Here is a 57671-nt window from a genome sequence, read left to right as displayed (position 1 = left end):
GCCCAACCCGGATACCGCACGGCCTGGGCGCCGCCAGCCTATACCGATGGCCAGCGTGCCGTGATGGGTCAGCGCGCCCTGCACGTCGTCCGGCCAGGCCGGCGCCCGGTCTTCCCCCGCCAGCAAATCGAAATGGCGATAGCCCGCATCCTCTAATACGCGTCCGGCGACGATGCGCCCCGCCAGATACTCCCCGCGCCGTTTAACGGCGGCGCCGGCGATTGACGGCGGCAGCCTGATACCCCGGGCGGCAAAATCCTCATCGTGATATAAGGCGATGTCAAAGCGACAGGACCAGGCCCGCGCCGGCGCAACCAGGGTAAGCAGATCGGCGGGGCCGAACGGCAGTCCCTGGTCCACGGATAAAATACAGGAAACAGGGTGGCTCATATCGTGAAGGTATCCTTATCGGGTCAAACGCTCAGGAAAACCGGCGCTATCCGCATAAGTATAATCACATTTTGCCCGGCAGGCGTTCGGCCTGTTTAAACAAGGGCTTAATCAGGCCGTATAAGGCCGGATTGTCGCTTTCATCCTTCAGCGCGATGCCCGATAAACGCCGCTGCCCGGCCTGTTCAAGCAGCCATGCCAGTTTAAAGGCCGCCTGGGGATAATCCAGCCCCTCGGGACGGATATTGGAGATACAGTTGCGTTCCGACTCCAGGCGCCGGATATGGGGCTCCCAGGTAAAATAGATGCCCAGGCTGTCAGGCGAGGATAAGCCGGGCCTCTCTCCAATCAGGATTGCCACCGCCCGCGCCTGCAGGCAGGCGCCGATATCATCCCCCAGGGCCACCCGCGACTGGTGTGCCAGCACCACCGGCGCCATTTTCAGCCCCAACAGCGCCAGGTAAGGCGTCAACGCGCGGATAAACGGCACCGCCTGGCGATGTACCGCCTTCGAGGACAGGCCGTCGCCGACTACCAGCAGGATATCGGCCTGTTTATCCGGATACGCGGTTAACATCTTGCGGCTGTCGTCGCCAAGACGGCGGCCCAGGTCCGGCCGGCAAAGATAGGTCTCCCGGTTTTGCGCCGCGCTGTGCACCGTAAGCGTGGTTAAGCCATCCGCTTCCAGCTGTCGCGCCAGCGATTCGCTGTCAAAGGGTTGATGCACCGCGTCGCGCGCCTGGGCGTGGGCCAGCCCGAAGTTGAGCAGTTCACGGGTAGGCAGGCTGGAGCCGGAACGGCCGAGCGCGATGCGCGCCGCGGTAAACTCCCGCAGGCCCTCCCAGGGGTTGGCATGGACGCTATTGCCCACCGGATATTTGCCGGCCGGCGGCGGGACAGTTTTACTCATGGCTCACTCCAGGACATGATGTTGCAGCAGGGGATGCTGGCCGCTGGTGTCGCGCAGCATCCCGTCGGCGTTGATAATCTGCATACGCTGCAGCCAGGCGGAAAACTCCGGGGCATGTTTGAGCCCGAACAGCTCGCGTACATACAGGGCGTCATGGAACGACGTGCTTTGATAATTCAGCATGATATCGTCCGCGCCCGGCACCCCGATCAAGAACGTCAGCCCGGCGGCGGCCAGCAGGGTCAGCAGCGTGTCCATATCATCCTGATCGGCCTCGGCATGATTGGTATAGCAGACATCGCACCCCAGCGGCACGCCCAGCAGCTTGCCGCAAAAATGATCTTCCAGCCCGGCGCGGATAATCTGTTTGCCGTCATAGAGATATTCCGGTCCGATAAATCCCACCACGGTATTGATAAGCAAGGGTTTAAAGCGGCGCGCGATGGCATAGGCGCGGGCTTCGCAGGTCTGCTGATCGACGCCGTGATGGGCATTGGCCGACAGGCAACTGCCCTGCCCGGTCTCGAAGTACATCACGTTGTCGCCCAGCGTGCCCCGGTTCAGGCTCAGCGCCGCCTGCCGGGCTTCATCCAGCAGCGCGAGGTTGATGCCGAAACCGGCGTTGGCCGCCTCGGTGCCGGCTATCGACTGGAAGACCAAATCTACCGGCGCGCCGCGCTCAATCAGCTTGATGGTATTGGTGACATGGGTCAGCACGCAGGATTGGGTGGGAATGGCAAAACTGCTGATCACGTCATCGAGCATATAGTTGAGTTTTTCCAACAGCGGCAGGCTGTCGCTGGCGGGATTGATGCCGATCACCGCATCGCCGCTGCCATACAGCAAACCGTCGAGCATGCTGGCGGCGATGCCTTTGAGATCGTCGGTGGGATGATTGGGCTGCAGCCGGACGCTCATATGGCCCGGCAGGCCGATGGTATTGCGAAAGCGGGTGATCACGCGGCATTTTTTCGCCACCAGGATCAGATCCTGGTTACGCATGATTTTGCTTACCGCCGCGGCCATTTCCGGCATGATGCCCGCGGCGACCTGGGTCAGGCGGGCGCTGTCGGTGCGCTCGGACAGCAGCCAGTCGCGGAAATCGCCCACCGTCAGGTGGGCGATGGGAGCAAAGGCCGCCGCGTCGTGACCGTCGATAATCAGGCGCGTGACCTCATCCGTTTCATAAGGAATAAGTGGCTGCTGCAAAAATACCGTCAGCGGCACATCCGCCAGCGCAATGCGCGCCGCCATACGCTCCTCGGCGCTGCCGGCGGCCACTCCGGCCAGGTAATCGCCGGAACGCGCCGGCGATGCCTTGGCCATCAGTTCGCGCAAATCGGCAAAACGGTAGCTGCGATGACTTAGCGTGGCGTGAAACATCAACCCTCCGGGATCAGTCCGATAACGTCAGCTGCGGATCCGGCGCCGCCGCGTCGCGGGCATAACGCGTCAGGCGGAAATAGGCATAACCCAATAACATCATTATGGCGAAAATCATAAACAGCATTTGATTGTAATAGATCATCGCCACCAGGCAGATGACCGCCATCACCAGCGCCAGCGCCGGGGCAAACGGATACAGCGGCGCGCGGAACGGGCGGATAAGCCGGGGTTCAAGGCGGCGCAGTTTAAACAGCGACGCCATGGAGATGATATACATTACAATAGCACCGAATACCGACATGGTAACGATGTTGGCGGTTAATGGCTGGCCGCCGATGATAATCAGGGAATCGGAAAAAATCGCCGCGATGCCCACCACGCCGCCGGCAACGATCGCCAGATGCGGCGTGCGAAAACGACGGTTGATCCTGGAAAGCGGTTTCGGCAGGTAGCCGGCGCGCGCCAAGGCGAAAATCTGGCGCGAGTATCCCATGATAATACCGTGGAACGACGCAATCAGCCCGAACAGTCCCAGCCAGACCAGCATATGCAGCCAGCCGCTGCTGCCGCCGACGATAATCTTCATCGCCTGCGGCAGCGGGTCGTTGATATTGGCCAGTTTGGTCCAGTCGCCCACCCCGCCGGCAAACACCATCACGCCGAGCGCCAGCGCCGTTAAGGTCAGGATGCCGCCGATAAAGGCGCGGGGAATGGTGCGCTGGGGATCCTTGGCCTCTTCGGCCGCCATGGAGGCGCCTTCAATGGCGAGGAAAAACCAGATGGCAAACGGAATGGCGGCAAAAATACCGGAAAACGCGCCGACGCTGAAGTGTTCCGCGCCGGCCCAGCCGCCGCGGGTAAAGTTGGCCAGGTCGAAGCCCGGGGCCACCACGCCCATAAACACCAACAGCTCAAATATCGCCAGCAGGGTGACCAGTAGCTCGAACGTGGCGGCGATACTGACGCCGAGAATATTCAGCGTCATAAACACCAGATAGGCGGCCAGGGCCACCCAGCGCGGTTCCAGCGCCGGAAACTGCACGTTAAGATAGGCGCCGATGGCCATGGCGATGGCCGGCGGGGCAAAGACAAATTCCACCAGGGTGGCGAAACCGGCAATAAAACCGCCGGTGGGACCGAACGCGCGATGGGCGTAGGCGAAGGGACCGCCCGCATGGGGTATGGAGGTGGTCAGTTCGGTGAAGCTGAAGATAAAGGCGCAATACATGGCCGCCACCGCCACCGCGGTGACCAGGAAGCCCAGCGTGCCCGCCTGGGCCCAGCCGTAGCTCCAGCCGAAATACTCGCCGGAAATCACCAGGCCCACGGCGATGCCCCACAAATGGAAACTCCCCAGCGTACGCTTCAAAACCGGTGCCACTTTTGTGCTTTGCATAATGGTGTCCTAGGCTATGTAAGTATTTGTAAAGGTGCAAAGGTCATACCACATCAGCGGAGCACGGTGAATTGAGGCCAATATGCTGATAAAACAGCCGAATCGTTGATTAAAGCGCCGGCCGGGAGGCATAAACACGGGCGCCATGATGCTTTTTGGTGCAGATAACGGGGGAATTCACCGCCGTATGACGCGTGCCGGTGCAGGGAGCATGCGCATGCCCGCCCCCTGCCCGCGGGCTAGAGCTTATCGGTATCCTCAAGCGCGAAGCGTCCCAGCGGATTCTGGTAAAAATCCTTAATATTCTTGCGGCTGACGTTGCGATAGGGGCTGTAATATAAATCGATCCAGTTCACGTCCGCCTTGGCCATTTTTTGCAGGTCGATATACATCTGCTGCCGCTTGCCGGCATTCATTTCCACCCGCGCCGCGGCCACCAGATCCTTGACCTTATCGTTATGATAGCGGGTCATGTAATTCATATTGGCGTCATGGCCCAGCACAAAGGTGGTTTTCTGATCGGGATCGAGGATATCGTTGGTCCAGTACATCACCGAAATATCATATTCGCCCGCCACCAGCATATCCCAGCTCTGGCTTGGGTCGACCTTTTGCAGGTTCACCGTTACCCCGGCCTTGGCCAGTTGCTGTTGCAGCAGAATGGCGATCTGCTCGTCCACCTCATCCCCGGCGTTGACGACATAATTCAGCTTCAGATCCGACGCGCCGGCGGCCTTAAGCATCTGCCTGGCTTTCTCGGGATCGTAGGGACGCTGCAGGTTGTCCGCATAATGAAACAGCGCGCCCTCGGGAATATAAGAGTTGGCGACATGGCCGAAACCGAAGGTCACGGTATCGACAATGGCTTTTTTATCAATGGCGAAATCCAGCGCCTGGCGCACCTCGACCTTGGCCAACGCGCCATGCTCGTGGTTAATCAGCAAATGATCCTCGCGGGTGGATCGATCCAGATGCACGTCCAGGTTGGGGTCTTTTTGCAATGACGCGATGCGGGAAAACGGCACCGATAGCGCCGCGTCCAGCTCACCCGCCTGCACTTTCAGCATGCGTGTGTTGTCGTCCGGCAGCGTCAGCCATTCCACGCCGTCCAGCTTGACGCGATCCGCCTGCCAGAAATAGGGGTTCTTCACCAGCACCACCTTTTCGCCACGGGTCCAGGACTTGACGCTAAAGGCGCCCGAGCCCACCGGTTTTTCGGCAAACGCCTCCTCGCCCATGGCTTTCACCACTTTTTCCGGCAGCACCGACACATTCGGCAGCGCCAGCTGCGAGAGGAACGGCGCGGACGGCGTTTTCAGCGTTACCACCAGGGTGTGGGGGTCGGTGGCTTCGGCTTTATCGATGACGCTGTAGGAGTCGCGCCATAAGGACCCTTCATTATCGCGTATGCGCAGCAGGCTGAACACCGCATCCTGTGCGGTCACCGGCGACCCGTCGGAGAATTTGGCGTCGCGCATCTTAAAGGTATAGACCTTGCCGTCGGGTGAGATTTCCCAGCTTTCCGCCAGCCCCGGCTCCAGGCGCGTGCCGTTTTTATCCACCCGCACCAGCACGTCGAATACATTGGAAAACACCCAGTTATCGGCGTTTTGCGCCGACTTAATCGGATCGAAGGTCGTGGAATCCTCGCGCCGGCCAATGCTCAATACCCCGGCGGCTTCGGCGATTTGGCCGACCGCGCTGAGCGCCAGAAAGACCGCGGCGGCGGCAACGTTAAAATGCTTACGCTTCATGGTTAACATACCTCATTGAAAAGGAAAGTCGGCTTCGCCGGTATTTCTGTCGAGCACACAGGCAAAAGCATGGTCGGCAACATGCCGGGTATCAGGGGTGGAACCGGTACGGCAAGCGGGTCGGGCATAACGGCAGCGGGGATGAAAGGCGCACCCCGGCGGAATGGCAATCGGGCTGGGCGGTTCGCCGGCCAGCGGCTCGGCGGGCAACGGCAGATCGGGGTTGATTTCCGGGATGGCCGCCACCAGCGCCGCGGTATACGGATGGCGCGGCAAATGGAATACCGATTCCACCGGGCCTTCCTCGACAATACGTCCCAGGTACATTACGGCCACCCGATCGCACAGGCGGCGGACAATGGCCAGGTCGTGGGCGATAAACAGTATCGCCAGCCCCATGCGCTCACGCAGATCCATCAGCAGATTGATAATCTGCCCCTGGATGGAGACATCCAGCGCGGCAACGCATTCATCCGCCACCATCAGCCGCGGTTCCAGCGCCAGGGCGCGGGCGATGCCGGCCCGCTGGCACTGCCCGCCGCTCAGGGCGCCCGGCCGCTTATCCGCCTGCGCCGGCCGCAGCCCCACCAGCGTCAGCAGTTCGGCCACCCGGGCGGTTATCGCCCCCGGCGGTACTTTGCGATGCACGCGCAGCACTTCGGCGATGGCGGCGCCGATGGTCTGGCGGGGATTGAGCGATGAAAACGGGTCCTGGAAAATCATCGCCGTCTGCCGGCGCAGGCGGGCGATATCGCTCGTCAGGCCGTGGGTTACGTCGCGGCCGTCGAAACGTACGCTGCCGCCGGTGCTTTTCTCCAATTGCAGGATGGCGCGGCCGAGCGTGCTTTTACCGCTGCCGGACTCGCCCACCAGTCCCAGGGTTTCACCGGGGTGGATACGCAGCGATACGCCGTTCACCGCCTGAACCCGCGGCCGGTTCCAGCGCAGCGGATTGCCGCCGGACAGGGGAAACGACACCCGCAGCTCATCGACTTCCAATAATGGATAGGCGTTGGTGATCATGATCCCTCCCGGTGGGTTAACGCATGCAGAGGATAAAAACAGGCCGCGCCGTGGGCCGGATCGCCGCGCGCGGCCAGCAGCGGCGGTTGCACGGACGGGCATGCCTCGCCGGCGCGCGGACAGCGGGTATGGAACCGGCAGCCCGGCGCAAAGCCATCCGCCGACGGCGGCTGGCCGGCGATGGTCTTTAAACGGCCGCCGCCGCCTTCGCTCACGGGCTGGCAATCGATCAATCCCTGGGTATAGGGGTGCAGCGGCTGCGCCAATACCCGGCGTTTGGCGCCGACCTCGCACAATCGGCCGGCATACATCACCGCGATCCGATCGCAGGTTTGCGCCACCACGCCCAGATCGTGGGTGATCATAATGATGGCCAGGCCCAGCCGGTCGCGCAGATCCATTAATAAACGCAGGATTTGCACCTGTACCGTCACATCCAGCGCGGTGGTCGGCTCATCGGCAATCAGGATTTTGGGCTCGCAGGCCAGCGCCACGGCGATCATCGCCCGCTGGCGCATGCCGCCGGAGAACTCATGCGGGTAATGATCCACCCGCCGTTCGGGATCGGGGATGCCCACCCGGCGCAGCAGGCCGACGGCCGCCGCACGCGCCTCCCGCCGCCCGGCGCCGAAATGGGCGCGGCGGCTTTCGGCGATCTGCCCGCCGACGGTCATCACCGGGTTAAGATGGCTGGCGGGATTCTGGAAAATCATGCCCAATTGATGGCCGCGCACCCGGGTCATCTGGCGGGGATCGAGGGTCATGATATCGGTCTCGCCCAGCCACGCCTCGCCGCCGCCCATGGTTAATCCTTCCCCGGGCAGCAGCCGCATCAGCGCCCGGCAGGTGACGGTTTTGCCTGAACCGCTTTCGCCCACCAGGCCGAGCATTTCGCCCGCCGCCAGGGTAAAGGAAACATCATCCACCAGGGCGATGCCCTGGCGGTTGTTGACGGTCAGGTGATTGACCCGCAGTACCGGCGCGCTCATGGCCGTGCCCCCAGTTTATCGCCCAGGCCATCGGCCAGCAGGCTGAAGCCCATCGCCAGCAGCACGATGGCCAGTCCTGGAAAAGTCGTGATCCACCAGGCGGTGGTGATAAAGCTCTGCCCTTCGGCAATCATCACCCCCCACTCCGCCGTCGGCGGCTGTACGCCGAGGCCGAGATAGCTCACCGCCGCGCCGTTCAGCAACACCAGCACGCAGTCCGACATGGAAAACACGATGGAGCCGGTCAGGGCATTGGGCAATAAATGGGCGAACAGAATGCGTCCGTGGCTAAACCCCAGGCTGCGCGCCGCCAGCATAAAGTCGCTATGCTTGAGGATCAGGACCTGCGAACGCACCAGCCGGGCGTAGGAAACCCAGCCCACCAGCGCCATGGCGATATAAAAGCTGCCCAGCCCCGGTCCGATAATGGCGATAATCGACAGCATCAGCACCAGGAAGGGAAATGCCAGCACAATGTCGATGCAGCGCATGATGAAAGCGTCGACGGGACCGCCGAGATAACCGGACAACGCCCCGACGATGGTGCCGATGGTAAACGGAAACACCACGCCCAGCAGGCAGATCTGCAAATCGACGCGCGCTCCCCAGAGGATCCTGGAGAAAATATCGCGGCCGAAGTTATCGGTGCCGAACAGATGCGGCAGGCCAGGGGCCAGCAGGCGCGCATCCGCATTCTGGTAAAGGGGATCGAAGGGCGCGAGCCAGGGGGCGAGCGCCGCCAGCACACACCACATCAGCAGGATACCCATGCCCGCGCGCAGCGCGGCGCGCCGGGGTAGCCAGCGCACGGAAAAATGGCGGACGGCCTGGACGGACATCATAATGTGACCCTCGGGTCCAGGGCCACGGTCAGCAGATCGGCCAGCAGGTTGACCAGCACCGTCGCCAGGGCAAACACCATTACCACGCCCTGCACCACCATATAGTCGCGGCTGAATATCGCCTTGACCAACAGCTGGCCCATGCCGGGGATGGCAAAGACGCTTTCAATCACCACCGTGCTGCCGATAAGCCAGCCGATATTCACCGCCAGCAGGTTGACCGTAGGCACCAGCGAGTTAGGCATAACATGACGCCAGAAGATACGTCCCTCTTCCTGCCCGCGCGCCCTGGCGGCGGTGACGTAATCCGCCTTCAGCTCCGCCAGCAGGCTGGCGCGCAGGTTACGTGTCAGCACCGCCGACAGCGCCAGCGCCACCGTCAGGCAGGGCAGCACCAGGTGATGCAGCCTTGCGCTCCACGCGTCGCCATAACCGGAGACAGGAAACCAGCCCAGGGTGACGCTGAACAGCAGGATCAGCATAATGCCCAGCCAGAACGCCGGAAAACCCAGTCCGGCGGTGGAAAGCAGCCGGATAACCTGGTCGGCGGCGCTCCCCCGCCGGCGGGCGGCGACGGCGGCCAGCGGCACGGTGAGCAGCAGCGCCAGCAGCACGCTGCCCGCGACCAGGCACAGCGTGGGCTCAATGCGGGTCATAATCAGTTTCAGGGTATCGACGCGATAGACAATGGAGCGTCCCAGCTCGCCGTGCAGCAGGTTAGTGAGAAAATAGCCGTACTGTACCCATAACGGCTGATCCAACGCATACTGGGCGCGAATACGCGCGATCGCCGCCGGGGTGCTGCGTACCCCCAGCAGAATGCGCGCCGGATCGCCCGGGATGGCGCGCACCAGCATAAAGGTGATGATGCTGATGCCCAGCAATACCGGCACCAGTTGCAGCGGACGGAACAGGACAAAGCGATAACGGTGCATTCTCCCTACCCCCTGCCGCGTTGATGGGGTATATCCGCCGCGGTATTTTCCAGCATCAGGCGTTTGATTGCACCCGGATGGTGCAATACCACCTCGATGCCCAGCCAGCCGCCCCAGGAATGACCAAGCAGATGCACCCGCTCCAGGCCCATAGCCCGACGTACGGTGTCCACTTCACGCACATAGCGCGCCATGGTCCATAATCCGGGCAGATCCGGCCGATCGGACCGGCCGGTGCCCAATTGATCAAACGCCACCACCCGGTAGCCGTGGTGGCTGAGGCAGGGTTGCGCTTCGCGCGGGTAGTCGCAGGGCAGCCCCGGGCCGCCGTTCAGGCACAGCACTGTCTCGTCGCCCGCGCCGAACTCGTAGGCCGTCACCCGATAACCGTCGACCTCAATATCCACTTGCCGGTCAGGCCTGATCTCACGCCACATATCTCCCCCGGTGCTTGCCGGCGGCCCGCGCCGCGCCGCCATGATGATGTCTTTACGCTACGCATAAGCCGCGGCGCTGAACAGTTAGTAAAAATGCTAGGTTTCGCCTCCGGTCCCCGGGCGGCGTGGCATCCAAATTGCATGCCATCCGGTGGCCGACAACAAGCGTCGCGAGCGCCGGAAGCGATACGGGAATGGCTTTGCAGGATCCATGCCCTGGCGCCATGGAGACTGGATGAGATAAGGGGGGCCGATGAGCATTGTGGTAACCGATGTATTGCCGACGCCGCAGGCCGGCTGCAGTCTTGACGACGCCTTTTTATCCCTGTACCGGCAAAGCGCCCGGCTGGGCATGGAGGCGCTGATTTATGATTACACGCCGGTGCCGCGCTCGCTGGAAGGCGAACTCATTACGCCGTCGGTGCTGCGCATGAGCAATGTGCCGGAGGATATGCGGCAGCTATGGACCGAAAGCGGCTACTACCAGGTGGATCCGGTGCAGTTGTACGCCCTGAAAAGCTGCGCGCCTTTCGTTTGGTCTTATCAGCGCCCGGATACGACCTTGCTGCGCGATATCATCGGTGAGCGACATCAGCCTGTAACGCACTATATGCGCGACAACAATATGCCCTGCGGCGCCACGGTGCCCCTGCACCTGCCGCAGGGGGGATTCGCCACCCTGACCGGCATCGTCAGCGGCGGCGGCCGGGAGCGCGATCTGACCCAGACTCTGGCGGAGCTGGGCCTGCTGGCCCATACCTTTCAGGAGCGTGTTTATCCGCTATTCGACCGCCAGATGCTGACCTGCCAGTATGTGCGCCTGAGCAAACGCGAACGGGAGTGCCTGAGCTGGTCGGCCGAGGGGCTGACCGCCAAGGAGATCGCCCGCAAGCTGTCGCGCTCAATTGCCACCGTGACGCTGCATTTGAACTCCGCGGCACGCAAGCTGGGGGCCAGCAACCGGGTCCAGGCCGTGGTGCGGGCGATGCATTACCGCCTGCTCGACAGCTGAGCCGGCGCAATACCTAGCATTTTCTCTAGCTATCCGCCGCCGGGCGCGCTGTTTTACCCTAGGTTATCCTTAACCGACAGGTAAACCGTCATGTACAGCATTACCGAAGGCTACGCGCCGTTTCAGCAATACCAAACCTGGTACCGCATCTGCGGCGATCTCCATAATGGCAAGACACCCCTGGTGGTGGTCCACGGCGGCCCGGGCTGCACCCATGATTATGTCGACGCGTTCCGCGATATCGCCGCCAGCGGCCGGGCGGTCATCCATTACGATCAGCTCGGCAATGGCCGTTCCACCCATTTACCGGACCAGGGAGCCGACTTCTGGCGGGTATCGCTGTTCCTGGCGGAGCTGGATAACCTGCTGGCGCATCTGGGCATCGGCAACAACTATGCCTTGCTCGGCCAGTCGTGGGGCGGGATGCTGACGGCGGAGCACGCCGTATTGCGCCCGGAAGGTCTCAAGGCAATCGTCATCGCCAATTCGCCGGCGTCGATGGCGCTATGGCTACAGGCGGCGGCCAGGCTGCGCGCCCAGTTACCGGCCCCGGTACAGCGCTGCCTGACGGAGCACGAAACCGCGGGCACCCTGGACAGCGACGCGTATCGCCAGGCCACCCGGGTATTTTACCAGCGGCACGTCTGCCGGCTTACGCCCTGGCCGGAAGAAGTCACGCGCACCTTCGCCGCCATGGACGCCGACCCGACGGTGTACCATGCCATGAACGGTCCGACGGAATTCCACGTTATCGGCACCATGAAAAACTGGGACATTATTGACCGGTTGGCGCGGATACAGGTACCGGCGCTGCTGATATCGGGCCGCTACGACGAGGCGGCGCCGGAGGTGGTGCAGCCCTTCAAGGATCATATCGCCGGCGCCGAATGGGTGATATTCGAGCAATCAAGCCATATGCCGCACGTAGAGGAGCGCGCGGCCTGCATGCGGGTAGTGGGGAACTTCCTGGACCGGCAGTTGGATGCCCGGGAGAGCGTCGCCGGCCGTTAACCGCCGCGGCGACGTTGCCGGCGGCGATGTGTTGGCGCGGCCCGGCAACCGCGGCCGTGCGGTCATCAGGCCAGCCCGGCCAGTTTTTTTACCTGGCCGACGAACGCATCGCGCTTCACTTCCTCGAATAGCCGGGCACGCAGCCGCGGCGCCGGGCTGGCATTCACGTTCTCGAACAGCGCCACCCGGCCGGCCAGCGCCCCGGTGGTCATATCCCAGATAAAATTCATCAACCGTTCTTTTTCCATGGCGCTGGCGCCGTGGCCGGCCAATAACTCCCGCAGCGCGTGGCCGATATCGGGATTGTCGAAGGCCGCCTTGCCAAAACGCATCACCAGCCCCTGCCCGCACATCTCCTGCAGGATATGGACAATGTGCGGATAGTGCCGGATGGAATACAGGCGGCCGGCGGTCAGCATGCCGGCATCGGGCGCCATTACGCCGCCCTCGGTAAGACGCGCCTGCGCTTCGGCGGCATAGATAAAGGCGCGCAGGGTTTGGGCATATTCAATCAGCTCCCCCAGCATGGCCTGCACGGCGGGAATGCGGCCGGTGCCCAGCACATCCAGCACCAGCTGCCCGGCGCCGACAAACAGCTCGGCCTTTACCGCCAGCCTTGTCAGCACATGCCAGTGGGCGAAAACGCATACCGGGCCGTAATACCGCATCGCGTCGGGATCGCCAAGATTAAAGATACGTTCGGCGGGCACAAAAACGTTATCGAAAATAATAAACTGGTCGGCTTCTTCCCCCAGCCCGGCGATGGGGTGGTCAAACGGATCGGCGCCGGGATGGGAGACCATTTCCCGCGAAATCAATTTGATGCCCTCGGCGTTAACCGGGATCGCCCCCCAGATGCAGGCTTCCGGCGGCGTTTCCTGGCGACTCCCCAGGTTGGTGAAAAAAATCTCGTTGGCCTGGGCGGCGACGGAGCCGACGGTTTTGGCCCCTGAGACGCGAATCCCGCCCCGCTCGATACTTTTTACCCGCAGCAGCGACCCCCAGCCCGCCTTGGGCGACGATCGGTCGGCCTGCGGACCCGCCAGGCTTTCCGCGGCGGTCAGGTTATTATCGCGGCCATAGGCCAGGTAGCGTTCGATATTTTCGGCAAAATCGGGACGGCAGCCGTCCAGGGCGGACCGCTTGGCTTTAAAGACAGGCAGCAGGGCATAGAGTCCCACGACGATGGCGGGCGCCAGATCGGGCGGGCGGCCGAAGGTGCCGCCGGTCTTGAGCGAGGTGTATTCAATCATTTTGCGCCGCTCGCGCAGATCATCGCAGGTCCGGGGAATTTGCCAGGCGCGGCTGACCACCGTCCCGCTGGCGGGATCGACGCAGGTGGTGGCGTCGGCATGCTCCGCGCTGAACTGGTCGTCGAACATCGACGCCAGCACATTGACCCCCGCCGCCAGCGCGGGGTCGTCCATCACGCCGCCAAGCCTGTTGCCGTTAACCCACAGCCGCCGTCCATCCTCCAGGGATGCCTTGAACTCGGCGCCGGTCCTAAGCCGGTGCGGCTTACCCTTTGCCAACACGGATGTCATAGTGATTCCCCTTCCCTTGGGTCAAAAACGCAACGCCCCGGCTTTACGCGCACCGGGCGCTATTTTTACCTATCCCGGCCCGGTCTTTATGGCCTGCCGCTATCCACCGTACCCGGCCGGTTAAGCTAAGCACGGGCTAAAGCAAGATTCAAACGTTATGTCTTGCCGGGATAAGAAGGGTTTAAGAAACCCTCTGGGCTACAGACCGCTCGGCGCGACGCGGCACTGGATGGGGTCCGCGCCGCCGGCGCAGTCGAGCGTAAGGGAGCGCGGGCTTTCGCCCCGGTGCGTCGACAAGGCCACCTCGTAGCGGGTTTGCCAGGATCGCCCCTGCTCGCCGCACCACAAGCGTTGAACGGGCAACCGATCCTGTTGGTCATTGAGGATAATCACCTCGCCGCTGGCGATATTCTTCCACAGTCCGGTGGAGAGCGTCGCGCCGGGGGCGACGGCGCCCAACGGGACCGAATACCAGTGGGCGGTGGTCGCTTCGCAATCCAGGGGACGATGGCCGGTGTTATTCACCACCACCAGAAAAGGGGTTAATCCCCGCGTACCGCGTTGATAATTTGTTGATTCCCCGGCGTAGATTGCGGTGGTGAAAAAAAACAAACAGGGCAATACTAGCCCCTTTAGTGTCATAAAATGCTCCAGTAAACAGGTCCTATCCGTTAGGAATGCATCAGAAAAGATTTTATTAGCCGTATTGTCAACAATAAAATGTATCGAGGACAGAAGATGATGGGTAAAGGTTGGTTAAAATACGCGGCTGCGATGTCGGTGCTGTCGGTGCTCTGTTCAGCGGCCTATGCCGCTGATATTAAAACTATCGCCATAGTCACCCCCGAACCCGGCACTGATTTCGGCTGGAACCAACAGGGCATCAGCGCCGCCAGGGCGGCCGGTGCCAAAGAAGGCGTCAAGGTCATGGTGGCGGAGAACCTCGGCTACGGCGATATCCGCCCCACGCTGCGCGACCTGACGGAAGATGGGGCGCAGCTTATCATCGCCCACGCCAGCGGTTATAACCAGTCAGGGCCGGAAATCGGCGCGCAGGCCAATGTGCCGGTGGCCATCACCGACAGCCCGTCGTCGTTAAAAGCCGGCAAAGTGGCCGATTATACGGTAAGCGGCCAGGAGGGGGCCTACCTGGCCGGCGCGCTGGCGGCGAAAATGACGCGCAGCGGCACCATCGGCATCGTGGTTTCCGGCGAGCCGCCGGCCTGGAACGCGCAGTCCTCGGCTTTTATCCTCGGCGCCAGGGCGGCCAGGAGCGATATTAAAATCCGTTACGCGGTGATCGGCCCGGCGGCGTACAGCGATGCCGCGGGCGGTAAACGCGTGGCGGCCTCCGTTATCGCCGCCGGCGCGGATATTATCTTCGGCCAGGGCAACGGCTCGAGCTTCGGCATGCTGCAGGCGGTGGAAACCACCCCGGCGCCGGACGGCGGCAAAGTCTATTTTATCGACGTCATCGGCGACAAATCCCCCATTGATAAAGGCAACCTGCTCAGTTCCGTCCTGTGGAACCTGACGCCGGTCTACACCGCCATGATCGAGGATCTCAAGCAGGATAAATTCGGCTCCCACAACTACAAGACTTCGCTGGCGGACGGCTCGATCAGTCTGCTGAAAACCGCCCATATCCCGGACGATATCTGGCAGAGCGTCAACGCGGTGCGCGACGACATCATCAGCGGTAAAATCACCGTGCCGGCGGATTACGACGCTAAATCGCTGCACGACCTGCTGGCCGCCGGCGGTAAATAGTCCGGCGGCAAACGCCCCGGCCGGGGCGCGCCCGTCGCGCTCCGCTTAACGTTATCGAGATCATGATGAGCCAGAATCTGCCTTCATCGGCCTGCCCGGTCGTGACCGTCTGCCAGGTCACCAAGCGGTATCCCGGCATTATCGCCAATGACCAGGTTGACCTGGCGCTGTGGCCCGGCGAGGTTCATGTGCTGCTGGGGGAAAACGGCGCAGGGAAATCCACCCTGGTCGCCATGCTTTCCGGGCTGCAGCAACCTGACGAGGGGCATATCGCGGTGGGGGGCCGGGTCGAATCGCTGTCCTCCCCCCGTCGCGCCCGCGCGCTGGGCATCGGCACCGTGTTCCAGCATGCCATGATGGTGCCGGCATTAAGCGTGGTGGATAATATCGCCCTCGGCGATCCCTGGTGGCGGCGTCCCGCGCGCCGCCATTATGCGGATCGGGTTAATGCCATCGCCCGGGATATCGGCGTCAGGGTCAACCCGTTCGCCCTGGCGGGATCGCTCTCACTCGGTGAGCTGCAGCAGGCGGAAATCGTTCGTACCCTGTTGCGCGGCAGCCGTGTGCTGATCCTTGACGAAGCCACCGCCATGCTGACGCCCGACAACGCGCACGAACTGGGGCGGTTGATGCGCCGGCTGGTGGCGCAGGGCCTGGCGGTGGTCTTCATCACCCATAAGCTTAACGAGGCGCTGGCCTGGGGCGATCGCATCTCGGTGCTGCGCCGCGGCCGTAAAGCAGGCGAGATAGGGCCTGAACGGCTCAAATCCCTTACCGCCCCGCAGACGACCCAGGAAGTGGTCGAAATGATGTTCGGCATTCCCGGCCAGGCCGCCGCGACGCCCGCGGCAGCCGCGGCGCCGGCGCCGAAAACAGCCGGTAAGCCGGTGCTCGAGGCGCAGGGGTTGGCGGTAGAGGATCCGCTGGTGCCGGTCGCCGGCATCGATTTGATGGTTCGCGCCGGCGAAATCGTCGGCATCGCCGGCATCGACGGCAACGGGCAAAAACAGCTGGCCGAGGCGCTGGCTGGCCAGCGCCCGCTGGCCGGCGGGCACATCTGCCTGGACGGCGAGCGGATAGACCATGAAAACATCGGCCAGCGACGCCGGCGCGGTCTGCGCTACGTCACCGACGACAGGCTGGGCGAAGGTACCGTCGCCACCTTTCCGGTCTCGATTAACCTGCTGCTCAAGCAGATAGGCGACACGCCCTTCTGGCGGCGGGGCATCGTGCAGCCGGCGGCTATTGCACGGCACGCGCTCAGGCAAATCCTGGAATACGATATCCGTACCCCGGCGGTCGACACGCCGGTTGGCAAGCTGTCCGGCGGCAATATCCAAAAGACGCTGCTGGCGCGCGAACTTAGCGGCCAGGCCCGGGTGGTCATCTTCGCCAAGCCGACCCATGGGCTCGACCTGCAAAACACGCAATCGATCCGCGGGAGGATACGCCGCGCGGCCGGTGCGGGCATGGCGGTATTGCTGATATCAACGGATTTGGAGGAACTGCTGGAACTGGCGGACCGGATCGCAGTGATGGCGCAGGGCGGAATAATCGGCATGGTGGAGAATAATCCGGCGGCCCGGGGCCGCATCGGCGAGCTGATGAGCGGAGCCATGACATGAGCGGTCGCTCCGGTCCTGCCTGGGGGCGACGGCTGTCGCCGGCCCGGCTTAAATCCGCCCTGGCACGCGCCGGGCTGTCCGTGGCGCCGGTGGTTATCGCCCTGGTGATCACCGGCGCCCTGTTGCGGATCATGGGGGTCAATCCCCTGGATTATTACGGTTTTATTCTGCAAAAGGGGCTGATGACGCCCTCGGGCCTGCAGGCGACGCTGACCCGCATGGGGCCGCTGTTGCTTATTGCCGCCAGTTTGATGGTGGCGTTTCGCGCCGGTCTGTGGAACCTGGGCGGCGACGGCCAGTTTTTACTGGGCGCGGTTATCGCCTCGGCGGTGGCGGCCCCGCTGAATCAGCTCGGGGCGCCGTCGTGGCTGACGCTACTGGCGGCAATGGCGGCCGGTACGTTGATGGGCGGCGCATGGGCGATTCTGCCGGCCATCTTAAAGGCCTGGCAGCATATTAACGAAATCATTACCACGATGATGATGTCCTTTTTAGGCATTTCGCTTGCCAATGTGCTGGTCAAGCTGGTGTTCGCCGATCCCGCCACCACCGTGCCGGAAACCCGTACCCTTCCTTATGCGCAGCGGCTGCCGCCGCTGTTCGGCACCCATACCTCAAGCGGGTTGCTGATTGGCCTGTTTGCCGTGATCGCGGTGCATTGGCTCATGAACCGCACCGCCTTCGGGCTGCGGTTGCGCACCGTCGGCGCCAATCCGCGCGCGGCGCTCCATGCCGGCCTGCCGGTCGGGACGCTGACCATCGCGGTACTCGCCCTGTCCGCCGCGCTGGCGGGCCTGGCCGGCGCGGTGGAGGTTATCGGCATCGAAGGCAACGTGCGCGCCGACTGGAACCCGGCCTATAGCCTGCTGGTGGTGCCGCTGGTGTTTCTGGCCCGCTTCAACGGGTTCGCCACCATCGCCTTTGTCTTTATTTTTTCGGTGCTGTCCATCGGCAGCGAAAGCGCGGCCCGGCGGATGGGCGTTCCCAACCATTTTACCCTGGTCACGGTAGCCGTGCTGCTTATCGTGCTCGGCCTGACGGAAATGGTCGCGCAGCGGCGGCGCGGCCGTGCCGGCGGGCAATAAGGCAAATTATATGGATTTACTGACGCAAGGTTTTCTCTCGTCCCTGCTGCTGGGGGCGATTATCGCCGGCGTACCGTTGTTGTTGACCGGCCTGGGCGAACAGTTATCGGAAAAGGCCGGCGTTTTGAATATCGGACTGGAGGGCATGATGCTCACCGGCGCCTACCTGGGTTTTTATACCGCCTGGCAGACCCAGTCCATGGGCCTGGGGCTAGTGGGCGGCGCTGCCGGCGGCATACTCATCGGCCTGCTGATGGCCGTGCTGTGCGTCTGGCTGCGCCTTAACCAGATCGTCATCGGCATCGCGCTGACGCTCGGCGCGCAGGGCGCCACCGCGCTGTTGCACTACCTGCAATTCAGCCGCACCTACCCCCGCCTGGGCGGAATCGACAGCGTGGCGCTGCCGCTGCTGTCCGGCATACCCTTTATCGGGCGCATCTTGTTCAACCAGCCGCTGGTTGTCTATCTGGCGGTGGGGTGCGTGGCGCTGTTTGCCGCGGTCTATCGCCATACCAACCTTGGCCTGTATCTGCAGGCCGCCGGCGACAAGCCCGCCGCCCTCGACGCCGCCGGGGTAAGCGTTTTGTGGACACGCACGCTGGCGGTACTGGTGACGGGCGCGCTGGCGGGGCTTGGCGGCGCCTTTATGTCGCAGGTCGGCGCCGGTATTTTTGTGCCCTTCATGACCCAGGGCAACGGCTTTATCGGCATTGTGCTGGCGATGCTGGCGCGCGGCAGGCCGCTGTGGGTACTGGGGGGAGCATTGCTGTTCGGCGCCTGCCTGTCGTTGACCACCGCCCTGCAAGTGCTGGGGGTGGATATGCCCACCGATGTGATCCAGATGCTGCCGTTTATGGCGGTGATGGTGGTGCTGGTCGCATTCGGCCGGCGCGCCAGCTTGCCCGACGCCCTGGGAACGGCCTATATCCGGGGTGAACGCTAAGGGCGTTAAATCTACTTATAAAGATATGAAAGCCGTACAACTAAATGGGACTATCGATAAATTGTTAGAGCACTAAATAGATGATCCTAATACCGCTACATTTTTGCTTGGCCGTGCTTCCCTGCGGGAAATGGGCTTACTGTTTTCATTTATTGCTCCCGCCGACGTAACTGACTTTGCCCGTCCCGCTGTGCAATGCACCGGCCAGATAATATTTTTCGTTCTGTCCGGGCGTGACAATGCGTTTTTGCTGACCGCGTAGCTGCCAGTCGGCACCGATTTTTGGGTTAAGATGGATCCCCACCTCGTCCTCGTAAAACACTGGATTTTCATGACTGCACGGGGCAAGCTCTTCAGCAACAGCGGCCACTTTATCTTCTTTATGTGGGTCACGAATGCTCAGCGTTGGCGCTGCCCTTCGCCACACCAGCCCGGCAGCGGGAAGCCAATGTCTCACCGTTGAAGCATGTAAACGACAACCTGTTATCTCATTGATTTTGATTGCCAATAACTTTGTGCTCCAGCGTGAGCGCTGATAGCCAAAATCTACCGGCGAGTGTTTAACAAGCTAACTCAATAGTGCGCAGATATACTCAAACGGCCAGCGTCGCCCATGTCCCGGGGCTATGGTTTTAGACCTTCCGGGCCATAAAGCGTGAACCAATTAATCCAACGCGTCAGCGACGACAGGATAAATATTATGGCTATGTATATTTTGAATTAAATATTTTCTAATATCACCTCCATCATTCTCGGACAAGTCATCGGTGGATATGTTCATTGGTGAAAATTAATGTGACAAACACTCAATATCACATAAGCTTGCTATTAATTTCTGGAGAACACGCCTAATTGAATGATTGCACTAATCGTACCTTAAAGAAATTTGAAACATGCATCATTAATATGAACCTGTTTATAGGGTGAAAGAGAAAGGTGAGGTAGTAGGCAGAAGGGCATTAAAGGATCATTAAAATGTATTTCGTCATAATCCAACACATAATGTTCAACAGATGTGATAAGGAGAAGATGTGTGCAATTATTATTCAATCAACGCGGGAAAATAATTTATTACTAGTTAATGCTTGTTGCATTGGCTAATATTAACTTATGGTGCTGAAAAATTGGAGCACCCTCTAATTTATCTGGCCTAAGGTAAATAATATTAAGTTGTGTAAAAAATTTTAAGACGATCACAGGAGAACCCATGCAAACTACGTTAACATTCAACTCACCGAGCTCAATAAACACTAAGCCCTCATATGGATGTCGTAGGTTTTACGATGACGCTTCCTTCTTGCCAAATCCCCTACAAGGTTTAAAAAAAGCGGGAAATTTTGCTGTTAATACAAAGCTGATTTTTGACGAAAAAGCAGTGGGAAATCTAAAATTTTGCGAATTATTTACGAATAAAGTATTATTAAACACTCTTACAACTCCCTTTAAATATAATCAATCAAACCATGTAGTGTCTCCTAAAAATAATAGAACTAATGATTACATATCATTTATAATGAACAAGAAATTCATTAGCCTTGACAATTTATCTGAGTCTTTAATCGATGTAATTAATTCTCGCTATGCTGAGACATTAACTACGGAAGGTGAATGTGTTGAATTTAACCACTGCCGCGCCTTTTTCGATGTTAAGTATGATAAGATTCGTTTTGCATTCAAAAATGGTGCAGTTGTGAATCTCTCAGTTAATGCTGAAGGTAAGGTTTATGGGTTTTACGATTACTCACATGACTTAATTAAGATTATTGCGGCTGGGATTATAAGAACTGGATTCGCGGAGAAATTGGTCGTTGTCTTAGAGAAAATTGAAGTTGATAAGACAGCAGCTTTAGCAAATGTAGTGACGTCTGATGATAAATTAAAACTCCTTAACGGCATATTAAAAAAAACTCGGTATTTTTTCAAGGGTAGCCGTTTCAAGTCGAGTAATAAGATAAAGACCAACGATGATATAAAAGTTCGCTGGGATGAACACATCGAAACGATAAGACTCTTAGGATTATGCCGTGAATATCCTAATACTGGATTTCTTGAAGAATATATCAAATTTTCAGTCGACCATCAAGTTGGGAATTGCGGCGAAATGGCAAGAATAACTTATGCCTTTTGTGAAAGTTATCATTTATGTCCAGAGTTTATTAGTTTTGAAAAAAATAAATATTCTAATCACGTAGCATGTGGTGTTAAAATAAACAATGAATATTACATACTCGATCCTTGGGCTAATATAATATGTAAAGAAATAAATTTTATATCAGCTCTGAAGAATAAAATTGCCGCCTGGAACAAAAGTGGTAAATTTATTTTAAACGGGGAAGCTGGAACTATTCACATGAGTCAAAATAGTATAACGCCTGTTGACCTATTGATGACACCAGAAGATATTTCTAAATTCAAGTTAGTACGCAAAATGAAATTAAACCTGGGGCGTCAAGTTGTTGGCTCCGCCTTCATAAATTATCTAGAAGATAAATTGAAAAATAAAGGGTTTGATAAAAAAGCAGCGGGTTAAAAATTTCTTAATTGTAAAGCATTATTCAACGCATTGATTATAAAGCTTAATGCGTAGTTTTACGTAACCCTACATCCATTAGCAATAATGAGGAATTTTGAAGCCGCTCGACGGTAAGAAGTGCCTAAGATGTACTGAACCCCAAAATTTGACACTGCCGCTGTTTTCAACATGAGCCGGGTATTCTACCTGGTTCATTCACCTAAATAGGTGATCCTCATACCACGACACTTTTGCTTGACCGTGCCTCCCTTCGGAAAATGGGCTTCCCGTTTTCATAACCGGTGGAGTATGTCGGCGCGAGGTCGGCGTAAATGAGAACTGCTGGATGATATAAAAAGACCGGAACCAGACCGTTTATTGCCGCGGCGCCTCAATCGCCTTTGGAATCAGTAAATTTCACTAAAAATACTTTGATTGAAATGTATCAGAATCAGCTATGCTGAGCTTTAGTGCGAAAATACACCTTAAAAATAGCCTTGGCGCAGCTCAGGTGTCAACAATACACAAATGTTATAAATATAGTCCCCAAATAATTACTCTAACTTAAGGCATATTTTGTATTCTCGACGATATTAGTTCATTTTTTTTGCTTAAGCGGCTTGATAAGCCCCTCAAGCCCCTCGATTTTAATGGCGAGCGTAATCGACATCAGTTCCCCCAGCCGGCCCTGGGGGAATTCACCTTTACGGGCAAACCACAGCAGATAAGGCTCGGGCAGATCGATAAGCGCCCGCCCCTGATATTTGCCGAACGGCATTTCGGTATTGGCGATGGCCACCAGATCTTCTTTCTCCATGATTGACTCCTCTTGGGCCGGGATCGGTGTCACTCGCCCAGCAGGCGCATCATTTCCGCCTCATCTATTACCGGAATATTGAGCTGCTGCGCCTTGGTCAGCTTGGAACCGGCCGCCTCGCCCGCAATCACCAGATTGGTCTTGGCCGACACGCTGCCGCTGACCTTGGCGCCAAGGGCCACCAGGCGGTCCTTGGCCTCGTCGCGGGAAAGCCCGGTTAACGAGCCGGTCAGCACGATGGTCTTGCCGGCGAACGGGTTATTGTCTTCGGCGGGCGCCGCCACCGGCTCCGGCCAGTGGATGCCGATGGCGGGGCTGACCAGCTCGGCGATAACATCCAGGTTGTGCTGCTCGTCAAAAAAGTTGCGCACATGGGCGGCCACCACTTTACCAATATCCTGCACGCTCACCAGCGCGTCAATATCGGCGGCGTACAGCGCATCCAGGGTTTTGAATTCCGCCGCCAGGTTGGCGGCGGTGGCCTCCCCCACTTCGCGAATGCCCAGGGCATACAGAAATCGCGCGAATGTGGTTTGTTTGGCGGTCTCCAGGGCCGTCAGCAGATTTTGCGCCGACTTCGGCCCCATGCGATCAAGACGGGCCAGGATGTCCTTATTCAGGCGGAACAGATCGGCGGGCGTCTTGACCAGCTCGCGCTCGACCAGCTGATCGATGATTTTATCGCCCATGCCGTCCACATCCAGCGCCCGGCGCGACACAAAATGCTTCAGCGCCTCTTTGCGCTGGGCGCCGCAGACCAGGCCGGCGGTACAGCGCACCACGGCTTCGCCTTCCACCCGCTCGACGTCGGAGCCGCACACCGGGCAATGGGTGGGAAAGACGATCGGCCGGGCATCGCCGGGGCGTCGCTCCAGCACCACGCCCACCACCTGGGGGATCACGTCGCCGGCGCGGCGGATAATCACCGTATCGCCGATTTTCAACCCCAGTCGCTCGATTTCATCGGCATTGTGCAAGGTGGCGTTGCTGACCATGGCGCCCGACACCAGCACCGGCTCCAGACGGGCCACCGGCGTTACCGCCCCGGTACGGCCCACCTGGAACTCGACGTCCCGCACCCGCGTCATCTGCTCCTGCGCCGGAAATTTATAGGCGATGGCCCAGCGCGGCGCGCGGGCGACAAAACCCAGCCGCTGCTGCAGCGCCAGGGAATCGACCTTGATCACCACGCCGTCGATATCAAAGCCCAGGCTGGCGCGCTGTTCCTGGACATGGCGATAGAATTCCAGCACCTGTTCGGCGCCGGTACACAACCTAATACGGTTGCTGACCGGCACGCCCCAGGATTTAAACAGCTGCAAGCGTTGCCAATGGCTGGCGGGCAGCTCGCCGCCTTCCAGCAGGCCGACGCCGTAAGCGAAAAAGGTCAGCGGCCGTTTGGCGGTGATGGCCGGATCCAATTGACGCAGCGAGCCGGCGGCGGCGTTGCGCGGATTGGCGAACACTTTGCCGCCCTCGCGTTTGGCGTCGTCGTTCAGCCGCTGGAAACCGGCCTCGGACATAAACACTTCGCCGCGGATTTCCAGCCGTTGGGGATGGGGTCCGTCGCCGTCCTGGAGCCGCAGGGGGATGGTGCGGATGGTGCGCACGTTGGCGGTGATGTCTTCGCCGGTGGTGCCGTCGCCGCGGGTGGCGGCGCGTACCAGCCGGCCGTCTTCATACAGCAGGCTGACCGCCAGGCCGTCGAGCTTCAGCTCGCAGCAGAATACCAGGTCGTCGTCGCTTCTCAGGCGATCGCGCACCCGCTTGTCAAACGCCAGAAAACCGTCTTCGTCAAACACGTTATCCAGCGACAGCATCGGCACTTCATGGCGAATCTGGTGAAAGACGGTCAGCGGCGCGCCGCCGACGCGCTGGGTGGGGGAATCCGCGGTAAGCAGTTCAGGATGCTGCGCTTCCAGCTCGCGCAGCTGCGCCATCAGCCGATCGTATTCGGCATCCGGCACCTGCGGCTCATCCATCACATGATAAAAATATTCATAACGGCGCAGCAGGGCGCGCAGGGCGTCTATTTGTTGATTGATTGGTTCCATTGCTCACCATCAGCGAAAAACCCCCCGCAAGCGGGGGGCGTGAAAATCAGGCGCAACAGCCGTTGGCGTCAGGCGCTGGCGTTAACATCAAGCACGTCGCGAATGCGCGCCTTGTAGATATCCAGCTTCTGGGGCGTTAACATCCGGCGTTCATCATCCAGCACCACGCCGCCGCAATCGTCCGCGATACGCTGCGCCGATTGCAGCATCAGTTTGAAATTCTGATGCGCGTCGCCATAGGAGGGTACCATCATAAACATAGAGACGCCCGGGGTGGTGAAGGCCGCCATTTCCTCGGGATCAAAGGATCCGGGTTTGACCATGTTCGCCAGGCTGAACAGCACCGGGCCGCTGCCCGCGGGATTCAGGTGACGATGGAAGATATTCATTTCGCCAAACTGGAAGCCGGCCTGCAGCACGCTTTGCAGCAGTTCCTCGCCACCGATGACGGTGCCGTTGTGGGCCGCGACGTGCAGGACCAGCACGGTCTCCCGGCGCTTGGCCGGCTGAGGGTCGGCGTCCCTTGGCGCGTCGCCGCGCGTTTCCTCACGGGGACGGGACGGCGCGGGAGCCGGAGGCGGCTCGTCCGGCAACACGGCCTGCTGGCGTTTTTTGAAAAATGAGGTCTTCATCCGCGGCGCCGGAGCGGGCGGCGCGAGCTCGTCTTCCGCTTCTTCCGCCTCGCTGTCGGCGTCGACATCATCGAGCAGGGGATCGAAGTTATTGCGCGCATGGGTTGCGGACTTATTGCCGAAACCCGGTTCCTGCTGCGAACGCGGTCCACGCGCATGTCCTCCCGGGACGCGAATCTCGGGTTCCTGCGTGTCATAGCGCCCAAACGCGGGCTCGTCGTCGGCACGGACCTTGGTTACCCTGACTTCGCCCACACCTTCATCACGCTCTTCCAGCGGAGGCTCGTCCTGATCCTGTCGGTCTTGTTTCAGTCGTTTAACCGGGCGATCGCGGAAAACCGATGAGCGTTCTTTACGGCTGGTCCACAGGCCGTGCAAGAGCAACGCTATGATAGCGATCGCACCAACAACGATTAATATCAGACGCAAATCCTGCATCATTGCCATCTCAGTTGTTCTAATTCATTGCCACGGCGGCAAACATTTACTCTGTTAACTCTATTTGCCTGCGTAGACAAGTGCAAGTCCGCGCGGTACTTTCTGACAATAAAGATAGCATCAGCACAGTTTTTTGCTGTTTTTTCAACCAAAAGTGCTAAAACGACAAAATACTGGCGTAGCCGATGCGTCCGTTTTCCTTTTTCTCCGTATAAAAAATGGTCGAAAAAAATGTTTAACGATACAAAATCCCGCAGCGGTTGCCATTATTTTGTCCGCGGCTGGCATTTAATCATGCTGCCGGGCATCAAACGCTACGTTGTACTGCCGCTTATCATGAATATCGTGCTGCTCGGCGGCGCGTTCTGGTGGCTGTACACACGTCTGAATATCTGGATCCCCAGGCTGATGGAACATATCCCCGCCTGGATGCAATGGCTGGGCTATTTGTTATGGCCGCTGTGCGTCCTGGCGGTGCTGCTGATATTCAGCTATTTTTTCAGCACCGTCGCCAACTGGATTGCCGCGCCGTTCTGCGGTTTGCTCGCCGAACAGCTGGAAGCGCGTCTCACCGGTCATACCCTGCCCGACAGCGGGGTCATGGCCATGGTCCGGGATACGCCGCGCATCCTGCACCGCGAATGGCTTAAACTGGCGTACTACTTGCCGCGGGCGCTGGCGCTGCTGGCGCTGCACCTGATACCGGCCTTCGGCCAGACCGTGGCGCCGGTGCTGTGGTTTTTGTTCGGCGCCTGGATGATGGCCATCCAGTACAGCGATTATCCCTTCGATAATCACAAAGTGCCTTTTATCGCCATGCGCCGCGCATTGGCGCGACACAAAGCCCAGAACCTGCAGTTCGGTGCCCTGGTCTATATTTGTACCGTAATCCCCTTGCTTAATCTGGTGATTATGCCGGTGGCGGTATGCGGCGCCACGGCGATGTGGGTCGACAGGTATCGTACCGATTTCGCGGCGCCGGTGCCTATGAGGTAATGGCCCGCCCCCCGGCGGTACGTTCTTAAAACTTATGTCTTAATAACATATCGATATACTATTCTTTTACTTCCGTCGGCCATGCGAAAGGGTATGCTTTGGTTATCATTCCCCTAATTTGCACTTACAGTAAAGGACCGGTCATGAGCAACATTTACGAAGACAATTCCTACACCATCGGCCATACGCCCCTTGTCCGCTTAAACCGCATCGGCAATGGTCGTATTCTGGCGAAAGTGGAATCCCGTAATCCAAGCTTCAGCGTGAAATGCCGCATCGGCGCCAATATGATTTGGGACGCGGAAAAACGCGGCGTGCTCACACCCGGCGTTGAACTGGTGGAACCCACCAGCGGCAACACCGGCATCGCCCTGGCCTATGTCGCGGCGGCGCGGGGCTACAAGCTGACCCTGACCATGCCGGAAACCATGAGCACCGAACGCCGTAAGCTGCTCAAGGCGTTGGGCGCCAGCCTGGTGCTCACCGAAGGGCCGAAAGGCATGAAGGGCGCCATCGCCAAGGCGGAAGAGATCGTGGCCACCGATCCCAAGCGTTACCTGATGCTGCAACAGTTCAGCAATCCGGCCAACCCGGCCATCCATGAACAGACCACCGGCCCGGAAATCTGGGAAGATACCGATGGCGATGTCGACGTCTTCATCGCCGGCGTCGGCACCGGCGGCACCCTGACCGGGGTGAGCCGTTATCTGAAAAAGACCAAGGGAAAAGCGGTTATTTCGGTGGCGGTTGAACCCACGGACTCGCCGGTGATCACCCAGGCGCTGGCCGGTGAAGAAATCAAGCCCGGCCCACATAAAATTCAGGGCATCGGCGCCGGTTTTATCCCGGAAAACCTGGATTTGAGCCTGATTGACCGCGTGGTGAAGATCACCAACGACGAGGCCATCGCCACCGCCCGCCGCCTGATGGAAGAAGAAGGCATTCTCGCCGGCATTTCCTCCGGCGCCGCGGTTGCCGCCGCGCTGAAATTACAGGAAGACGCGGCCTTCGCCGACAAGACCATTGTCGTGGTACTGCCCTCTTCCGGCGAGCGTTATCTCAGCACCGCGCTGTTTGCCGATGTGTTTACCGAAAAAGAGTTGCAGCAGTAAAATCCATCGTCGCTTATGTGCGCTTCTACCCCAAAAAGCACCCTGCCGGGTGCTTTTTTGTGGAGTAGATCAAATTTTTGCCCCCTGCATAATTGATTTTGTTGGCTCTGTCTTGTATTTAAGCAGACAATTATTTCGATGTATGAAATTAATCAGGCTATTAATTGTTCTGCTAGCTGAATCGATTAACGCCCTATGGATTTTGGCGCAAAAGCGGCATAATGGTAAATGGCACAACGGCGTATCACAGCTTTCATAAGCGTTAGCCAGAAATGCTTTTATACCGTTTTTTGCTCGCATACATCTTTGTCTTTGTAACATACTCAGGCACTAACCATATAGGCTAAAGTCCATGTTTTAAGCTAAACTTTAGCCCCACAACACTGATATCATCTAATAAGTTGGGGAAACATAATGTTCCAGCAAGAAGTCACGATTACCGCACCTAATGGTCTGCATACCCGCCCTGCCGCTCAGTTTGTCAAGGAAGCCAAAGGCTTCGTTTCCGATATCACCGTAAGCTCCAACGGTAAAAGCGCCAGCGCAAAAAGCCTGTTCAAACTGCAAACGCTGGGCCTGACCCAGGGTACCGTGGTCGCCATTATCGCCGAAGGGGAAGACGAGCAAAAAGCTGTGGAACATCTGGTTAAACTGATGGCAGAGCTTGAGTAATCCAGGCCCGTTTTTTTACGTTAACGCGAGTCACGAGTGAGTAAGGTAGGGTTATGATTTCAGGCATTTTAGCATCACCGGGCATCGCCTTTGGTAAAGCGCTCTTACTAAAGGAAGATGACATCGTCATCAACCGGAAAAAGATTTCTGCCAACCAGGTTGAGCAGGAAATCGAGCGTTTTCTGGCTGGACGTACCAAAGCATCCGCGCAGCTGGAAGCGATCAAAACCAAAGCTGGCGAAACCTTCGGTGAAGAAAAGGAAGCAATCTTCGAAGGCCATATCATGTTATTGGAAGACGAAGAGCTTGAGCAGGATATCATAGCCCTTATCAAAGAAGACCTGGCGACGGCGGACGCCGCCGTTTACAACGTTATCGAGACCCAGGCCAAGGCGCTGGAAGAGCTTGACGACGAATATCTGAAGGAACGCGCCACTGACGTGCGCGATATCGGCAAGCGGCTGCTGCGCAACATTCTCGGCATGCCCATCATCGATTTAAGCGCCATCGCCGAAGAAGTGGTGCTGGTGGCAACCGATCTGACGCCCTCAGAGACGGCGCAGCTCAATCTTGACAAGGTGCTGGGGTTTGTCACCGATCTGGGCGGGCGCACCTCCCATACGTCCATTATGGCCCGTTCCCTGGAACTGCCGGCCATCGTGGGCACCGGCAACGTCACTAAAAGCGTGGTTAATGGCGATTATCTGATTCTTGATGCCGTCAACAACCAGGTGTATGTCAATCCGACGCCGCAGCAAATCGAAGAACTCAAGGCGCTGCACAGCCAGTACGTGCTGGAAAAGACCGAGCTGGCCAAGCTGAAGGACCTGCCGGCCATTACCCTTGACGGCCATCAGGTCGAAGTGTGCGCCAATATCGGCACGGTGCGCGACGTCGCGGGCGCCGAGCGCAACGGCGCCGAAGGCGTGGGCCTGTATCGCACCGAGTTCCTGTTTATGGATCGCGACTCCCTGCCGACCGAGGAAGAACAGTTCCAGGCCTATAAAGCCGTGGCGGAATCCCTCAGCACCGGTTCCATTATCGTGCGCACCATGGATATCGGCGGCGATAAAGATTTGCCTTATATGAACCTGCCGAAAGAAGACAATCCGTTCCTGGGCTGGCGCGCCATCCGCATCGGCCTGGATCGCAAGGAAATGCTGCACGCGCAGCTGCGCGCCATTCTGCGGGCGTCGTCCTTCGGCAAGCTGCGCATCATGTACCCGATGATTATCTCGGTGGAAGAAGTGCGCGAACTGAAGGTGGAGCTGGACCTGCTGAAAGCCCAGTTGCGCGAGGAAGGGAAATCCTTCGACGAGTCTATCGAAGTGGGCGTGATGGTGGAAACACCGGCCGCCGCGACCATTGCCCATCATCTGGCGAAAGAAGTTGATTTCTTTAGTATTGGGACAAACGATTTAACTCAGTATACTCTGGCGGTGGATCGCGGTAACGAGTTAATTTCGCATCTCTACAACCCCATGTCACCGGCGGTGTTGACGCTGATTAAACAGGTTATTGACGCATCTCACGCGGAAGGTAAATGGACTGGTATGTGTGGCGAGCTGGCAGGTGATGAACGTGCTACACTACTGTTATTAGGGATGGGACTGGATGAATTCAGCATGAGTGCTATCTCTATCCCGCGCATCAAGAAAATTATTCGTAATACGAATTTTGGCGATGCAAAGGCGTTAGCAGAGGAAGCTTTAGCTCAACCGACCGCGGACGAGTTGATGAATCTGATAAACAAATTCATTGAAGAAAAAACGCTCTGCTGATTTCACGACGCTGACCCGCTATAAATGCTTAGGAGAAGATCATGGGTTTGTTCGATAAACTGAAATCTCTGGTTTCCGATGATAAGAAAGACATGGGAAGCATAGAAATAGTTGCACCCCTTTCAGGTGAAATTGTTAACATTGAAGATGTGCCTGATGTCGTTTTTGCCGAAAAGATCGTGGGCGACGGCATTGCCATTAAGCCCAGCGGTAACAAAATGGTGGCACCGGTTGACGGCACCATTGGGAAAATTTTTGAAACCAACCATGCTTTTTCCATCGAATCCGATAGCGGGATCGAGCTTTTTGTCCATTTCGGCATCGATACCGTCGAGCTGAAGGGCGAAGGCTTTAAGCGTATCGCACAGGAAGGTCAGCGCGTCAAGAAAGGCGACGTCGTGATTGAGTTTGATCTGCCGTTATTGGAAGAGAAAGCCAAATCCACCTTGACTCCGGTCGTGATCTCCAATATGGATGAGATCAAGGAACTGATTAAGCTGACCGGCAGTGTTGTTGTAGGCGAAACACCCATTATTCGTATAAAGAAATAATACCAGGCAACCCAGTCCCAGCCAGGATGTGTTATCGTCCGGCGCAAACGGCACCCCAGCGGGTGCCGTTTCTCTTTGCTGAACCCGGTGTTGCCATGATTTGCCTTTAACACGTCTGTATTGCGGCCGGTGATCATGGGGTCCGTCGCACCATGGGACTGAGGTGGTCTGGCGATATTAGGTTCTGTGCAAGTGAATGTCGCAGCGATAAGGGTTATGCCGCTGCGGCGAGGGTTATGCCGCTGCGGCGAGGGTTATGCCGTTGCGGCGAGGGTTATGCCGCGGCGGTAAGGTTTATGTCGCTGCGGTAAGGTTTATGTTGCTGCGGCGTGGGTTATGCCGCTGCGGTGTGAGTTATGCCGCTGCGGTAAGGTTTATGTTGCTGCGGCGTGGGTTTCGCTTGCCGTGCGTGCGGTGGATATATGCAATGCCGGGCGCCGGCAAGCGACAAAGAGGCCGTACCGCGACGGCCTCCTTGACCTCCGCGCGCCCGGCAGGTCGCGCGTCGCTGCGCGATGCCTTCCGCCGCCCATGTCCCCGTTATGCACCGGCCCGGTTAGCGCTCCCGGCGCAACCGGGCCTTTCGCCGCTCCCGGCGGCTCATGCCGGGGCCACTGGCGCCGTCAGCGCGCTTTATGCCGGTCCACATGTCGCTGTTCGCCTGCAGCCTATGAAGCGATCGCGACGCTGTTGCCTGGGATAGGGTCTGGCGTCGGCAGACGATTGACCGTTATAGATGCAGTTGGTAGAGCAAAAGACAGGTCATACAGGCATGCTCTTTGCAGTCATGCAGTCATGCAGTCATGCAGTTAGGCAGTTAGGCAGTTAGGCAGTTAGGCAGTTAGGCAGTTAGGCAGTTAGGCAGTAAAGTGTTTATCATTCAACTTTAAGCTTTAACAGTAAGCATTACACTTTCGGCCATCAGCGGGTAGACTCTGGGCCAAAATGGATACTGATATTTTTCCCGGTAAGTGCATGCCGCAAGAAACCCAAAAACGCTATTTTACTCACAGGCGATGGTGTTGACGTGGTGCCGGCATAGAGTGCGCCGGCGGCGCGCATCACGGCTGGATGAGCCGCCGGGAGCGGCGAAAGCCCGGATTGCGCCGGGAGCGCATATCGGGCGGTCCAAAAGCCGGGATGGGTGATGCCGGGCACCGCGCAGCGGCGCACGATCTGCCGGACGCGCGGAGGTCAAGGAGGCCGTCGCGGTACGGCCTCTTTGTCGCTTGCCGGCGCCCGGCAATACCTATGAACACCTCACGCACGGCAAGCGAAACCCTCTCCGCGGCAACATAAATCTCACCCGCAAGCCCTCGCCGCGGCAACATAAACCTCACCCGCAAGCGTCAGCGAAACCCTCACTACGGCAACATAAACCTCACCCGCAATCCTGTCCCGCAGTTGACTAAAAAACGGGCCCGACGCTACGCCATCTGCACCCTTAAACACGCGCAGGGTTCAGGCCCAGTGAGGAATACGGATACGGATGACCAGGCCGCCGCTGGCGCCGTTAAACGCTTCCACCTGCCCGCCGTGCGCCAGCACCGCCTTGCGGGCGATGGCCAGGCCCAGGCCGTAGCCCTTGCCGTTCAAGGGCGAATTGACGCGCACGAAAGGGTCGAAAATACTCGAGAGCTTGCTCTCCTCCACGCCCGGCCCCTGATCGGCAACGGTAATATCCAGTTGAGTCTCCACCCGGGACAGCGTCACGCTGACGCGTTGCCCGTGGGTGGAAAAACGCACGGCGTTGCGCACGATATTTTCCACCGCGCGCCGCATCATTTCCGCATTGCCTTTCACGGTATAGTCTTCCGGCTGGGCGGCGCTCAGCGCGATTTCCACCCCGGGCACCTGCGCCTCGTAGCGTGCGTCGTTGACCACCGCCTCCACCAGCCCGTACAGATCAAAATAGTCTTCGCCGGCAGACCCCTGGTGCTCGGCGCGGGTGAGCGCCAGCAGCTCGCCAATCATCCGGTCCAGACGGCCCGCCTCATGTTCGATGCGATCCAGGGATGCGGAAACATTATTCGGATTCTGGTGCGCCAGGCCGATGGCCAGCTGCAGGCGCGCCAGCGGCGAGCGCAGCTCATGGGAAACATCATGCAGCAACGCCTCGCGATCGCTGACCAGCACCTGCAACCGTTCAGCCATGGCGTCGAAATCCTTGGCCACGTCGGTAATTTCGTCGTGGCGCCGACGCATCACCGGCAGCAGGCGCACGCTTAAGTCGCCGCGGGATACCCGTTCAAACGCCCTGCGCAGCATCAGCATCGGCCGGGTCAGGTTCCAGGCCAGCAGCATGCTGAACAGCAGCCCGCCCGTCAGGCCCAGCCAGAACAACGGGCTTGGCATATGCAAAATGCTGCCGCGGCGTCCCTGGTGCGCGTCATGGCGCAGCCCGAGAAGATCGTAACTGAGCAGGTAATGCCGTCCGTCGGCGGCGGTAACCCGCCGGCTGATGATGTCGGGCGGTCCGAAGCGGGTGGTATCGTCCGCGACCGGATCGGCGACGTCGGCGACAAAGGAGAAGAACTGCCGATCGGTGCTCGTCCATGCCGCGCGCAGGGCCTCGAACGCCGGTGTCCCGCCGCTGGCCAGTACGGACGCGGCGGAGTCAAGCTGCAGGTTGGCGATACGGCGGGCGATATTTTCCTCGGGCGGCTCGTGATGGCTGCCGTAAAGGGAGAACACCACCCAGAGCAGTTGGGTGATCAACAGGAAAATCAGCCAGAATCCCAGCAGTATCTTCCAGAACAAACGACCCCGGTTGGCCATTAGCGAATCCGGTAACCGATGCTGCGCACGGTTTCAATACTCAGATTACTGCCGGGCAAAACGGATAATTTCTGGCGAATATTGCTGATATGGACATCGACGCTGCGATCGTAGGCCTCGCGGCGACGGCCCAATCCCTTTTCCGACAGGTCGTCCTTCGAAACCACGCGATCCGGCGTGCGCATCAGCAATTCCAGTAAATTAAACTCCGAGGCGGTGAGGTCAAAGGCCACCCCCTGCCACTGGCTGGAGCGGGTGGCGGGGTTGAGCGTCAGTTCGCCATAGCGTACCGCCCCCGATTCCGGCGGTTCACTGCGCTGCTCGTCAAACCGGCGCATCACGGCGCGCAGCCGCGCCACCAGTTCGCGTGGATAACAGGGTTTGGGCATATAGTCGTCGGCGCCCATTTCCAGCCCGATCACCCGGTCGATATTATCGCCTTTGGCGGTAAGCATGATAATCGGGATACGGCTGCTTTTGCGCACCTGGCGCAGCACATCGGTACCGCTCATATCCGGCAGCATGATATCCAGCACCATGGCGGTATAGTCGCCGGACAACGCGCCGATGACGCCTTCCTTTCCGGTCAGGGCCAACGACGTGGTAAATCCTTCAGCGGACAGGTATTCACTGAGCATCTTGCCCAGTTCCTGATCGTCGTCAACCAGCAAAATCTTCATGTTTTTCTCCATAACAGCGGCATCTCTCTTCATCAGGCCTAAGCATGGCATAAAACCGCGCCGGGCAGGCGAATTATCCCCTTATGCAGACCGCTAATCAGGTAAGTCGTTCAGACCGCGTCAAACACGCCGGTGGAAAGATAACGGTCGCCGCGATCGCAGATAATCGCCACGACCAGACTGCCAGGCGCCTCGCGGGCAATGCGCAGCGCGCCGGCCACCGCGCCGCCGGAGCTGACGCCGCAGAAAATGCCCTCCTCGCGCGCCAGCTGACGCATGGTATCCTCGGCTTCCCGCTGGTGGATATCCATGATCACATCAACCACCTCCGGGCGGAATATGCCTGGCAGATAGGCCTGCGGCCAGCGGCGTATGCCGGGGATAGCGCTGCCTTCGGCGGGCTGCAGCCCGATAACGCGCACGCCGCCGTTCTGGTTTTTCAGGTACTGGCCGACGCCGGTGATGGTGCCGGTGGTGCCCATGGCCGAGACAAAGTGGGTGATGCCGCCCGCGGTTTGCCGCCAGATTTCCGGGCCGGTGGTGGAAAAGTGGGCATACGTATTATCAGGATTATTAAACTGGTCGAGCACCTTGCCCTCGCCTGAGCGCGCCATATCCTGCGCCCGGTCGCGCGCGCCTTCCATCCCCTCCTCCCGGCTCACCAGCACCAGTTCGGCGCCATAGGCGCGCATCGCCGCCTGCCGCTCCATGCTCATATTCTCCGGCATCAGCAGCCGCAGCCGGTAGCCCTTCATGGCGGCGATCATCGCCAGCGCAATGCCGGTATTGCCGCTGGTGGCTTCGATAAGCCTATCGCCCGGCGCGATTTCGCCTCGCCGCTCCGCCTGGGCTATCATCGCCAGCGCCGCGCGATCCTTGACCGAGCCGGCCGGGTTATTGCCTTCCAGCTTAACCCGGATCTCGCTGCCGGTCCCCGCCCCCATACGGCTTAATGTTACCAACGGGGTATTGCCTATGCATTGTTCAAGGGTTGTCACGTCGCTATTCCAATAATAAAACAGGCGGCCGCCGGGCCGCCTGTTGCGAGAAGGGGTAAGGTAAAGAACTTATCAAGCGCTTTCAGCGAAAGCAACGGGTTGCAACGCCTTATCGCCCACATACAGGCGGGCGTTCTGCGCCCCGAGGTAATACCGCTCGCCGCGCCGCGGCGGCGTCACGCCCGCGCCGGGCAATACCACGCTCAGGGGCTCCTGGTGCCAGCCGACGGGCTGGACCAGCAGTTGCCAATAATGCCCGCGCGGGCTGATATCAATGACCTGCACCGGCAGCGGACAACGATCGCTGGGCTGGTCGGCGATCTCCATTTCCCAGGGACGCAGGAACAGATCCACGTGGCCCTGGTGGATGGGCGCATAGTACAGCGGCCAATGATACTGGCCGATATACAACTGCGACCCGCGGATTTCGCCATCCAGCCGGTTTACCTCGCCCATGAACTCCAGCACAAAACGGGTGGCCGGCTCGCGCCAGACGTCCTGCGGCGTGCCGACCTGCTCAATATTGCCCTGGCTCATCACCACCACGCGGTCGGCCACTTCCATGGCTTCTTCCTGGTCGTGGGTAACAAACACGCTGGTGAATTTCAGCTCTTCATGCAGCTGGCGCAGCCAGCGGCGCAGTTCTTTGCGCACCTGGGCATCCAGCGCGCCGAAGGGCTCGTCGAGCAGCAGGATTTCAGGTTCCACCGCCAGGGCGCGCGCCAGCGCCACCCGCTGTTTCTGTCCGCCGGAAAGCTGCGAGGGGAAGCGGTTGGCCAGGTGGCCAAGCTGCACCATCTCCAGCAGTTGCGCCACCTTCTGCTTGATGGCGGCGGCGGAGGGACGCGCGCGCCTGGGCAATACCGTCAGGCCGAAGGCGATATTGTCGGCCACGGTCATATGGCGAAACAGCGCATAGTGCTGGAACACGAAACCAACATGGCGATCGCGGGCATGACGCTGGCTGACATCCTGCCCGCCAAAACGCAGATGGCCGCTGTTATGGTGCTCAAGACCGGCGATAATGCGCAGCAGGGTGGTCTTGCCGGAACCGGACGGTCCCAGCAGCGCCACCATCTCGCCGGTGGGAATATCAAGGGAGATATTGTTCAGCACCTTGGTGCTGTCGAAATATTTGCTGATATTGTCGATTTCGATACTCATCACTGCTCCCCCTGCCGAAGATGCGCCTGCTGGCGCGCCAGGCGCCACTGCAAACCGCTCTTCAGGAATAATGTAACGATAGCCATCAGCGTCAGCAGCGCGGCGGCGGTAAAGGCGCCCACGGTGTTGTAATCCTGATGCAACAATTCAACCTGCAACGGTAAGGTATAGGTCTCGCCGCGAATCGAGCCGGAAACCACCGACACCGCGCCGAATTCGCCGATGGTGCGCGCATTGGTGAGGATGACGCCGTACAATAACGCCCAGCGGATATTGGGCAACGTCACCCGGCGGAACATCTGCCAGCCGGAGGCGCCGAGCAAAATCGCCGCCTCATCCTCGTCGCTGCCCTGGCTTAGCATCACCGGCACCAGCTCGCGCACCACGAACGGACACGTGACAAACACCGTGACCAGCACCATGCCCGGCCAGGCAAACATCAGCTGGATATTATGGGTGTCCAGCCAGCCGGCCAGCGGGCCGTTGGATCCGTAGAACAGCAGATACAGCAGGCCGGCCACTACCGGCGATACCGCAAACGGCACATCCATCAGCGTCAGCAGTAGCTGCCGGCCGCGGAAGTTAAACCGGGTCACCAGCCAGGCCATCAGCGTACCGAACACCACGTTGACCGGCACGGCGATCAGCGCCACCAGCACCGTCAGCCAGATGGCGTGCAGCATGTCCGAATCGTTCAGGTTGCGCCAAACCGGCGCCAGGCCATCCGCCAGCGCGGTGACGAAAATGTAGCCCATCGGGATCACCAAAAACAGCAGTGAAATCACCATGCCGGTGCCGATTAACAGCCATTTCAGCCAGTCGGTGCGCACGCGTTCCGCGCCGTTAAAGGCGGAGATATCAGCCATCAGTGACCTCCCAGGCGCCTGCCGAAGCGCGATTGCAAGACGTTAATAGCGAACAGCAGCAGCAGCGACGCCGCCAGGATCACCGAGGCGATGGCGCTGGCGGCGGGATAATCGAACTCCTGCAGCCGGATAAAAATCATCAGCGAGGTGACCTCGGTTTTCCAGGCGATATTGCCGGCGATAAAAATCACCGCGCCGAACTCGCCCAGGCTGCGGGTAAACGACAGCGCGGCGCCGGCCAGCAGCGCCGGGGCCACCTCCGGCAATACCACCCGGCGAAACGACTGCCAGCGGCTGGCGCCCAGAGTTTGGGCCGCCTCCTCATATTCCGGGCCCAGTTCCTCAAGCACTGGCTGCACCGTGCGCACCACGAACGGAATGCTGGTAAAGGCCATCGCCACGGTAATGCCCAGCCAGGTATAGGATACCTTGATGCCGAAGTGCGCCAGCCAGGCGCCGTAGAAGCCGGTGGTGGAAAACAGCGTCGCCAGGGTCAGGCCCGCCACCGCCGTGGGCAGGGCAAAGGGCAAATCCATCAATCCGTCCAGCAGCCGGCGGCCGGGAAAATCATAGCGCGTCAGGATCCAGGCCATCAGCATGCCGAACGCGGCGTTAAACAGCGAGGCGACGCCCGCCGACAGCAGCGTGACCTTATAGGCCGCCAGCAGCTGCGGGCTGGTGATCACCTCCCAATACTGCTGCCAGCTCATCTGCGCGAGCTGCATCACCAGCGCGCTCAGCGGCAATAATAAAATCAGGCAGACAAACAGCAGACTGCTGCCCAGGCTCAAGCCGAAACCGGGCAGCACGCGTTTGCTTTGCAGGGCCAACATCAACGATGTCCCGCCGCGATTAATTTATCCAGCTCGCCGCCATTGCCGAAATGGGTGGTCATGACCTGCGGCCAGCCGCCGAACTGGTCCTCGACCCGAAACAGCGTGATTGCCGGAAATTTATCCTTCGCCGCCGTCATGATGGCGTCATTATTGACCCGGTAATAGAAGTTGGCGATGACCTGCTGCGCCGCCGGGCTGTAAAGGTAATTCAGGTAGGCTTTCGCCGCCTCGAGGGTGCCGTTTTTCTCGACGTTTTTATCCACCCAGGCCACCGGGAATTCCGCCAGGATATTCACCGCGGGCACGATGACCTCATAGTTGTCGGTGCCGTACTGGTTACGGATATTATTCACTTCCGATTCAAAGGAGATCAGCACGTCTCCCTGGCCCCGTTCGGCAAAGGTGGTGGTGGCGCCGCGGCCGCCGGTGTCGAAAACCTCGACATTGGCGATGAATTTCTGCATCCAGGCGCGGGTCTTCGCCTCGTCGCCGCCGTCCGCAAGGCTGGCGGCGCCCCAGGCGCCCAGATAGGTATAACGCCCGTTGCCGGAGGTTTTCGGGTTGGGGAACACCAGCTTCACGTCGTCGCGCACCAGATCGTTCCAGCCATGGATATTTTTGGGATTGCCCTTGCGTACCAGGAACGCCATGGTGGAATAAAACGGCGAGCTGTTGTTGGGCAGCCGGCTTTGCCAGTCCGCCGGGATTAAATCGCCACGGTCGTGCAGGATCTGCACGTCGGTGACCTGGTTGTAGGTGACCACGTCCGCTTTCAGGCCCTGCAAAATCGCCAGCGCCTGTTTGGAGGAGCCGGCGTGGGATTGTTTAATGGTCAGCGTGTCGCCGGGATGCTGCGTTTGCCACTGCTGCTCGAACGCCGGGTTCAGGGCCGCAAACAGCTCGCGCGACACATCATAGGAGCTGTTCAGCAATTCAGTCGAGTGCGCCGGACCGCAAGCCAGCAATACCGCCGCGATACAACCTTTGACTGCACGGCTTGAAATCAGCGTTTGATTCATTCTTTACCTTTGGTTCATACGTTATAAAACCTGCCTTATGGTGATACAGTTTATTTATAACGGCCCTATAACCTGTAACGGTTTTTTATACCTTTTTCTGCTTTAAGAGCATGAAAAGCTATAAGCACCCTCATGGTGCGTAAAACGCCGCCGACGGCGGCCGTTAAGGCTGGAAACCAGGGTAAAAAAACGCCGGCTGCGGCGGTGAGCCGCGCCGGCATGTCATGCGCGCCGCCGGCGGGAAACGGCTTAACCGGCGCTGTTGGCGTGCCAGACTATTTTGCTGACCCGCCAGCTTTTTAACGTGTCGTCCGCCGGCATCAGCTCATCCGGACCATGCCAGGTACCGGAAAAAACATAGCTCACATGGCGGCTCTGCGGCGCGGCGCACACCACCTGATCCTCGCCTGCGCCGCGCGCGCAGGCGCCGAAGGCTTTGTCGTACAGGCTGCTGAAGGGCGTGCCGATTTTTACGCCCCAGGCGCTGGCGATGTCGCTGTCCGTCACTTCCACGCGTTCAACCTTCCCCGCCTGCGGACCGTAAAACGTCATTTTTACCCGATCGTCTTTTAACGCCTGATAAAAGGCGACGATACCGCCGCTGCGCGTCTCCATGCCGCCGCGCAAACGATAATTGCCGTTCAGCGCCTTATCCAGCGCCTCATGTTCCAGCGGCGTGGCGGCGGTAACATTACCGACGCCGGTATCGCCGACAGTGGCGCTGCTGCCGAACCAGTTAAACGGCGACAGGCTGGACCAGGAGAAATTGGACAGGGTCGAACAGCCCGCCAACAAAATGGGAAGCCCGATAATCAACGGGCGCAACTGCTTCATGTAAACTCCTTAACAAAGATTCCGGCAAGCGTTTGCGGTATTGGATACCGCAAGCGACGTAAAGTGCCATTTATCGGATTTTTTGACAAACCCCGTTTCTAACACGGGAACATTCCGGCGGATAACGGATTATAGGGTGCGTTAATGTCTGTTTACCGGCCCCGTAATGACGGCGGGCTCGCAAATCAAGCGCCATGTGCCATGCTTAGGTTTTCATTGTATAAATAAATAATCGGGATTCTACCCTGCCCATTCCACCGGTTACGGCGGCATGGGCCGATTTAAAAGGAGAACTATTGATGATGAAAAAAGCGACAATTGCCGCGCTTATCCTATTATGCAGCCTGCCGGCACTGGCGCAAAACGGCGGTTTTCACGGCGACGAGCCGCCCCCGCCCCCCGACAAACAGCAAAGCGGCTTCAGAGGCTCCGCCGATGCCAAGCAGGTCACCATAAAGCAGGCCAAGGGGATGAAAGACAATGCCTGGGTCACCCTGCAGGGCAATATCGAGAAAAAGCTTGGCGGGGATAAATACCTGTTTCGCGACCATACCGGCAGTATCGAGGTGGAAATCGATAATGATAAATGGAACGGGCAGGATGTCTCTCCCAAGGATTTACTGGTCATCAGCGGTAAGCTGGATAAGGACCGCCACGGCGTAAACGTGGACGTGGAACATCTCCTGAAGCAATAAGCCGGCCGGGGCCGGCACGACCACCGGCCCTTCCCCCGCCGCGCTAGTACTCCTGATCCTCGATCAGCCGCTTGCCCAGGGTCACGCTCTCGATAAGTTCGTATTCCAGCTTTTCATACATGCCGATCACCGCCTCGTTGTCTTCGCGCACCATCAGATGGATCTTCGGACAACCGCGCGCGATAAGCTTTTTCTCCAGACGGCTTATCAGCGCGTTGGCAATGCCCCGGCCGCGGTAATCGGGGTGTACGCCAAGATAATAGGCCGAGCCGCGATGGCCGTCGTACCCGCCCATAATCGAGCCGACCACTTCCCCCGCCACCTCGGCCACCATAAACAGGTCGGCGCCGCACTGCATTTTGCGCTCGATATCCATTTCCGGATCGTTCCAGGGACGCAGCAAATCGCAACGTTCCCAAAGCGTAATCACTTCCTCGAAATCGTCTTGACGAAATACACGGATTTCCATAGCTGACCGCCGTAATCTCAAGCAAATAAACCTAATAGCCTGATTATCGCGTTATTTACCCTGAAGGCAAATAACATCGTCGCCGGGAGCGCTATTTCTTGCTTATTAACCTCATAACGGTTTTTCCCGCGCGCCGGCAGGTAATAGATGGACATAGTTCCGCCATCGATCGCGGGAGATTCTTATGTTATACCCTAACATTTGCCGCCAACCCTCAGCATCCGGTCTGTTTTATCTATGGTCATGAAAAAAGTCATACCCTCCGCCCCCCTGAATATTCTGCAATCCCGCCGCCAAATGCTGCTGTCGTGCCTGGCGCTGGCCTCGTTGACCGCCCGGCCGGGCTTTGCCGCCGGCGCGCTGCTGCCCGCAAGCCCGGGCGCGCCCAGGCCCGCCGGCGGTCCGCACTGCGTGATGATTGATCCCGGCCATGGCGGCATCGATCCCGGCGCCATTGGCCACCAGGGCGCCAAGGAGAAGCATGTGGTGCTGGCGATTGCCAACAAGGTGCGCGACAACCTGGCGCGGCACGGCCATATCCAGACCCGGCTGACCCGCGAGCAGGACGAATTTATTCCCTTGTTCCGGCGGGTCGAGCTGGCCCATGAGCACCGGGCGGATCTGTTTGTTTCCATCCACGCCGACGGGTTTACCAGCCCGGACGCCGCCGGCGCGTCGGTATTCGCCCTGTCTAATCGCGGCGCCAGCAGCGCCATGGCCGGATATCTGTCGCAAAAGGAAAACGCCGCCGATGACATGGCGGGAGGCAAATACCGGCAGCAGGATAATTATCTGCAGCAGGTGTTGTTTGATCTGGTGCAGACCGATACGATTAAAAACAGCCTGACGCTGGGCCGCCACCTGCTTAACCATATCCGGCCGGTGCATCAGCTGCACAGCCAGCATACCGAGCAGGCGGCGTTCGCGGTGCTGAAATCCGCCTCGATCCCGTCGGTGCTGGTGGAAACCTCCTTTATCACCAACCATCGGGAGGAGCAGTTGCTGGAAACCGCGGCGTTTCAGGATCGTATCGCCTCGGCCATCAGCAGCGGCATCGTGGACTTTTTCGCCTATTTCGACGCCCATGAGCGGCATGCGGGCGGCGCCACCCGCCCCTAAGGGGCGTTGCGGCGGTTGGTCACGGCAGCCGGCGAGGTTATACTGCATGGCCTATATCTCCGCGCGGCCTTAACCCCGCGCGCAATCAACCAGGGCTTGCGACATGACTTCACCTGATATTGGACATATCAAAGGCTTCCTGCTGGATCTGCAGGACAGAATCTGCCATGCCCTAGCCGCGGAAGACGGCGGCGCCTTCAGGGAAGACCTGTGGACGCGCGACGAGGGCGGCGGCGGGCGCACCCGGGTCCTGCGCCAGGGCCGGGTATATGAACAGGCGGGAGTCAATTTTTCCCACGTGGAGGGCGCGCGCCTGCCCGCCTCCGCGAGCGCGCACCGCCCCGAACTGGCCGGGCGGAGCTTTCAGGCACTGGGCGTGTCGCTGGTGGTCCATCCGCACAACCCCTACGTTCCCACAAGCCATGCCAACGTGCGTTTTTTTATCGCCGAAAAACCCGGCGCCGATCCGGTGTGGTGGTTTGGCGGCGGCTTCGATCTCACGCCGTTTTATGGTTTCCAGGAAGATGCGGTGCACTGGCACCAGACCGCCCATGACCTCTGCCGTCCGTTTGGCGACGATGTGTATTCCCGCTACAAAAGCTGGTGTGACGACTACTTCTTCCTGAAACACCGCAACGAGGCGCGCGGCATCGGCGGGCTGTTTTTCGATGATCTCAACACGCCGGATTTCGAGCGGGCCTATGCCTTTACCCGTGCGGTGGGCGAAGGCTACCTGGACGCCTACCTGCCGATAGTCCGCCGGCGCAAGGTTTTGCCGTGGGGAGAGCGGGAACGCCAGTTTCAGCTCTATCGCCGCGGGCGCTACGTCGAGTTCAACCTGGTCTGGGATCGCGGTACGCAGTTCGGGCTGCATTCGGGCGGGCGCACGGAATCCATTCTGATGTCGCTGCCGCCGCAGGTGCGGTGGGAATATGATTATCAACCGCAGCCGGACAGCCCGGAGGCGGCGCTGTACCGCGACTTTCTGCCGGTGCGCGACTGGCTGTCCCAAGGAGAACGTTAATGGCGATATGGGTTGACGCCGATGCCTGCCCCAAGGTCATCAAGGAGATTTTATTCCGCGCCGCGCAACGTTTGTCGGTCATGGTGACGCTGGTAGCCAACCAGACCCTGGCGGTGCCGCCCTCGCCCTTTATCCGCACCCTGCGCGTCGGCGCCGGCTTTGACGTGGCGGATAATGAAATCGTCCGCCGCGTCGGCCCGGGCGATCTGGTGATCACCGCCGATATTCCCCTGGCGGCGGAAGTGCTGGAAAAAGGCGCGGTGGCGCTCAACCCGCGCGGCGAGATGTACCGGCCCGAGACGATTCGCGAACGGCTGACCATGCGGGATTTTATGGATACCCTGCGCTCCAGCGGCATCCAGACCGGCGGGCCGCCGCCGCTCAGCCAGCGCGAACGCCAGGAATTCGCCCGCGAGCTGGATAAGTGGCTGCAGCAGGCCAAAGGCTGACGACGCCGCGGTTTCACCCGGCACACGGCGGCGCCGGCGGCGGACGGGCCGCCGCTTTTTATTCGGCGCCCGGGCCCCGCTTGCCGCGGGGCCGCCATCGTTTTTGTCCATTATAATAATCAGAAAAAGCGCATTTCATTCTGCGTCTTGTTGAGGCAGTGTTATCCTTAGGTTAACTGTAACTTAGATCAGATGTATTATTTTCTTCATGGAGTTGAGAAATGAATCAGTTAGAAGCGCTAAAGCAATTCACTACCGTCGTGGCCGACAGCGGCGACATCGAATCGATTCGTCATTATACCCCGCAGGATGCCACCACTAATCCATCGCTGATCCTCAAGGCCGCCAGCCTGACCGCCTACCAGCCGCTGTTTGAAGACGCGCTGGCCTATGCCCGCAAGCAGGGCGGCACCCGGGAAACGCAGATCATCAATGCCAGCGATAAACTGGCGGTGAATATTGGCGTCGAAATACTGAAAAGCGTCCCGGGCCGCGTCTCCACCGAAGTGGATGCCCGCCTGTCGTTCGATCGCGGTATGTGCGTGGCCAAGGCGCGCAAACTGGTCGGCCTTTACCAGGATCAGGGCATTGATAAATCCCGTATCCTGATCAAGCTGGCCTCCACCTGGGAAGGCATCAAGGCGGCGGAGGAATTGGAACGGGAAGGCATCAACTGTAACCTGACCCTGCTGTTTTCGTTCGCCCAGGCCCGTGCCTGCGCCGAAGCCGGCGTATACCTGATTTCGCCGTTCGTTGGGCGCATCTATGACTGGTATAACCAGCGTAAACCGATGGAACCGTACGATGTGGAACAGGATCCGGGCGTTAAGTCGGTGCGCGCTATCTATGATTATTATAAAGAACATCGCTACCAGACGGTGATCATGGGCGCCAGCTTCCGCAAGACGGAACAGATCCTGGCGTTAGCCGGCTGCGATCGCCTGACCATTTCCCCGGCCTTGCTGGAAGAGTTGCATAACAGCGAAGAACCGGTAGAGCGCAAGCTCTCTCCTTCCACTGAAGGTTTTCACCAGCCCGCCCCGTTGTCCGAACCCGAATTCCGTTGGGAACACAACCAGGATCCGATGGCCGTTGATAAACTGGCTGAAGGCATTCGTCAGTTTGCGGTGGACCAACAGAGCCTGGAAGACCTCCTGGCGGCCAAACTGTAATCTTTGGAGCATTCAATGACCTCTCGTAAAGTGCTTGCCAATGCCATCCGCGCCTTAAGCATGGATGCGGTTCAAAAAGCCAACTCCGGCCATCCCGGCGCCCCGATGGGCATGGCGGATATCGCCGAAGTGTTGTGGCGCGATTATCTGAACCATAATCCGTCCAATCCGAAATGGATGGATCGCGATCGGTTTATCCTTTCCAACGGCCACGGTTCGATGCTGCTCTACAGCCTGCTGCACCTGACCGGCTACAACCTTCCCATCGAAGAGTTGAAAAACTTCCGCCAGCTGCATTCCAAAACACCGGGCCACCCTGAATACGGTTATACCGACGGCGTGGAAACCACCACCGGCCCATTGGGCCAGGGCATCGCCAACGCGGTGGGCATCGCCATCGCCGAACGCACCCTGGCGGCGCAGTTTAACCGTCCGGGCCATGAGATCGTCGATCATCATACCTATGTCTTTTTAGGCGACGGCTGCATGATGGAAGGCATTTCCCACGAGGTCTCCTCCCTGGCCGGCACCATGAAGCTCGGCAAGCTGGTGGCGTTCTACGACGATAACGGCATATCCATCGACGGGCATGTGGAGGGCTGGTTTAACGACGATACCGCCAAGCGGTTTGAAGCCTACGGCTGGCACGTGGTGCGCGGTGTTGACGGTCACGACAGCGATGCGGTGAAAGCGGCGATTGAAGAAGCGCGCGCGGTGACCGATAAGCCGTCGCTGCTGATGTGCAAGACGGTAATCGCCTTCGGCTCGCCGAATAAAGCCGGCACTCATGGGGCGCACGGCGCGCCGCTGGGCGCCGACGAAGTCGCCGCCACGCGTAAGGCCATCGGCTGGAACGAGCCGCCGTTTGTCATCCCGCAAGAGGTGTATGACGGGTGGGACGCCAAACAGGCCGGCGCGGCCAAAGAGTCCGCCTGGAACGAAAAATTCGCCGCCTATGAAAAAGCCTTCCCGGAGCTGGCGGCGGAATTCAAGCGCCGCACCCAGGGCCATTTGCCCGCCGACTGGCAGGCGCAGAGCAAGGCGTATATCGAAAAACTGCAGGCCAACCCGGCCAGTATCGCCAGCCGTAAAGCCTCGCAAAACGCCCTGGAGGCTTTTGGCCCGCTGCTGCCGGAACTGTTGGGCGGCTCCGCCGACCTGGCGCCGAGCAACCTGACCCTTTGGTCGAAATCGGTGTCCATCGCCGATGACGCCGCGGGCAACTATATTCATTACGGCGTGCGCGAGTTCGGCATGACCGCTATCGGCAACGGTATCGCGCATCACGGCGGGTTTGTGCCTTATACCGCCACTTTCCTGATGTTCGTGGAATATGCCCGCAACGCGGTGCGTATGGCGGCGCTGATGAAGGCGCGGCAGATCATGGTGTATACCCATGATTCCATCGGCCTGGGCGAGGACGGACCGACCCATCAGCCGGTGGAGCAGTTGGCGAGCCTGCGGCTGACGCCGAACATGAGCAACTGGCGGCCGTGCGACCAGGTGGAAACCGCCGTGGCCTGGCAGCAGGCGCTTGAGCGTCATGACGGACCTACCGCGCTTATCCTCTCGCGCCAGAACCTGGCGCAGCAGGATCGCAGCGCGCAGCAATTGGCCGATATCGCCCGCGGCGGTTACGTCCTGAAAGACAGCGAGGGTACGCCTGAGCTTATTATTATCGCCACCGGCTCGGAAGTGTCGCTGGCGGTGGCGGCGTGGGAGAAACTGAGCGGCGAGGGCCGTAAGGTGCGGGTGGTGTCGCTGCCGTCCACCGACGTGTTTGATAAGCAGGATGAGGCGTACCGTGAAGCGGTGCTGCCCCATGGGGTGCAGGCGCGCCTGGCGATTGAAGCCGGCATTGCCGATTATTGGTATAAATATGTCGGCCTGAACGGCGCCATTGTCGGCATGACCACCTTTGGTGAATCGGCTCCGGCCGAGGAACTGTTTAAGGTGTTCGGTTTTACGGTCGAGAATGTGCTGGAAAAAGCGCGCGGCTTGTTAAAGTAGTCTTGGGCGCTCGGTCGGGCGGCAACACCACGCCCGAGTCGACCCCATCGGCACGCTCTGCCTTGAACAGGTTTACCTGCGGATTTCATTCTCCGTGACTACCCTGCTTCTGAAACCAGCAGGCATTTGCCTGCTGGTTTTTTTATGCCGGGAAGCGGCGGAAACGGTACTCAGGCCGCGGCGCCTTTTTGCGCCTGGGCGATATGCGCCGCCCATAAGCCGGCGACCCATTTTACGCCTTTGGCCGTGAAGCGGGTCTGGGAAAAGGCGTGGCGGTTTTCGCCGGTGCCACGGTACAGTTCAAAGCGCCCCGCCTCCAGGTGCTGCTGGTGCGGCGTGAGCACGCCGGAAAGGCGGTACATGATTTGGCGTTCCAGCAGGAACTGGCGGAAATCCGCTTCTTTGGCTTTCAGTAATTTGCAGACCTGGCGAAACCCCAGGGCGCCGTCGACCACCACGTAGCGATCGAAAAAATCCGCTTTGGGCGCGATAGCGGCAAGGCGGTTTTCCAGCGCCTGGCGGCGTTCATATTCCTGGGCCCAGGCGCGCGCCGCCACCGCCGGGTTGGTAAAGTCCGGCAGGTCGTGCTGCATTTCCCGTTCATGCCAGCGATCGAGCACCGCCGGGGTGTAGCCCGGCGACAGCCGCGCAATGACCGTAAGCGAGTCGCGCTTGTTCAGCTGATATTCCTGGGAGGTTCCGTCCGGGCGTTGATAATCCGTCGCGCGCACAGGCTGGCTTAGGCGCCGGGAGGCGTCCAGGCTGTTGATCAGGCGTTTCACTTCACCGTGGGAGATGCCGGTCAGACCGGCCAGTTCACGGCTGCTCATCGAGACCGTTTGATGAAGGGTTTCAAAACCCGCTGCGGATATCATCATAGCTTTCCCCACGTCTTTATCAGTACGGCAAACAGGCAGTGCGGGCATATCGCCGAACAGAGCCCATTATGGTTCACCACCGGACCGGAGCCTTTGCCGGGAGACAGGCTCCCTGTCGGTAGTGTAATAAATATACAGCATAGCTGTGTATTTATCCAGTACTTTATTAACGCGAGTCGTTACAGCCGCAGATTACCCAGCCGTCCGCCGCCTGGGCGTTATGCCTTCAGCCAGCCCCGGATGTGCGCCTGCTGCAACAGCATAATGGTCTTGCCGTCCTGGATGCGGCCGTCCTGCACCATCGCCATGGCCTCAGGGTACGGCAGCTCCAGCACTTCGATATCCTCATCATCAATACCGCCGCCGCTGTTGTCGCGCTGCGCATCGTCATATTCGGCGGCAAAAAAATGCAGGATTTCCGTAACGCCGCCCGGCGACATATAGGCCGAAAAGAGTTTCTCCACCGTTCCCACCGCATAGCCGGTTTCCTCAATGGCTTCGCGCCGGATGCACGCCTCCGGCGAGTCATCGTCCAGCAGGCCCGCGCAGGCTTCCAGCAGCATGCCGGTGGCGTTGCCGTTAACGTAGGTAGGCATACGGAACTGGCGTATCAGCACCACGCTGTTTTTGGCGCGGTTATACAGCAGGATGACGGCGCCGTTGCCGCGGTCGTAGACTTCGCGCATCTGGCGTACCGGCGTGCCGTCTTTTCTTTGCAGTTCGAAAACAAATCTCCGCAATACAAACCAATGGTCCGATAACAACTTATTTTCGATAATTTTGATCATAAACGCCATGACGCCCTCTATAATCCGACTAAAGACCTGGAACTGTGATCTTGATCATAACGCAAACCGGCGCCGGAGCGAGAGCGATTCCGGGCAAACCGCGTTAAAGGATAAGGTGGGAACAGGCTTGGCGCCGCGCGCGACCGGCGTGGAAAACGGCGGCGTCCGCCTCGGATACAACGACACTAGTACTTCTTTACACGATCTCCTTTTTTTCTCCACGTTTTCTTCGGTCCCGGCGCGTAAAGTACCATGGCGGCGAGCAACGTCACTTTCGCCGTACGATAACAGGACACTCGCCCCGGGGTTTTATTGAATGGCTAATTTTTTTATCGATCGCCCGATTTTCGCCTGGGTACTGGCAATTATCGTTGCCTTGACCGGCACCATGGCTATATTTACGCTGCCCATTGAGCAATATCCCAAATTAACGCCGCCCACGGTGCGTATTACCTCCAAGTATCCCGGCGCTTCCGCCAAAACGGTGGAGAATGCCGTTACCCAGATTATCGAACAAAACATGACCGGCCTGGATAATTTGCTGTATATGGCCTCGCAAAGCAGCAATACCGGCCAGGCCACCACCACCCTGACTTTCGAGGCGGGGACCGACCCCAACGAAGCGATGCAGGAAGTGCAGAACCAGCTGCAGGTGGCGATGAAACGATTGCCGCAGGCGGTGCAGACCCAGGGCGTGACCGTCACCAAGACCGGCGACAGCAACCTGATGATGGTGGCCTTTGTGTCCACCGACGGGTCGATGGATAAATCCGATATCGCGGATTATATGGTGAGTAACCTGCAAGAACCGCTCAGCCGGGTCAGCGGGGTCGGCAGCATCGATGCCTACGGGTCGCAATACTCGATGCGCATCTGGCTTAATCCTGATGCCCTGGTCAATTACCAGTTAACCACCGCCGACGTGGTCACGGCCATCGAGGCGCAAAACAGCCAGGTGGCGGTCGGCCAGCTGGGCGGCACGCCGGCGGTGAACGGGCAGGCGCTTAACGCCACCATTAACGCCCAGTCGCAGTTGCAGACGCCGGAGCAGTTTCGCGCCATTACCCTGCGGGTCAACAGCGACGGCTCGGCGGTGACGCTCGGCCAGGTGGCGACCATCGAGCTGGGTTCGGAAAGCTACGATTACCTGACCCGCTATAACGGCATGGCCGCGGCGGGCATGGGTATCAAGCTGGCCTCCGGGGCCAATGAGCTCGATACCAACCGGCTGGTAAAACAAAAGCTGGCGGAGCTGGCGCCCTTTTTCCCCCATGGCCTGAAGGCCGAAATCGCCTATGAAACGGCGCCGTTTGTCACCGCCTCCATCGAGGACGTGGTGAAAACCCTGCTGGAAGCCATTGTGCTGGTGTTCCTGGTCATGTACCTGTTCCTGCAGAATTTCCGCGCCACCCTGATCCCGACCATCGCCGTGCCGGTGGTGCTGCTCGGCACCTTTGCGGTGCTCTCTGCCAGCGGGTTCAGCATCAATACCCTGACCATGTTCGCCATGGTGCTGGCGATAGGGCTGCTGGTGGACGACGCCATCGTGGTGGTGGAAAACGTCGAGCGGGTGATGAGCACCGAGGGCCTGTCGCCGCGCGACGCCACGCGCAAATCCATGAGCCAGATCCAGGGCGCGCTGGTGGGCATCGCCCTGGTGTTGTCGGCGGTGTTTGTGCCGATGGCGTTTTTTGGCGGCACCACCGGCGCCATCTATCGTCAGTTTTCGGTCACCATCGTCGCCGCGATGGTGCTGTCGGTGCTGGTGGCCATGATATTGACCCCGGCGCTGTGCGCCACCCTGCTTAAACCGCTGCCGGCAAATCATCAGCACGCGCGGCGCGGTTTTTTCGGCTGGTTTAACCGTGTATTTGACCGGGGGGCGGAACGTTACCAGCAGGGGGTCACGCGCATTTTGCAACGCACGGCGCGCTGGCTGCTGCTGTACGGCCTGCTGCTGGCCGGCATGGCGTTTCTGTTCTTGCACCTGCCCACGTCGTTCTTGCCCGAGGAAGACCGGGGGGTGTTTATGGGACAGGTGACGCTTCCCACCAATGCGACCCAGGAACAAACGCTGAAGGTGGTCGCCAAGGTGGAAAACTACTTCCTGACCCATGAAAAAGATAATGTGCTGTCGGTATTCTCCACCATCGGCGCCGGTCCCGGCGGCAACGGGCAAAATGTCGCCAGGATGTTTATCCGCCTGAAGAACTGGGATGACCGCGCGAGCGCCGATCGCACCGCATCAGCCATTATCGCGCGCGCCACCAAGGAGTTCAGCCATATTTCCGAGGCGCGGGTGCTGGCCAATAATCCGCCGGCCATCTCCGGCCTGGGCAACGCCGCCGGTTTCGATTTGATGCTGGAAGACAAGGCGGGCCAGGGCCATGACACATTGATGAAGGCGCGCGACCAGCTGCTGTCGCAGGCGGCCGCTTCGCCTGAGCTGTCGCGCGTGCGGCATAACGGGCTGGACGACAGTCCGCAGTTGCAGATCGACATCGATCAGCGCAAGGCGCAGGCCCTGGGCGTGAGCGTTGACGATATTAACGATACGCTGCAGACCGCCTGGGGTTCCAACTACGTCAACGACTTTATCGACCGCGGCCGCGTCAAGCGGGTCTATGTGCAAGCGGCGGCCAAATACCGCATGCTGCCCGACGACGTGTATCGCTGGTATGTGCGTAACGGCAGCGGCACCATGGTGCCCTTCTCCGCGTTCGCCACCTCACATTGGGAATACGGCTCGCCGCGGCTGGAACGCTATAACGGCGTTCCGTCGGTGGAAATTGTCGGCGAAGCCGCGGCCGGCGTGAGCAACGGCACGGCGATGGACCTGATGGAGAAGCTGGTGGCGGGACTACCCAACGGCATGGGGCTGGAATGGACCGCGATGTCGTATCAGGAACGGCTCTCGGGTTCCCAGGCGCCGGCGCTGTACGCTATCTCGCTGCTGGTGGTATTCCTGAGCCTGGCGGCGCTGTATGAAAGCTGGTCGATACCTTTTTCGGTGATGCTGGTGGTGCCGCTGGGCGTGGTGGGCGCGCTGCTGGCAACCTGGATGCGCGGGCTGGAAAACGATGTGTATTTCCAGGTCGGCCTGCTGACGGTTATCGGCCTCTCGGCGAAAAACGCCATTCTGATCGTAGAGTTCGCCAATGAGCTGAACCAGCGCGGCCAGGGAGTGATCGAGGCCACCCTGCACGCCTCGCGCATGCGGTTAAGGCCCATCCTGATGACCTCGCTGGCGTTTATCTTCGGGGTGCTGCCGATGGCCATCAGCCGGGGAGCGGGGTCCGCCAGCCAGCACGCGGTCGGTACCGGCGTTATCGGCGGCATGATCTCGGCCACGATACTGGCGATCTTTTTTATCCCGCTGTTTTTTGTGCTGATCCGCCAGCGCTTCCCGACCAAAGATCATCCGGACGCCAATATCCAGTTATTGCCGGATAACGCGGACGTAACGCCCGGCGACGGCCCAACCCGGCTTTAAACCGATAATCCGCTAAAACGACAAAGGCCACCTTGATGAGAGGTGGCCGTTTATTCGTACGATGATTTCCAAGCTGGTTAGCGTTAAAAAGGAACAACGCCTTTTTTCAGCTTGCCACTACTTGCGCAGCATTGCTTCGATGAAATCTTTCCAAGTGACTAACTCTGTATCAATCATACCCTGCCTCTCTTTTTTGTACGGCGATTATACAAAGTCTCTTTAAAAAATAAAAGAGGGCTACGGATGTATTAATTTTAATTGCCCGTAGAGATCACATAATATATTAGCCTCAGGGGGCTAATGCCCTGTTTTGATGCACGACTCTCCGGCAATGACCGGTTTTTTCCCCGCAATGGTTAATGTTTAGATCAAAAATGTGACAATTCAGCCGCAATGATTGCAATTTGCTAAAAATTGCAATTAATTGCTGATTTTAAACAACAAATCTTTAATCATCATCGCAATATCCGCATTTGAACAGGCAAAACCAGGCATTTGCCCTACGTTTTCTTCATAAGTTCTTTTTATGGTTTGGCGCCCATGAACCAGGTAATGATAAAAAAACATATTCACCCTGAATGCTTAAAAGCGTGTGTCAGGGAGTCGAACGCAACCCTTTATAAGCGCAGCAAGAAATCCTTTATTGCCTTCATTGTCTTGGCGCTGCTTTTTAATAAACAGCACTATGGACCGGCAGAAAAAACGCAACCCCGGTAAAGCGATACATGGGCGTAAAATAATAAATCGATGCATAAGTTAAATTATTGGCACATTATGTTATCACTTGGGTTAATAATAGGGTTTTTAGCGCGGTAAAAAAGACAGTATTGCCCGTCGGCCATAACGATAAGCAATGATTGCCCCGCCGTCTGGATCCTCCGGCCATTTTCCCGCATTATTGGCGCAACAATGTTTTTTTACAGGTAACGCTTTGCCATGGCAGACCCGGATGTTGCATTTACGCTCTACGGTATCAAAAACTGCGATACGATAAAAAAGGCCCGCCGCTGGCTTGACGAGCGGCAGGTGGCTTACCGGTTCCACGACTATCGCGTCGATGGCGTCGACCGCGGATTAGTGCAGGGTTTCGCGGACGGCGTGGGCTGGCAGGCTCTGCTTAATACCCGCGGCACCACCTGGCGCAAGCTAAGCGACGCCGAGCGGCAGGCGGCCGAAGGGGCCGCGGGGGCGCTGGCGCTGATGGTCGGCCAGCCGGCCGTCATCAAGCGGCCGGTGCTGCAGTCCCCTGACGGCAGGCTTATGGTGGGTTTCGACGCCGAAGGCTACCAACTCTTCATCACCCACAAGGAGGCCTGACATGTCTTGTCCGGTACTGGAGCTGGCGCAGCAGTTAATCAAACGCCCGTCCCTCAGCCCCGACGACGCCGGCTGCCAGGCGCTGCTGATTGACCGCCTGCGGGCGGCCGGGTTTACCATCGAGCCGATGAACTTTGGCGCCACGCACAATTTTTGGGCCTGGCGCGGCGAGGGCAGAACCCTGGCGTTTGCCGGCCATACCGACGTGGTGCCGGCGGGCGATGCTCTCGGCTGGGATAATCCGCCGTTCGAGCCGGCCCTGCGCGACGGCATGCTTTTCGGCCGCGGCGCCGCCGATATGAAAGGCTCGCTGGCCGCCATGATCGTCGCCGCCGAGCGTTTCGTCGCCCAGCATCCACAGCATCGGGGACGGCTGGCCTTCCTTATCACTTCGGATGAGGAGGCCACCGGCGCCGACGGTACGGTAAAAGTGGTGGAAGCGTTGATGGCGCGCGATGAGCGGCTGGATTATTGCCTGGTGGGTGAACCCTCGAGCCAACTGCGCGTCGGCGATATCGTGAAAAACGGCCGGCGCGGTTCGCTGACCGCCACGCTTACCGTGCTCGGCACCCAGGGGCATGTGGCTTACCCGCATCTGGCGGATAATCCGGTGCACCGCGCCATGGCGGCGCTCAATGAGCTGGTGACGATCGTCTGGGACGAAGGCAATGCGTTTTTCCCCCCCACCACCATGCAAATCGCTAATATCCACGCCGGTACCGGCAGCAATAATGTGATTCCGGGCGAATTGCTGGTGCAGTTCAACTTTCGTTTCAGCACCGAACTGACCGATACCCTGATCCGGTCCCGGGTGGAGGCCCTGCTGGAGCGTCATGGGCTGCGTTACCATATCGACTGGTGGTTATCGGGCCAGCCGTTTCTCACGCCGCCCGGAGAGCTGGTGGCGGCGGTCATCAACGCGGTCAGGCATTACCAGGACCTGACGCCGCGCCTGGAAACCACCGGCGGCACCTCGGACGGGCGTTTTATCGCCCGCATGGGCGCGCAGGTGGTGGAACTGGGGCCGGTGAACGCCACTATCCATAAAGTGAACGAATGCGTCAGCGCCGCCGACCTGCAATTGCTAAGCCGGATGTATCAGCGCATCATGGAGCAACTGATCCCATGATGACGCCGGACATGTTGACCGGCCAGACCGACCGGCACCTGGCGCCGCTGTGCGATCGCCATCGCCTGCAGCCCGAGGCGGTCACCGCCTTTCAAGACCTGCGGCAGGCTGCGCGCCAGGCGGGTTTCAATCTGCAGCCGGCCAGCAGTTTTCGTGATTTTGACCGCCAATTGGCTATCTGGAATGGCAAGTTTCGCGGCGAGCGGCCATTATTAGATAACCACAGCCGGCCGCTGGACAGTCAAAGCCTGACGGTGGCCGAGCGCTGCCACGCCATCCTGCGCTGGTCGGCGCTGCCGGGCGCCAGCCGCCATCACTGGGGCAGCGATCTGGATGTGTACGATCCGGACTTATTGCCCGCCGGCGCGACGCTGCAGTTGGAACCGTGGGAGTATCTGCCGGGCGGCTATCTTGCCCCGCTGGCCGACTGGCTGGGCGAATGGATGGCCGGATACGGTTTTTACCGCCCCTACGCCCATGACCGCGGCGGCGTGGCCGCGGAACCCTGGCACCTGAGCTATCGTCCCCTGGCGCAGGAGGCGGAGCGGCTGCTTACGCCGCAATTACTGCTGGCATCATGGAAAGACCGCGATGTGGCAGGCGCATCCTGGCTGACGCCTCGATTGCCGGCCCTGTTTCGCCGTTATATTGGAAATGTGGATAAGGAGTAAGGATATGCATTGGCTGGCGGACTACTGGTGGATTATTTTAATTATCCTGGCGGGTATGCTGATAAGCGGCATTAAAGAGTTGCGCCGCGTAGATGTGAAACGCTACCTGAAAGACAAGCCCGAGTTGCCGCCGCACCGCGACAACAACGCAAAATGGGACGACGACGACGACTGGCCGAAAAAGAAACCATAACGGTTTGGGATAACGGCAGGTTCCGTCGCGTGAAGAGGCGACGGGTCTTGCTGCGTCACGCCCCTTGAAGGTGCCCGCCGGGCGCGCTCCAGTCACGCCAGCGGCGGCAAGTGTCGCTACTGATATCTTCCAGCGCCCGCGCGGTCTCCTCCCGCCAGCGTGTTATCACCGCCTTTTTACCGCTTAATCCCGTTTGCTCCACGATAGCGTTGACGTCAAGCCGTTGCTCCAGCCATAACCGCAGCGCCGCCAGCGGCAAGTCCGACCGGCGTAGCAACCGGCTAAGCGACATGCGGCAGGCCTCCGGCGTTCGCCGGGCAAACGCGAACCCGGCCAGGTTGCGCCAGTCGTCATCATCCAGCTCGTCGGCGGCCGGCCGTGCGCAACCGTGTCCGCCGCCGGCGCCGGCGGCATGGAAGGCGTCTGCGTGGATAACATCATCACGCGTTAACAGCGCCGCGCCCTGCGCCGCCAGCCGATGACCGGCGGAACTGAGCGGATAGAGCGCCATGGCGCTGTAGCACCCGCTGCTGGCCTCCCGATGGGTGCCGATGTGCACCAGATGAAATCCCACCGCCTGCCAGAACCGCCACAGCTCGGCGGTCAGCCCGAAGCTGACCGAGACAAAATCCAATGGCGCGGCCCCGGCCACCATGCACGCTACCAGCTGCCGTCCCCACCCCCGGCGGCGCCCGGCCGCGGTCACCGCAATGCGGCTGATGCGGCGCGATCGCAGGCAGGGCGCCGTCCACAGGCCGCCGTGCGCCGCCAGCGATTGGGCGACCAGGCTGCCCGCCGGGCGCCGTCTTCCCGCCCAGACCTCATGGGCCAGCGCCGGCGGCAAACCGCCCTCCGCCACCGACCAGAGCGCGCCGGTTAAGCGATCGCCCGACCGGGCGGCAATAAAATACTGCCCCGGCGCATCCATTAACCGGCGTAAATCCAGCGGGGTGGTACGGTAATGGGCGCTGGCCAACAACTGGTAGAACGCCTGTAATTCCCGGGGATGGGACAACCAGTGTTCCCGGGCGGGACGGATCAGCGCCGGGGCGGCGTCAGGGGGCGCGGCGTCCCGCTCCGCCGGCTCGGCGAACAGCAGCGCCGCGCCCAGCCAGCGCTCCAGCGGGTCGTCTTTGGCCCAGCGCAGGGGGTGTTCCAGGGTAAGGTGATGCCATCTCGGCAGCGTTGCGCAGAACTTAAGCAGAAAACCCCGTCCGGTGCCTTCGTAGCCCTGCACGGTGGTGGTCAATAATACCCGGGGGAAATAACCCAGCAGTTCCCGTAGCAGCGGCATGGGAATGGCGGCGGCTTCATCCACCAGCAGCCAGTCCGCCGCCGGATGATGGCGGCACTGCAGCAGCAGGGCGTCGGGCGCGAAAAAGCGGACACGGTGACCGGCATGCCGCTCCAGGACCTCGGCCGTGGCTTTGGCGGGCGCCGTCGCCCAGCAGTGTCCTTCGCTGCGCGCCGCCAGCATCCCGGCCAGGGTCGATTTGCCGCGTCCGCGCGGCGCGGTCAGGACAAAAATACCGGTTTTAGCCGCCTGCAGCCGGGACAATACTGCCCGCTGTTCATCGGTAGGCCCCGGTGCCGGCGGCCGCCAGCGTGGGAGCGCCGGCTGCGGCGTAAAAATAGCGTCCTGCGGCTGGTGCTGGCGCAGCAGCGCCACGCCGGGGTCGGCCAACAGGCTTTGCCGGAAATGCGCCACAAAATGGGGGGTTGCAATGGGTATGGGACGTTCGCTCCAGCGCAGGGAATCGATATCGGGACGCGTTGGCCAGGATGCCCATTCGGGCACCAGCAGCACCAGCCAACTGCCGGCCCGCAGCGTGCCGGCCAGCGCCGCCAGCGCGTCGACCGCCAGGCCGTGGCGCGCGTCAAACACCGCGTGCCTGAATTCACGCCCCAACAGCGTCCTGAATGCGGCGGGCGCGCAGCAAAGCGGCCAGTCCTCCGGCGGCGCGCCAATCCAGGGCCAGTCCCCGGGCAACCGGCCGCGCAGCATCTGCGCCTGCGCGAGGCTCCATTCGGCGTCGCCGCTTACCACCAGCAAACGGCGCACGCCGGCGCGCCGCATTCGGGCCGTCGCCGCGCGCCAGGGGTCCGTCACGCCGGGAGCCGCCCTGTCCATGTCAGGTTTTGCCAATCAACAGCGACAGTATGCCCGCGGCAATCAGCGGCCCGACCGGCACGCCGCGAAACAGCGCCACGCCCATCACCGTTCCCACCAGCAACCCGGCCACCACCGAAGGCTGGTGGGCCATGAGGGACACGCCCCGCCCCCCCAGCCAGGACACCGCCACGCCGATAAGGATTGCCAGCAGTGATTTCCAATGCAGAAAGGAGTGCATGACGCTGCCGGCGGAAATGGTGCCGCTGGCGATGGGCGCCATGACGCCGATGGTCAGGATAATGATGCCCAGCGTCAGCCCCTGTTTTTCCACCCAGGGGAAAAAATGGCTCAGCGGGGTA

The 57671-nt window shown here is 59.6% G+C and carries 51 protein-coding genes and 2 pseudogenes (2 of these 53 running past the window's edge); 23 read left to right on the top strand and 30 right to left on the bottom strand.

Annotated features, from left to right (window positions below):
* From ACL2XN_RS25150 to ACL2XN_RS25105, 10 genes and pseudogenes are all read right to left on the bottom strand, one after another.
* Positions 1 to 390, bottom strand: the 5' portion of a protein-coding gene (locus ACL2XN_RS25150) for a 4'-phosphopantetheinyl transferase family protein (RefSeq protein WP_413723370.1). Its footprint begins 345 nt before the window's first position; only the first 390 of its 735 coding nucleotides appear in the window; it begins with the start codon at positions 388 to 390; its stop codon lies off the left edge, out of view.
* Between the two features lie 64 nt (positions 391 to 454).
* A complete protein-coding gene (eutC, locus tag ACL2XN_RS25145; RefSeq protein WP_413731025.1) occupies positions 455 to 1261 on the bottom strand; it encodes an ethanolamine ammonia-lyase subunit EutC in 807 nt (268 codons plus the stop codon).
* A 42-nt stretch (positions 1262 to 1303) separates the two neighbouring features.
* Positions 1304 to 2683, bottom strand: coding sequence for an ethanolamine ammonia-lyase subunit EutB (locus tag ACL2XN_RS25140; protein WP_410014134.1), 1380 nt, complete (start codon positions 2681 to 2683; stop codon positions 1304 to 1306).
* A gap of 13 nt (positions 2684 to 2696) precedes the next feature.
* Positions 2697 to 4082 carry an ethanolamine permease gene (gene eat / locus ACL2XN_RS25135; protein ID WP_410014133.1) on the bottom strand — a complete coding sequence of 462 codons (1386 nt, stop codon included), beginning with the start codon at positions 4080 to 4082 and terminating at the stop codon, positions 2697 to 2699.
* Positions 4083 to 4321: 239 nt separating this feature from the next.
* Positions 4322 to 5836, bottom strand: coding sequence for an ABC transporter substrate-binding protein (locus tag ACL2XN_RS25130; RefSeq protein WP_413729707.1), 1515 nt, complete (start codon positions 5834 to 5836; stop codon positions 4322 to 4324).
* Positions 5837 to 5848: 12 nt separating this feature from the next.
* Entirely contained in the window at positions 5849 to 6859 is a 1011-nt protein-coding gene (locus ACL2XN_RS25125; protein ID WP_413729706.1) for an ABC transporter ATP-binding protein, read from the bottom strand.
* On the bottom strand, positions 6856 to 7848 hold the full coding sequence (locus ACL2XN_RS25120; RefSeq protein WP_413729705.1) for an ABC transporter ATP-binding protein: 993 nt from the start codon (positions 7846 to 7848) through the stop codon (positions 6856 to 6858). Before ACL2XN_RS25120 ends, ACL2XN_RS25125 begins: the two co-directional genes overlap by 4 nt.
* The gene (locus tag ACL2XN_RS25115) at positions 7845 to 8690 is read right to left on the bottom strand and encodes an ABC transporter permease (protein ID WP_413729704.1); all 846 of its coding nucleotides are present in this window, start codon (positions 8688 to 8690) and stop codon (positions 7845 to 7847) included. The genes ACL2XN_RS25120 and ACL2XN_RS25115 overlap by 4 nt, the downstream gene beginning before the upstream one ends.
* Positions 8687 to 9625 (bottom strand): ABC transporter permease, encoded by a 939-nt coding sequence (locus tag ACL2XN_RS25110; protein ID WP_410014128.1) that lies wholly within the window; start codon positions 9623 to 9625, stop codon positions 8687 to 8689. The genes ACL2XN_RS25115 and ACL2XN_RS25110 overlap by 4 nt, the downstream gene beginning before the upstream one ends.
* Before the next feature lie 23 nt (positions 9626 to 9648).
* Positions 9649 to 10062: pseudogene (locus ACL2XN_RS25105) on the bottom strand (alpha/beta fold hydrolase); the annotation flags it as partial.
* Between the two features lie 253 nt (positions 10063 to 10315).
* On the opposite strand from ACL2XN_RS25105, the gene ACL2XN_RS25100 reads away from it, so the two are divergent.
* Together ACL2XN_RS25100 and ACL2XN_RS25095 are read left to right on the top strand one after the other, a co-directional pair.
* Complete coding sequence (locus tag ACL2XN_RS25100) at positions 10316 to 11074, top strand: LuxR family transcriptional regulator (protein WP_413729703.1); 759 nt, start codon at positions 10316 to 10318, stop codon at positions 11072 to 11074.
* A 90-nt stretch (positions 11075 to 11164) separates the two neighbouring features.
* Entirely contained in the window at positions 11165 to 12085 is a 921-nt protein-coding gene (locus ACL2XN_RS25095; protein ID WP_413729702.1) for a proline iminopeptidase-family hydrolase, read from the top strand.
* Positions 12086 to 12150: 65 nt separating this feature from the next.
* Here ACL2XN_RS25095 and ACL2XN_RS25090 read toward each other — a convergent pair whose 3' ends face one another.
* Both ACL2XN_RS25090 and ACL2XN_RS25085 read right to left on the bottom strand, forming a co-directional pair.
* Positions 12151 to 13629: a 4-hydroxyphenylacetate 3-hydroxylase N-terminal domain-containing protein gene (locus ACL2XN_RS25090; RefSeq protein WP_413729700.1), complete on the bottom strand. Its 1479-nt coding sequence runs from the start codon at positions 13627 to 13629 to the stop codon at positions 12151 to 12153.
* A 198-nt stretch (positions 13630 to 13827) separates the two neighbouring features.
* The gene (locus ACL2XN_RS25085) at positions 13828 to 14271 is read right to left on the bottom strand and encodes a hypothetical protein (protein ID WP_413729698.1); all 444 of its coding nucleotides are present in this window, start codon (positions 14269 to 14271) and stop codon (positions 13828 to 13830) included.
* Between the two features lie 96 nt (positions 14272 to 14367).
* On the opposite strand from ACL2XN_RS25085, the gene ACL2XN_RS25080 reads away from it, so the two are divergent.
* The 4 genes from ACL2XN_RS25080 to ACL2XN_RS25065 all read left to right on the top strand — a co-directional run bounded on the left by ACL2XN_RS25080 (position 14368) and on the right by ACL2XN_RS25065 (position 19052).
* Positions 14368 to 15399 carry a putative B6 ABC transporter substrate-binding protein gene (locus ACL2XN_RS25080; protein WP_413729696.1) on the top strand — a complete coding sequence of 344 codons (1032 nt, stop codon included), beginning with the start codon at positions 14368 to 14370 and terminating at the stop codon, positions 15397 to 15399.
* Positions 15400 to 15461: 62 nt separating this feature from the next.
* Positions 15462 to 17024 carry a putative B6 ABC transporter ATP-binding protein gene (locus ACL2XN_RS25075; protein WP_413729694.1) on the top strand — a complete coding sequence of 521 codons (1563 nt, stop codon included), beginning with the start codon at positions 15462 to 15464 and terminating at the stop codon, positions 17022 to 17024.
* Positions 17021 to 18109 carry a putative B6 ABC transporter permease subunit 2 gene (locus tag ACL2XN_RS25070; protein ID WP_410014121.1) on the top strand — a complete coding sequence of 363 codons (1089 nt, stop codon included), beginning with the start codon at positions 17021 to 17023 and terminating at the stop codon, positions 18107 to 18109. Before ACL2XN_RS25075 ends, ACL2XN_RS25070 begins: the two co-directional genes overlap by 4 nt.
* Before the next feature lie 10 nt (positions 18110 to 18119).
* Positions 18120 to 19052, top strand: coding sequence for a putative B6 ABC transporter permease subunit 1 (locus tag ACL2XN_RS25065; protein WP_413729692.1), 933 nt, complete (start codon positions 18120 to 18122; stop codon positions 19050 to 19052).
* Positions 19053 to 19200: 148 nt separating this feature from the next.
* Here the strand turns inward: ACL2XN_RS25065 and ACL2XN_RS25060 are convergent.
* Positions 19201 to 19739: pseudogene (locus ACL2XN_RS25060) on the bottom strand (IS630 family transposase); the annotation flags it as partial.
* A 520-nt stretch (positions 19740 to 20259) separates the two neighbouring features.
* Between ACL2XN_RS25060 and ACL2XN_RS25055 the strand changes: the two are divergent.
* Positions 20260 to 21582 (top strand): transglutaminase-like domain-containing protein, encoded by a 1323-nt coding sequence (locus ACL2XN_RS25055; RefSeq protein WP_413723379.1) that lies wholly within the window; start codon positions 20260 to 20262, stop codon positions 21580 to 21582.
* 580 nt (positions 21583 to 22162) lie between these two features.
* Here ACL2XN_RS25055 and ACL2XN_RS25050 read toward each other — a convergent pair.
* The 3 genes from ACL2XN_RS25050 to zipA all read right to left on the bottom strand — a co-directional run bounded on the left by ACL2XN_RS25050 (position 22163) and on the right by zipA (position 25508).
* Positions 22163 to 22381 carry a DUF3820 family protein gene (locus ACL2XN_RS25050; RefSeq protein WP_331120350.1) on the bottom strand — a complete coding sequence of 73 codons (219 nt, stop codon included), beginning with the start codon at positions 22379 to 22381 and terminating at the stop codon, positions 22163 to 22165.
* A gap of 29 nt (positions 22382 to 22410) precedes the next feature.
* Positions 22411 to 24435, bottom strand: a complete 2025-nt coding sequence (gene ligA, locus ACL2XN_RS25045) for an NAD-dependent DNA ligase LigA (RefSeq protein WP_413729691.1) — start codon at positions 24433 to 24435, stop codon at positions 22411 to 22413.
* Positions 24436 to 24503: 68 nt separating this feature from the next.
* On the bottom strand, positions 24504 to 25508 hold the full coding sequence (gene zipA, locus ACL2XN_RS25040) for a cell division protein ZipA (protein ID WP_413729690.1): 1005 nt from the start codon (positions 25506 to 25508) through the stop codon (positions 24504 to 24506).
* A gap of 228 nt (positions 25509 to 25736) precedes the next feature.
* On the opposite strand from zipA, the gene cysZ reads away from it, so the two are divergent.
* The 5 genes from cysZ to crr all read left to right on the top strand — a co-directional run bounded on the left by cysZ (position 25737) and on the right by crr (position 30617).
* Positions 25737 to 26501 carry a sulfate transporter CysZ gene (gene cysZ / locus ACL2XN_RS25035; protein ID WP_413729689.1) on the top strand — a complete coding sequence of 255 codons (765 nt, stop codon included), beginning with the start codon at positions 25737 to 25739 and terminating at the stop codon, positions 26499 to 26501.
* Positions 26502 to 26644: 143 nt separating this feature from the next.
* Positions 26645 to 27613, top strand: coding sequence for a cysteine synthase A (cysK, locus tag ACL2XN_RS25030; protein WP_413729688.1), 969 nt, complete (start codon positions 26645 to 26647; stop codon positions 27611 to 27613).
* A 414-nt stretch (positions 27614 to 28027) separates the two neighbouring features.
* Positions 28028 to 28285 (top strand): phosphocarrier protein Hpr, encoded by a 258-nt coding sequence (gene ptsH, locus ACL2XN_RS25025; protein WP_162368145.1) that lies wholly within the window; start codon positions 28028 to 28030, stop codon positions 28283 to 28285.
* Positions 28286 to 28338: 53 nt separating this feature from the next.
* A complete protein-coding gene (ptsI, locus tag ACL2XN_RS25020) occupies positions 28339 to 30066 on the top strand; it encodes a phosphoenolpyruvate-protein phosphotransferase PtsI (protein ID WP_410014114.1) in 1728 nt (575 codons plus the stop codon).
* Between the two features lie 41 nt (positions 30067 to 30107).
* Entirely contained in the window at positions 30108 to 30617 is a 510-nt protein-coding gene (gene crr, locus ACL2XN_RS25015) for a PTS glucose transporter subunit IIA (RefSeq protein WP_162368143.1), read from the top strand.
* 1461 nt (positions 30618 to 32078) lie between these two features.
* On the opposite strand, the gene ACL2XN_RS25010 is transcribed toward crr, so the two are convergent.
* From ACL2XN_RS25010 to ACL2XN_RS24975, 8 genes are all read right to left on the bottom strand, one after another.
* A complete protein-coding gene (locus ACL2XN_RS25010) occupies positions 32079 to 33395 on the bottom strand; it encodes an ATP-binding protein (RefSeq protein WP_410014113.1) in 1317 nt (438 codons plus the stop codon).
* Positions 33395 to 34075 (bottom strand): response regulator transcription factor, encoded by a 681-nt coding sequence (locus ACL2XN_RS25005; RefSeq protein WP_410014112.1) that lies wholly within the window; start codon positions 34073 to 34075, stop codon positions 33395 to 33397. The genes ACL2XN_RS25010 and ACL2XN_RS25005 overlap by 1 nt, the downstream gene beginning before the upstream one ends.
* Before the next feature lie 110 nt (positions 34076 to 34185).
* Entirely contained in the window at positions 34186 to 35073 is an 888-nt protein-coding gene (gene cysM, locus ACL2XN_RS25000; protein WP_413723384.1) for a cysteine synthase CysM, read from the bottom strand.
* Positions 35074 to 35145: 72 nt separating this feature from the next.
* Positions 35146 to 36237: a sulfate/thiosulfate ABC transporter ATP-binding protein CysA gene (cysA, locus tag ACL2XN_RS24995; protein ID WP_410014110.1), complete on the bottom strand. Its 1092-nt coding sequence runs from the start codon at positions 36235 to 36237 to the stop codon at positions 35146 to 35148.
* Entirely contained in the window at positions 36237 to 37103 is an 867-nt protein-coding gene (gene cysW / locus ACL2XN_RS24990) for a sulfate/thiosulfate ABC transporter permease CysW (RefSeq protein ID WP_410014109.1), read from the bottom strand. The genes cysA and cysW overlap by 1 nt, the downstream gene beginning before the upstream one ends.
* Positions 37103 to 37936, bottom strand: coding sequence for a sulfate/thiosulfate ABC transporter permease CysT (gene cysT, locus ACL2XN_RS24985; protein ID WP_410014108.1), 834 nt, complete (start codon positions 37934 to 37936; stop codon positions 37103 to 37105). Before cysT ends, cysW begins: the two co-directional genes overlap by 1 nt.
* Entirely contained in the window at positions 37936 to 38958 is a 1023-nt protein-coding gene (locus tag ACL2XN_RS24980) for a sulfate ABC transporter substrate-binding protein (RefSeq protein WP_413729686.1), read from the bottom strand. The genes cysT and ACL2XN_RS24980 overlap by 1 nt, the downstream gene beginning before the upstream one ends.
* A gap of 249 nt (positions 38959 to 39207) precedes the next feature.
* Positions 39208 to 39792, bottom strand: a complete 585-nt coding sequence (locus ACL2XN_RS24975; protein ID WP_410014106.1) for an RpoE-regulated lipoprotein — start codon at positions 39790 to 39792, stop codon at positions 39208 to 39210.
* 299 nt (positions 39793 to 40091) lie between these two features.
* Here ACL2XN_RS24975 and ACL2XN_RS24970 point away from each other — a divergent pair, with 299 nt between their 5' ends.
* Positions 40092 to 40487 (top strand): YgiW/YdeI family stress tolerance OB fold protein, encoded by a 396-nt coding sequence (locus ACL2XN_RS24970; protein ID WP_410014105.1) that lies wholly within the window; start codon positions 40092 to 40094, stop codon positions 40485 to 40487.
* Positions 40488 to 40530: 43 nt separating this feature from the next.
* On the opposite strand, the gene ACL2XN_RS24965 is transcribed toward ACL2XN_RS24970, so the two are convergent.
* Positions 40531 to 40956 (bottom strand): GNAT family acetyltransferase, encoded by a 426-nt coding sequence (locus ACL2XN_RS24965; protein ID WP_410014104.1) that lies wholly within the window; start codon positions 40954 to 40956, stop codon positions 40531 to 40533.
* A 243-nt stretch (positions 40957 to 41199) separates the two neighbouring features.
* Between ACL2XN_RS24965 and amiA the strand changes: the two genes are divergently transcribed.
* The 5 genes from amiA (at position 41200) to tkt (ending at position 46730) form a co-directional block, all read left to right on the top strand.
* Positions 41200 to 42075, top strand: a complete 876-nt coding sequence (gene amiA, locus ACL2XN_RS24960) for an N-acetylmuramoyl-L-alanine amidase AmiA (protein WP_413731024.1) — start codon at positions 41200 to 41202, stop codon at positions 42073 to 42075.
* A 103-nt stretch (positions 42076 to 42178) separates the two neighbouring features.
* A complete protein-coding gene (hemF, locus tag ACL2XN_RS24955; protein WP_413729684.1) occupies positions 42179 to 43099 on the top strand; it encodes an oxygen-dependent coproporphyrinogen oxidase in 921 nt (306 codons plus the stop codon).
* Positions 43099 to 43548, top strand: coding sequence for a YaiI/YqxD family protein (locus ACL2XN_RS24950; RefSeq protein WP_410014101.1), 450 nt, complete (start codon positions 43099 to 43101; stop codon positions 43546 to 43548). The genes hemF and ACL2XN_RS24950 overlap by 1 nt, the downstream gene beginning before the upstream one ends.
* A gap of 221 nt (positions 43549 to 43769) precedes the next feature.
* Positions 43770 to 44720, top strand: coding sequence for a transaldolase (gene tal / locus ACL2XN_RS24945; RefSeq protein WP_410014100.1), 951 nt, complete (start codon positions 43770 to 43772; stop codon positions 44718 to 44720).
* A gap of 15 nt (positions 44721 to 44735) precedes the next feature.
* Positions 44736 to 46730 (top strand): transketolase, encoded by a 1995-nt coding sequence (gene tkt, locus ACL2XN_RS24940; RefSeq protein WP_413723388.1) that lies wholly within the window; start codon positions 44736 to 44738, stop codon positions 46728 to 46730.
* A gap of 170 nt (positions 46731 to 46900) precedes the next feature.
* Here tkt and ACL2XN_RS24935 read toward each other — a convergent pair whose 3' ends face one another.
* Both ACL2XN_RS24935 and nudK read right to left on the bottom strand, forming a co-directional pair.
* A complete protein-coding gene (locus ACL2XN_RS24935) occupies positions 46901 to 47608 on the bottom strand; it encodes a phage antirepressor KilAC domain-containing protein (protein ID WP_413729683.1) in 708 nt (235 codons plus the stop codon).
* 218 nt (positions 47609 to 47826) lie between these two features.
* Positions 47827 to 48405 (bottom strand): GDP-mannose pyrophosphatase NudK, encoded by a 579-nt coding sequence (nudK, locus tag ACL2XN_RS24930; RefSeq protein ID WP_410014097.1) that lies wholly within the window; start codon positions 48403 to 48405, stop codon positions 47827 to 47829.
* A 307-nt stretch (positions 48406 to 48712) separates the two neighbouring features.
* Here nudK and acrD point away from each other — a divergent pair, with 307 nt between their 5' ends.
* Positions 48713 to 51889: a multidrug efflux RND transporter permease AcrD gene (gene acrD / locus ACL2XN_RS24925; RefSeq protein ID WP_413723391.1), complete on the top strand. Its 3177-nt coding sequence runs from the start codon at positions 48713 to 48715 to the stop codon at positions 51887 to 51889.
* Between the two features lie 117 nt (positions 51890 to 52006).
* Here the strand turns inward: acrD and ypfM are convergent, their stop codons facing one another.
* Positions 52007 to 52066 (bottom strand): protein YpfM, encoded by a 60-nt coding sequence (gene ypfM / locus ACL2XN_RS24920; RefSeq protein WP_410016756.1) that lies wholly within the window; start codon positions 52064 to 52066, stop codon positions 52007 to 52009.
* A 759-nt stretch (positions 52067 to 52825) separates the two neighbouring features.
* On the opposite strand from ypfM, the gene ACL2XN_RS24915 reads away from it, so the two are divergent.
* The 4 genes from ACL2XN_RS24915 to ACL2XN_RS24900 are packed head-to-tail and all read left to right on the top strand — an operon-like array spanning position 52826 to position 55199.
* Positions 52826 to 53206: an ArsC family reductase gene (locus ACL2XN_RS24915; RefSeq protein ID WP_410014094.1), complete on the top strand. Its 381-nt coding sequence runs from the start codon at positions 52826 to 52828 to the stop codon at positions 53204 to 53206.
* A 1-nt stretch (position 53207) separates the two neighbouring features.
* A complete protein-coding gene (dapE, locus tag ACL2XN_RS24910; RefSeq protein WP_413729682.1) occupies positions 53208 to 54335 on the top strand; it encodes a succinyl-diaminopimelate desuccinylase in 1128 nt (375 codons plus the stop codon).
* Positions 54332 to 55006: a M15 family metallopeptidase gene (locus ACL2XN_RS24905; RefSeq protein WP_413727898.1), complete on the top strand. Its 675-nt coding sequence runs from the start codon at positions 54332 to 54334 to the stop codon at positions 55004 to 55006. Before dapE ends, ACL2XN_RS24905 begins: the two co-directional genes overlap by 4 nt.
* 4 nt (positions 55007 to 55010) lie before the next feature.
* Positions 55011 to 55199 carry a YpfN family protein gene (locus ACL2XN_RS24900; protein WP_331117783.1) on the top strand — a complete coding sequence of 63 codons (189 nt, stop codon included), beginning with the start codon at positions 55011 to 55013 and terminating at the stop codon, positions 55197 to 55199.
* Between the two features lie 55 nt (positions 55200 to 55254).
* Here ACL2XN_RS24900 and ACL2XN_RS24895 read toward each other — a convergent pair whose 3' ends face one another.
* Together ACL2XN_RS24895 and ACL2XN_RS24890 are read right to left on the bottom strand one after the other, a co-directional pair.
* Positions 55255 to 57309 carry a tRNA(Met) cytidine acetyltransferase TmcA gene (locus ACL2XN_RS24895; RefSeq protein ID WP_413729681.1) on the bottom strand — a complete coding sequence of 685 codons (2055 nt, stop codon included), beginning with the start codon at positions 57307 to 57309 and terminating at the stop codon, positions 55255 to 55257.
* 22 nt (positions 57310 to 57331) lie between these two features.
* Positions 57332 to 57671, bottom strand: the 3' portion of a protein-coding gene (locus ACL2XN_RS24890; RefSeq protein ID WP_331117787.1) for a DUF441 domain-containing protein. 113 nt of this gene lie beyond the right edge of the window; 340 of the gene's 453 nt are visible here — the last part of the coding sequence; the start codon falls outside the window, past its right edge — the gene reads right to left on this strand; it ends in the stop codon at positions 57332 to 57334.

Source organism: Sodalis sp. RH22, assembly GCF_047324165.1.
In the GTDB taxonomy this organism is placed as follows: Bacteria; Pseudomonadota; Gammaproteobacteria; order Enterobacterales; family Enterobacteriaceae; genus Acerihabitans.
The sequence above is the reverse complement of the archived record's forward strand: the minus strand, read 5'-3'. Positions and strand labels throughout refer to the sequence as shown.

Coding starts and splice junctions, on each gene's coding strand:
- ACL2XN_RS25070 (WP_410014121.1), top strand. CDS start 17,021: ATGAGCGGTCGCTCCGGTCCTGCCTGGGGGCGACGGCTGTCGCCGGCC.
- ACL2XN_RS25125 (WP_413729706.1), bottom strand. CDS start 6,859: ATGATCACCAACGCCTATCCATTATTGGAAGTCGATGAGCTGCGGGTG.
- ACL2XN_RS25005 (WP_410014112.1), bottom strand. CDS start 34,075: ATGAAGATTTTGCTGGTTGACGACGATCAGGAACTGGGCAAGATGCTC.
- ACL2XN_RS24935 (WP_413729683.1), bottom strand. CDS start 47,608: ATGATGATATCCGCAGCGGGTTTTGAAACCCTTCATCAAACGGTCTCG.
- eat (WP_410014133.1), bottom strand. CDS start 4,082: ATGCAAAGCACAAAAGTGGCACCGGTTTTGAAGCGTACGCTGGGGAGT.
- ACL2XN_RS24900 (WP_331117783.1), top strand. CDS start 55,011: ATGCATTGGCTGGCGGACTACTGGTGGATTATTTTAATTATCCTGGCG.
- ACL2XN_RS25110 (WP_410014128.1), bottom strand. CDS start 9,625: ATGCACCGTTATCGCTTTGTCCTGTTCCGTCCGCTGCAACTGGTGCCG.
- tkt (WP_413723388.1), top strand. CDS start 44,736: ATGACCTCTCGTAAAGTGCTTGCCAATGCCATCCGCGCCTTAAGCATG.
- ACL2XN_RS25130 (WP_413729707.1), bottom strand. CDS start 5,836: ATGAAGCGTAAGCATTTTAACGTTGCCGCCGCCGCGGTCTTTCTGGCG.
- cysT (WP_410014108.1), bottom strand. CDS start 37,936: ATGTTGGCCCTGCAAAGCAAACGCGTGCTGCCCGGTTTCGGCTTGAGC.
- ligA (WP_413729691.1), bottom strand. CDS start 24,435: ATGGAACCAATCAATCAACAAATAGACGCCCTGCGCGCCCTGCTGCGC.
- crr (WP_162368143.1), top strand. CDS start 30,108: ATGGGTTTGTTCGATAAACTGAAATCTCTGGTTTCCGATGATAAGAAA.
- ACL2XN_RS25010 (WP_410014113.1), bottom strand. CDS start 33,395: ATGGCCAACCGGGGTCGTTTGTTCTGGAAGATACTGCTGGGATTCTGG.
- cysW (WP_410014109.1), bottom strand. CDS start 37,103: ATGGCTGATATCTCCGCCTTTAACGGCGCGGAACGCGTGCGCACCGAC.
- ACL2XN_RS25115 (WP_413729704.1), bottom strand. CDS start 8,690: ATGATGTCCGTCCAGGCCGTCCGCCATTTTTCCGTGCGCTGGCTACCC.
- ACL2XN_RS24970 (WP_410014105.1), top strand. CDS start 40,092: ATGATGAAAAAAGCGACAATTGCCGCGCTTATCCTATTATGCAGCCTG.
- amiA (WP_413731024.1), top strand. CDS start 41,200: ATGAAAAAAGTCATACCCTCCGCCCCCCTGAATATTCTGCAATCCCGC.
- dapE (WP_413729682.1), top strand. CDS start 53,208: ATGTCTTGTCCGGTACTGGAGCTGGCGCAGCAGTTAATCAAACGCCCG.
- ptsI (WP_410014114.1), top strand. CDS start 28,339: ATGATTTCAGGCATTTTAGCATCACCGGGCATCGCCTTTGGTAAAGCG.
- ACL2XN_RS24950 (WP_410014101.1), top strand. CDS start 43,099: ATGGCGATATGGGTTGACGCCGATGCCTGCCCCAAGGTCATCAAGGAG.
- ACL2XN_RS24905 (WP_413727898.1), top strand. CDS start 54,332: ATGATGACGCCGGACATGTTGACCGGCCAGACCGACCGGCACCTGGCG.
- tal (WP_410014100.1), top strand. CDS start 43,770: ATGAATCAGTTAGAAGCGCTAAAGCAATTCACTACCGTCGTGGCCGAC.
- nudK (WP_410014097.1), bottom strand. CDS start 48,405: ATGGCGTTTATGATCAAAATTATCGAAAATAAGTTGTTATCGGACCAT.
- ACL2XN_RS24975 (WP_410014106.1), bottom strand. CDS start 39,792: ATGAAGCAGTTGCGCCCGTTGATTATCGGGCTTCCCATTTTGTTGGCG.
- ACL2XN_RS25120 (WP_413729705.1), bottom strand. CDS start 7,848: ATGAGCGCGCCGGTACTGCGGGTCAATCACCTGACCGTCAACAACCGC.
- cysK (WP_413729688.1), top strand. CDS start 26,645: ATGAGCAACATTTACGAAGACAATTCCTACACCATCGGCCATACGCCC.
- ACL2XN_RS25065 (WP_413729692.1), top strand. CDS start 18,120: ATGGATTTACTGACGCAAGGTTTTCTCTCGTCCCTGCTGCTGGGGGCG.
- cysA (WP_410014110.1), bottom strand. CDS start 36,237: ATGAGTATCGAAATCGACAATATCAGCAAATATTTCGACAGCACCAAG.
- ACL2XN_RS25080 (WP_413729696.1), top strand. CDS start 14,368: ATGATGGGTAAAGGTTGGTTAAAATACGCGGCTGCGATGTCGGTGCTG.
- ACL2XN_RS25095 (WP_413729702.1), top strand. CDS start 11,165: ATGTACAGCATTACCGAAGGCTACGCGCCGTTTCAGCAATACCAAACC.
- zipA (WP_413729690.1), bottom strand. CDS start 25,508: ATGATGCAGGATTTGCGTCTGATATTAATCGTTGTTGGTGCGATCGCT.
- cysZ (WP_413729689.1), top strand. CDS start 25,737: ATGTTTAACGATACAAAATCCCGCAGCGGTTGCCATTATTTTGTCCGC.
- acrD (WP_413723391.1), top strand. CDS start 48,713: ATGGCTAATTTTTTTATCGATCGCCCGATTTTCGCCTGGGTACTGGCA.
- ACL2XN_RS24965 (WP_410014104.1), bottom strand. CDS start 40,956: ATGGAAATCCGTGTATTTCGTCAAGACGATTTCGAGGAAGTGATTACG.
- ACL2XN_RS25050 (WP_331120350.1), bottom strand. CDS start 22,381: ATGGAGAAAGAAGATCTGGTGGCCATCGCCAATACCGAAATGCCGTTC.
- ACL2XN_RS25100 (WP_413729703.1), top strand. CDS start 10,316: ATGAGCATTGTGGTAACCGATGTATTGCCGACGCCGCAGGCCGGCTGC.
- ACL2XN_RS24915 (WP_410014094.1), top strand. CDS start 52,826: ATGGCAGACCCGGATGTTGCATTTACGCTCTACGGTATCAAAAACTGC.
- ACL2XN_RS25085 (WP_413729698.1), bottom strand. CDS start 14,271: ATGACACTAAAGGGGCTAGTATTGCCCTGTTTGTTTTTTTTCACCACC.
- ACL2XN_RS25140 (WP_410014134.1), bottom strand. CDS start 2,683: ATGTTTCACGCCACGCTAAGTCATCGCAGCTACCGTTTTGCCGATTTG.
- ACL2XN_RS25075 (WP_413729694.1), top strand. CDS start 15,462: ATGATGAGCCAGAATCTGCCTTCATCGGCCTGCCCGGTCGTGACCGTC.
- ACL2XN_RS24980 (WP_413729686.1), bottom strand. CDS start 38,958: ATGAATCAAACGCTGATTTCAAGCCGTGCAGTCAAAGGTTGTATCGCG.
- ptsH (WP_162368145.1), top strand. CDS start 28,028: ATGTTCCAGCAAGAAGTCACGATTACCGCACCTAATGGTCTGCATACC.
- hemF (WP_413729684.1), top strand. CDS start 42,179: ATGACTTCACCTGATATTGGACATATCAAAGGCTTCCTGCTGGATCTG.
- ACL2XN_RS25090 (WP_413729700.1), bottom strand. CDS start 13,629: ATGACATCCGTGTTGGCAAAGGGTAAGCCGCACCGGCTTAGGACCGGC.
- ACL2XN_RS25055 (WP_413723379.1), top strand. CDS start 20,260: ATGCAAACTACGTTAACATTCAACTCACCGAGCTCAATAAACACTAAG.